The sequence below is a fragment of the Kitasatospora sp. NPDC086791 genome (genome assembly GCF_040685975.1).
Lineage (GTDB): Bacteria > Actinomycetota > Actinomycetes > Streptomycetales > Streptomycetaceae > Kitasatospora.
In genome coordinates, this window is the sequence record NZ_JBFBOC010000008.1 from 115,343 (window position 1) to 169,579 (window position 54,237).

The window sequence follows — 54,237 nt, forward strand, 5'->3', positions numbered from 1 at the left end:
CCGCCGACATCTACCACGTCGGGCTCTACATCGGCGACGACCAGATGATCGAGGCCCCGCGCGCGGGCATGCCGATCAAGCAGGCCAGCCTCTGGATCATGGGCACCCCGGACTTCTACGCCCGGCCGTGAGCCCCGGGCCCCCACCCCGGTTCATCGTCCGGGCCCGGCTACCGCTCGGACCGGGCCTCGGCCAGGCTGGAGCGTCCGGAGCCAGCCGGCCAGGACCGGCAGCCCGGTGGCGATCCGGACGCCGCGCCCCACCACTCCTGGTTCCGGCGCGCCCTGTCGTCCTGCTCCGCGAGCAGCTCCGCGACTCCCATGTCGTTCCCCCGTCGTCCATCGGATCCGTCCGCAGGCCACCGGTCGAGCCGGGCGCCGAACTCCCCGTGGCGGGTGCGTGGGCCGGTTCCGGCCCGCGCGCTCCTCCGGCCTGCGGAGGCGGTTGCCGTCCACGAGGGCGGCGGTACGGGCACCCCCGGGCCGATGTCGGTGGTCGGCGGTAGCGTGGCCGCCCGGACCGTTCTGAGGAGGCGTCATGCTGCTGCGCGATGTTCGTGAGGGGGACGTCGGGGCGTACGTGCGGATGCGCTGCGACCCGGTGATGATGGCCGAGTTGGGCGGGCCGCTGCCCCGGGAGCGGGTGGAGGCCCGGCTGCGCAAGGACGTGGTCGAGGTGGCGGCGGACCGCTGCTGGGTCAAGGTGATCGTCCCGGACGGCACCGAGGACGGCGAGGTCGCGGGCACGGTCACCCTCTGGTCGGACGAGGAGGACGGCCGGACGGTCTCCGAGATCGGCTGGATGGTGCTGCCCGAGTACCAGGGCCGCGGGCTCGCCAAGGCGGCCGTCCGCCGGGTGCTGGACGCCGCCGCCGCGGACGGCCGCTGGGGCGAGGTGCACGCCAACCCGGGGGTCGGCAACGGCCCGTCCAACGGGATCTGCCGGGCGCTCGGCTTCCGGCTGGTCGGCGAGCGGAGCCTGGGCTTCGCGGGCCGTGTCCTGCGTACCAACCACTGGGTGGTGGTGCCGGGGGAGCACGTCGGGTCGGGCACGGAATAAATCGGGTGCCCCGGCCGGGGCACCGCCGTACCGTGGCCCCATGGGCAACAGCAACGATCACACGGCCGTCGACACCGTGAACGGGCTCCTGGTGCGGGCGATTTCCGAGGACGAGGTGGCGGCCTGGGACCGCGCGCTGACCCTCGGCTTCATGCGCCCGCACGTGAGCAGCGCGGCGGACGTGCGCCGTCGGCAGTGGGAGCCGGGCCGGCTGCTGGCCGGCTTCGACGGCGACCGCCAGATCGCCACCTTCCGCAGCTACGACGCGGAGCTGACCGTCCCCGGCGGGGCCGTCATCACGGCCGACGCCGTCACCCACGTCACGGTCAGCGCCACCCACCGCCGCCGCGGCCTGCTCAGCACGATGATGCGCCGGGACCTGGCGGCCGCCGCCGCGCGCGGGACGTCGGTCGCCATCCTGATCGCCGCCGAGTACAACATCTACGGCCGCTTCGGCTTCGGCCCGGCCACCCGGAACGCCGGCTGGCGCGTCGACCTGCGCCGCACCCGGGGCCTGCGCGAGGGCCTGCCGGGCGTCCCCGGCGGCCGGATCGACTTCGTGACCATGGCGGAGCTGCGCGAGCTCGGGCCCGGCCTGCACGAGCGCTGGCGGCGCACCCAGCCGGGCGCGATCGACCGCAGTGAGCTGTGGTGGCAGCGCACCAGCGGTGAGGTCCAGGTGCCGGGCTTCGACTTCAAGGAGCCGTTCGCGGCCGTCCACCGGGACGCCGACGGGGTGGTCACCGGTCTGGTGGTCTACCGGATCGACGACAAGTGGGACGGCGCCTACCCCGACTGCACGCTCACCGTCGAGGAGTTCACCGCCCTCGACCTGCCGACCACGGTCGAGCTCTGGCGCTTCCTGCTGTCCGTCGACTGGGTGGCCAGGATCGCGGTGGGCAACGCCTCCCCGGACGACCCGCTGCCGCTGCTGCTCCAGGACCGGCGCGCGGCCACCCCGCACGAGGAGAACTCCGACTTCACCTGGCTCCGGGTGCTGGACGTCGAGGCCGCCTTCGGCGCGCGGACGTACGGCGCTCCCGGCCGGGTGGTGCTGGAGGTGGACGACAAGCTCGGCTTCGCGTCCGGCCGTTGGGCGCTGGAGGTCGCGCCGGACGGCACCGGCCGCTGCACCCGCAGCACGGACGACGCCGACCTCGCCCTCGGCGCCTCGGAGTTGGGCTCGCTCTACCTCGGCGCGGAGACGGTCCCGAGGCTGGCCGCGGCCGCGCTGGTCACCGAACTGCGCCCGGGTGCGGCGGCCGCCGCGGACCTGCTGCTGCGCACCCCGCTGCAGGCCTGGAACCCGGACGGGTTCTGAGCCGACCGGATCCGCACGGACGACCCGGCGCGGGCCGGCCCCACCTCGGGGCCGGCCCGCGCCGGGTCGGAGCGCGTTCCGCCGGGCGCCGCTTCTACCGCTTCCGCTACTTCACCGCGGTCTTGCCGATGGTCGGCAGGATGAAGTCCTGGATGAGGCCCTTGGCGTCGCGGACGATCGGCCGGAACACCCGGTACCGCGAGAGGTTGATCACCCGGGCCGCCATGGGGGTGGACCGGTGGACGAATTCCCGGGTCCGCTCGGTGTCCTCGGTCCGGTCGAAGACCCAGTAGAGGACCACGATCATGAGGTACAGCCAGAGCACGTCGGGCAGGAGCTCGACCAGTTCGGCGTCCAGCTTGGGCGCCAGCTCCGAACCCTGCAGGACCTCGCGGAACAGTTCGACCGCCGTCGCCCGGGCCGGGTGGGACTCGTTGGAGAACGGGCTCAGCGAGCTGGTCGGGTCGGCGGCGGTGCGGAAGAACTGGGCGGCGAACTCGTGGTACGGGGCGGCCGTGTCGAGCCAGGAGGTCAGCGCCATTTCCAGTCGCTCGGCGAAATCCCGCGTACCGGCCATGCGGCTCCTGGCGTCCGCCGCATGGTCGTACGTCATCCGGTCGTAGAACCCTTGGATCAAGAATTCCTTCGCCGAGAAGTAGTAGTAGGCGTTTCCGACCGAGACGCCCGCCTCGGTGGCGATCGCGCGCATGGTGGTCTTCTCGTAGCCCCGCTCCTGGAACAGCCGCATGGCCGTCTCCAGGATCAGGGCCCGGGTCGCCTCACTCTTGTCGGTCTTCGGCTGCGCCCGGCCGCCGGGCAGGGGCCCGCCCTCCGCTCCGGGCGCAGCCGAATCCTCGGCCGTGCCGTTCTCGTCGTCCGTGCGGTTCGTCGCTGCCAGGTCGTCCACGGGAACGAGCCTAGCCGGAGACGAGGTTCCAGCCGGTGTCGGTGTTCGTGGCACCGGATGTCCCCTCCACACCCGGTGCCACGCACACCACCCCCCGTGATTCGAACGCGTTCAAAACATTGGCAGAACTGTAGGCGCTTCGGTTGAACATGTTCAACTCCATCTCTGTGGGAGGCTGGTCGGATGATCAGTTCAGGGCAGACCGTCATTCGGCGCGGTGGCGCGCAGGACGCGGATTCCGTGGCCGAGTTGCACGCGCACAGCTGGCGCACCGCCTACCGGGGGATCGTCCCGGAGGAGGGGCTCGGTGACGGGATGGCCGACCAGCGGCGCGACCTGTGGAGGCTGCGCCTGGACGCGGACTACGGCGAGCCGGAGAACACGCCCGAGCTGCTGGTCGCCGAACGGAACGGGGAGGCGGACGGCTTCGTTTACCTCGTCCCGCAGCCGGACGGACGGGTGCTCATCGACAACCTGCACGTGCGCCCCGGTCTGACCGGTGGCGGCATCGGCCGCGCGCTGCTGGCCGCGGCCCGTGCCTTCGTCGCCGAGCGGCACCCCGGGGCCGAGCTGTTCCTGGAGGTGCTGCGCGACAACACCCGGGCGATCGCCTTCTACGAACGCGAGGGCGCCGTGCGGGTCCGGGCGCAGGAGGGCGTGTTCCCGGGCGGGTTCGTGCTGCCCGAGTACGTGTACGCCTGGCCGGGCCGGTCGACGTCGTAGGTCGGTTGGGGGTCGGTCGGAGGGAGTTCCGGTCGGATCCGGGCCGGACGGACGTGGACGGGTCGGATGTGGATCGGCCAGGTCGGCTACGGGCCGGCCGGACGGGCCGGACGTCGGGTCAGCCGAAGTCGTAGACGGTCACCGGCACGCCGCGCGCCGTGAGCCGGGCGGTGACCAGCGGCTCGACCTTCTCCCAGCGCCCGCCCGCCAGCCCGCAGCCGATCCGCGGCATGTGGACGGACGCGCCGAGTTCGAGCGCGCGGTCGCCCAGCGCAGCCAGCCCGGCGTCGATCGCCTCGTACCGCACCGGCACCCCGGTGGAGCGCCCGGTCCGGATGCCGCGCTGGCCGACCAGGTTGGCCACCCAGACGTACGGCGCGACCCGCACCACTTGCAGGGCGCCGAGGCCGAAGTCGTTCTTCGCCCGCTCCCGGTGCCAGCGTCGGAACGCGGCCTCGGGCTCGGGCCAGCGTCTGGAGATCGCGAGCACGAAGCCCTTGCCCCAGCCGCCCAGGTCGTTGCAGATGTGCGCGATCACCTTCACGCCCTTGCCGAGGGGCGCGGTGGCATCGCCTCGGACGTAGGTGATTTCCGCCATGACTCGAAGTTAGACGGAGGCACTGACAATCCGCTCGGCATTTTCCGCCGGGCCCGTTCCCGTCCCGGCACCCGACCCCCTCGCGGTACCCGACCCCGTCCCGGCACCCGACCCTGACGCGGACTCAGGTGCCGACGGCCCGGCTGCCCGCAGGTGCCGCTGCCCGGCCAGCGCGATCAGCAGCGCGAGGGCGGCGGCCGAGGCCGGCAGCGCGTAGCCGGTGCCGGGGGCGGCGTGCTCGGCGACCGTCCCGGCGAGGGCCGCACCGGCCGAGATCCCGACCACGATGCCGGACACCGCCATCGCCATGCCCTCGTTGAACTGCCGCTGCGGCAGCAGCTCCTGGACCAGCGTCATCCCGGTCACCATGGTCGGCGCGGTGGCCGTTCCCGCGGTGAACAGCAGCACCCCGAGCAGCCCGAGCCCGGCTCCGCCCAGCCCGGCGGCGAGCGGCAGCAGCAGTACCCCGGCCATCGCCGCCGCCCCGGTCAGGAAGCGCACCCCCGGAGTCCGGCGCGGGGTCAGCAGCCCGAACAGCAGCCCCGCCACGCAGGATCCGGCCGCGAACAGGGCCAGCAGCGGGCCGGCCACCGCCTTGTGCCCGAGCGCGTCGGCGTAGGCCACGGTGGTGATCTCGGTCGCGCCGAAGACCATGCCGGACGCCAGGAAGGTCAGCACCAGCACCCGCAGCCCGGGCACCCGCAGCGGGGAGCCGTGCGGCGCAGGAGCGCCGGCCGGCCCACGCTCCTGCGCCGGCCCGTGCCCTTGAGCCGATCCACGTCCCTGAGCCGATCCGGGCCCCGGCGCCGCGACGGCGGGCAGCGGCGGTTCGGTGCGCCGCTGGGCGGCGAACAGCAGGGCGCCGGTGGTGCCCAGCGTGCCGGCGGTGATCAGTCCGGCCTCCGGGGCGACCGTCGTGCAGAGCAGCATCGCGAGCACCGGCCCGGCCATGAAGCAGAGTTCGTCCAGCGCCTGCTCGAAGGAGTTGGCGAGGTGCCGGGCGGCCGGGTCGTCCCGGTACAGGTGCGCCCAGCGGGACCGGGCCATGCCGCCGAGGTTGGGGGCGGCGGCGCAGGCCGCGGAGCAGAGGTAGAGCGTCCAGTCCGGCGCGCCGAACCGGACGCAGAGCAGCAGGCCGGCCAGCGGGACGGCGTTGTACAGCGCGGCCGGCACCGTCACCCGGGCCTGTCCGTACCGGTCCACCAGCCGGCCGATCAGCGGCATCCCGATCGCCCCGGTGACCAGCCCCGCCGCCGAGACCGTCCCGGCCAGGCCGTACGAGCCGCGCCGCTCCGAGAGCAGCACCACCAGCGACACGCCGGTCATCGACAGCGCGGCCCGCCCGAGCAGCCCGGCCAGGGTGAAGGCGGCGGCGCCGGGGGCCGTGAACAGCCGCCGGTAGGAGGTGAGGAAGGCGCGCGGGGGCACTCGGGCTCCTGAACAGGAAGAAGGGGGATGCCCACAGCCTCGCCGCGCCGGCGGGCCGCCGTCCAACACCTGTTCCGGAACACTGACAACAGGCTGTTGTTAATCTGCCGCCCATGCCCCGTGACCTGCACCCCCGCCTGCTCCGCGGCTTCGTCGCGACCGCCGAGACCCTGCACTTCGGCCGGGCCGCCGAGCGGCTGCACATCGCCCAGCAGGCACTCAGCCGGGACGTCCGGGCCCTGGAGGGACTGCTCGGCGCCGCGCTGTTCACCCGCACCACCCGCAGCGTCGACCTCACCCCGGTCGGACAGCAGCTGTTGCCCAAGGCCCGCCGACTCCTCGCCCTGCAGGACGAGATCCTCGCCGAGGCCGGCGCCGGAGCCGCCGCCCGGCCACTGCTGCTCGACCTCAACAGCGACGTCACCGGCCCGGACCTGACCGCCGGCCGGGTGCTCGAACGGGCCCGCGCCGCCTGGCCCGAGGGCGACCTGCTGGCCCGCTTCCACGGCGGTCTGGCCGCGGCCGCCGCCGAACTGCTGGCCCACCGGCTGGACGCCTCGTTCGGCCGCTTCGCCGGGCTGCCCGCCCCGGTGCGCGGCCAACTCGTCCAGCTGCCGGTGCGGTTGGAGCGGATCTCGGTGATGATGGCGAACACCCACCCACTGGCGGGCCGGTCGGCGCTGCGTCCGGCCGACCTGGCCGGGCACCCCGTCGACATCTGCGCGGGCAACCCGGCCACCACCGAGTGGGCCGACCTCGGCACCCGGCTGCTGCGCGAGCACGGGCTGACGGCGGCGGACCCGTACGTTCCGCCGGTGGGTGTGGACGAGACCGCCCGCTACCTCGCCCGGCACGGCGATCCGATGCTGACCACGGTCGGCGGGTCGAGGATCCCGGGGACGGTGAACGTGCCGCTGGTGGATCCGGTGCCGCTGAGCCTGGTCAGCCTGGTGCACCGGCCCGGCGAGCGCCATCCGGGGCTCGGCGCGCTGGCCGCTGCCGCGGGCGCACTGGGCGCGGTCGAGGGCTGGCTGCGCCGCCCGCCCGGCAGCTGGCTGCCGGACGCGGACGCGGCGCTGCTTCCGGCCGGTAGCGGACGCGGCGCTGCTTCCGGCCGGTAGCGGACACGGCGCTGCTCCCGGCCGGGTGGCGGACGCGGCGCCGGCCCCGGCCGGGCGGCGGAGGCGCGTGGGTGGAGCGCGAGGTCACGAACGGCTCCGGGCCGTGCACGAAGCCGCCCCTGCCCTCGGGGGAGAGGGGCAGGGGCGACGGCTCGTGGCGGTGGCGCGGTCGGACCGACCCGGTCAGGCCGCCTTGACGGCGGAGATGTCGAAGCTGAGCTTGACCTTCTCGCCGATCAGCACGCCGCCGGTCTCCAGGGCCGCGTTGTAGGTCAGGCCGAAGTCGGTGCGGTCGACGACCGTCTTGCCCTCGAAGCCGACCCGCTCGGCGCCGTAGGCGTCGGTGGCGCTGCCGGTGAACTCCAGGTCCAGGACCACCGGGCGGGTGGTGTCCTTGATGGTGAGCTCGCCGGTCATCCGGTAGGTGTCGGCGTCGAGCTGCTCGGTGGAGGTGCTGCGGAAGCGGATCTCCGGGAAGGTGTCGGCGGCGAAGAAGTCGCCGGTGCGCAGGTGCTCGTCGCGCTGGGCCTGGTTGGTGTCGATGCTGGCGACCTTGATCACCAGGTCGGCCGAGGAGTTGTGCGGCGTGGCGCCGTCCAGGTGCAGCTTGCCGTCGTACTCGGTGAAGCGGCCCTTGACGTTGGTGACCATCGCGTGGCGGACCGAGAAGCCGATCTCGCTGTGCGTCGTGTCGATCGCCCAGTCGCCGGTCAGGTGCGACAGGTCCGGGCCGGCCGGGGCCTGGACGGCGACGGCGGTCGCGGTGGTGGCGGTGGTCTTGGTGCGGTTGAACAGGCCCATGGCTCCTCCTCGGGTTCGAAGCCATTTGTTTAGGCTTCAACTTCTTGGGCTCCACCGTACGCCCCTGTCGTTCAAATTTCAACCACAAGTTCCGGGCACTTCCTACTGATCTGCCCGATTCGCCCGATCGGACCGGAAACCCGGCCCGACGGCCGCTGTCGGTCCTCCCGACTAGGCTTCGAAGGACGGTTCCCCACCCGCCCGGAAGGCCCCCGATGTTCGTCCTGCACGCGCTCTGGCGGACGGACGGGCAGCTGGCGCTCTGGGCCGAGGACGCCCGGGCCCACCCTGGCGCCGCCGAACCGCACCCCGACCGGCCCGCCCCGCGCGCACACCCCTACGCCTGTCCGGCCGCCGGGCTGGCCGCCGTCCTCGGCGGCATCGGCCCGGGCCTCGGCTGGCTCGCCGGGCAGGCCCCCGAGCGCTGGGCCACCCTGCTGCTGCCCACCGTCGGCGCCGTCCCCGCGCCCTCCCCCGATCTGCCGGTCACCCCGCCGCGCGGCGGTGCGGTGCTCACCCCCTGGCGGGTGCCGGCCCTGCTCTTCGACGCAGGGGCCGCCGCCCAGCTGCTCGGCGAGGTCTTCGACCCGCACTGGGCCGTCACCAGCGCCGACCTGCCCGGCACCGGCCGGGTCGAGGTCGTCCACGGCCCCTCGCTGCGCTGGCTCACCGGGGTGCACGACCTCGCCTGGCGGACGGTCGGCCGGGGCCGGGTGCTGCCGCTGCCCGTGCCGGCCGACGGCCGCCCGCAGGCCCGCTGGCGGCCGGACCCGACCCCGGCCGGGCGCCGGGAGGCCGCCGCACTGGCGGCGGGCTGCCCGCCCGTCCTCCTCGGGGAGTGGCCGCACGGCGCCGGCACCGGGGAGGCGCTGCTGGCGGACGCGCTGGGCGCGCTGGTCGACGCCGAGGCCCGTGCCGCCCTGGCCGACACCGCCTTCCCCGAACCGGGGGAGGCCGTCGCCGAGCGCTGGCTGCACGCGCTCACCACCCCCGACGGACTCCTCGACGGCGCCCCGCCCGACGGATTCCCCGGTGGCGCCCCGCCCGACGAGCTCCCCGACGGTGCCCCGCCCGACGGTTTCGCCGAACTGTGCCGCCGGGTCGCCGCCTGGTACGCCACCGCAGAGCCCACCGACCCCGCACTGCGCCTCTGCTTCCGCCTGGTCGAGCCGCTCGGCCCCGACGCCGAGGACCCCGAGGGCCGCCCCTCCGACGACGCCTGGCAGCTGGAGTTCCTGCTCCAGGCCGTGGACGAGTCGTCCCTGCTGATCCGCGCCGCCGACCTGCACGAGGGCGGCGCCGCGCACGCCGCCCTCGCCCGCAAGGCCGCCGATCCGGCCGACGTCCTGGTCGCCGAACTCGCCCGCGCCGCCCACCGCTGGCCCGCCCTGGACGGGCTGCGCCACCGCGCCCGCCCGTCCGCCCTGCCGCTGGACCGGGCGGGAGCGCTCGACTTCCTGCGCACCGCCGCGCCGGCGCTCGCCGAGGGCGGTTTCGGGGTGCTGCTGCCCGCCTGGTGGCGCCGCCGCCCCCGGTTCGGCCTCGCCCTGCGCGCCACCACCCCGCCCGCCCCCGGCTCGCTCGCGGCCACCGGTCAGGTGGACCGGGACGCCGTGGTCGCCTTCCGCTGGCAGGCCGCGCTCGGCCCGGACGGCGCCCCGCTCACCGAGCAGGAACTCGCCGAACTGGCCGCCGCCAAGCAGGGTCTGGTCCGGGTGCGCGGCACCTGGCTGGAGGCCGACCCGGCGCAGATCGCCGCCGCGCTCGCCTTCCTCGCCGACCGCCGCGACGGCGTGTCGGCCGCCGCCGACCTGCTGCGGCTCGCCTTCGACCCGCAGGCCACCGTCGCCGGGCTGCCGGTCACGTCGGTCCACGCGGACGGCCCGCTCGGCGACCTGCTCGCCGGGCGCGCCGACGTCGCCCCCGCGCCGGTGCTGCCGCCGGACTTCCGGGCGGTGCTGCGCCCGTACCAGGAACGCGGGCTGGCCTGGCTGCGGACGATGTCCGGGCTGGGCCTGGGCGCCGTCCTGGCCGACGACATGGGCCTGGGCAAGACCGTCCAGACCCTCGCCCTGCTGGCCGTCGAGAAGGCCGAGCACCACCGGGCCGCCGAGCTCGCTGTGACGTCCGAGCCGGCGCAGGACGCCCCCGGCCCCACCCTGCTGGTCTGCCCGATGTCCCTGGTCGGCAACTGGCAGCGCGAGGCCGAGCGCTTCGCCCCCGCCCTGCGCCGGTACGTCCACCACGGCGCCGGCCGGCTGGGCGCCGACCGGCTCGCCGAAGCCGTACGGGGAGCGGACCTCGTCATCACCACCTACGGGCTGGTCCAGCGCGACCTCGCCGCCCTGCGGGCGATCCGCTGGCGCCGGGTGGTCGCCGACGAGGCCCAGCACATCAAGAACACCGGCACCGCGCAGTCCCGGGCGATCCGCGCGCTGCCCGTCACCCGCCACCGGATCGCGCTCACCGGCACCCCGGTCGAGAACCGGCTCGCCGAGCTGCACGCCGTCCTGGACTTCGCCAACCCCCGCCTGCTCGGCCCGGCCGAGCGCTTCAAGGAGCGCTACGCGATCCCGGTCGAGTTGCACCGCAGCCCCGAGCGCACCGCCGAACTCCGGCGCCGCACCGCCCCGTTCGTGCTGCGCCGGCTCAAGTCCGACCCGGTGGTGGCGGCCGAGCTGCCGGAGAAGCAGGAGATGACCGTCTGGTGCAACCTCACCGCCGAACAGGCCGGCCTCTACCAGGCCGTGGTCGCCGACCTGCTGCGCCGGGTCGAGGGCATCCGGGGCGTGGAGCGGCGCGGCACGGTGCTGGCCGCGATCGGCAAGCTCAAGCAGGTCTGCAACCACCCGGCCCAACTGCTGCACGACGGTTCCTCGTTGGGCGAGCGCTCGGGCAAGGTCGCCCGGCTGGCGGAGCTGCTGGAGGAGGCGCTGGCCGAGGGCGACCGGACACTGGTCTTCACCCAGTACGCCGAATTCGGCGCGATGCTCCGCCCGTACCTGGAGCGCCGGCTCGGCGAGGAGGTGCTCTACCTGCACGGCGGACTGCCCCGGGGGCGCCGCGAGGAACTGGTCGAGCGCTTCCAGTCCCCGGACGGGCCACGGGTGTTCCTGCTCTCGCTGCGGGCCGGCGGCACCGGTCTCAACCTGACCGCCGCCAATCAGGTGATCCATCTGGACCGTTGGTGGAACCCGGCGGTCGAGGAGCAGGCCACCGACCGCGCCTTCCGGATCGGCCAGCGCCGGGACGTCCAGGTCCGCCGGCTGGTCTGCGTCGGCACCGTCGAGGAGCGGATCGACGAACTCCTCGCCGCCAAGCGCTCGTTGGCGGAGACGGTGGTGGGGGAGGGGGAGCACTGGCTCACCGACCTGCCCGGCGAGGCGCTGCGCGAACTGGTCGCCCTCACCCGGGAGGACGCCGTGGCGGAGGAGGACGCGTGACCGAGCAGCCGCAGCCCGTGGTCAACGTCGCCGCCTACTGGCGCGGCGACTTCACCCTGCGCCCCGCCCCGCCCGAGGAGGAGCCGGACGAGCCCTCGCTGCGCCGCCTCGGCCGCTCCGGCATCACCGTCCACGGCCGCGACCTCGCCACCCTGCTCGCCCCCGCCTACGAGGCCTTCCGCGACTGAGCGCCGCGGCTACCGTGCGGTAACGTCCCGGGGATGACCGACACCCACGACACCCGGCCGGCCGACTTCGAGCGGCACCGGCGGACGGTCCTCGGCATCGCCTACCGGATGCTCGGCAGCGTCACCGACGCCGAGGAGCTGGTCGAGGACACCCGACGGCGCTGGAGCGGGCTCACCGACCCGGTCACCGACCCCGGTCGCTTCCTCGTCCGAACGGTCACCACTCTGGCCCTCGACCGGCTGGAGGCCGCCGCCGTCCGCCGCGAAGCGTACGTCGGCCCATGGCTGCCCGAGCCGCTGGTCACGGAGCTGTCGCCCACCGAGTCATGGCCCACCGAGCTGCCGCCCACCGGGCCGGACGTGACCGACGGCGCCGAGCGCACCCGAACCGCCTCGCTCGCCCTGCTGACGGTGCTGGAAAGCCTCTCCCCGGACGAGCGCGCGGTGTTCGTCCTCAAGGAGACCTGCGGCTTCTCCTACCGCGAGATCGCCGAGGCCCTGGGCCACACCGAGAGCGCCTGCCGCGAGGTCGGCAGCCTGGCCCGGGCGCAGGTCCGCGCCGCCCGGCCCCGCTCCGACGCCCCGCCCGAGCTGCGCCGCCGCGCCACCGACGAGTTCCTGATGGCCTGCGTCGGCGGCGACATCAGCCGGATGCTCGAACTGCTCGCCCCCGGGGTCACCGCCTGGATCGACGGCGGCGGAGTGGTCGGCGCCGCGCTGTGGCCGGTCACCGGCGCCGAGAGCGTGGCCCGCGCAACCCTCGGCGTGCTCCGGCAGCTGCGCGAGGGCGCCGCCCATCCGGTCCTGGTCAACGGCGAGCCCGGCCTGCTGGTCACCGTGGGCGGCGCGGTCGACTCCGTCTCGGTGCTCGACTTCGTCGCGGGGACGGACGGCACGCTCCTGATCTCCGCGATCCGCGCCGTCCGCAACCCGCACAAGCTCACCCACCTGACCGCTCCCGCCCCCGCCGCCGTGCGGGCTTGACCCTCGACCCGGTCGAGCCCGCAGAGTCACCGGCATGGAGAGCGAGCTGCACAGCATCGGCGAGCTGGCCCGCGCCAGCGGCCTCGGCGTCGGCACCCTGCGCTACTACGACGGCGCCGAGGTGCTCACCCCCGCCTGGGTCGACCCGCGGACCGGCTACCGCTGGTACCGGCCCGGCCAGCTCGCCGACGCCCGACTGCTGGCCCGGCTGCGCCGGGTCGGCCTGCCGCTGGCCGGCATCCGCGCCGTGCTCGGCGCGGCCCCCGGTGGCGGCGAGGCCGCCCGGGTGCTCGACGCGCACCTGCGGCGGCTGGAGGACGGCCTGGTCGACGCCCGCCGCGAACTCTCCGTGATCCGCGCGATGGCCGACCAGAGGGAGCAGCCGATGACCACCGACCCCGCCGACCCCGGACGCACCGTCCCGCGCTTCGCCGTCCCGCGCTTCACCGTCCCGGCCGACGGCCTGGCCGCCGCCCTGGACGCGGTCCGCTTCGCGGTCGGCGACGACCCCGACCTGCCCGCCCTCGCCGGGGTGCTGTTCGAGCCGGACGGCCCGGTGCTGCGCCTGGTGGCCACCGACCGCTACCGGATGGCCTTCGCCGAGGCGCCCGCCACCGGCGACGCGCCGGAGCAGCCGGTGGCCGGCACGATCGTCCCGACCCCGCTGGTGGACGCGCTGCGCGCCCTGCTCGGCCCGGGGGCCACCGAGGTCGCGCTCACCCTCGGTGGCGGCCTGGTCCGCGCCGAGGCGGGCGGACACCGGGTCGAGGGCGCCGCCCCGGACCTCGACTACCCCGACCACCGGGCCGTCGCCAGGCTCGAACCGGAACACCGGGTCACCCTCCCCGCCGCCGACCTGCGCGCCGCCGTCGAGACCGGTGCCACCCGCACCCTGCCCTCCGGCCCGCACGGCGCGGACTGCGAGGTCACCGTCCTCACCCTGACCGGGGACGGCCGGCTGACCGTCGCCGCCGACCCGGCCCCCGAGGACGTCCGACTGGCCGTCAACCGGGACTTCCTCCTCGACGCCCTCGCCGCCGGGCGGCCCGAACAGCTCGTCCTCGAACTCGGCGGCCCCATCGCCCCGCTGGCCATCCGCACCCCCGGCCGGACGGGCACCTTCTCCGTCCTGATGCCCGTCCGCCTCCCCTGACCGCCTCCCGTCCCTGTCTGACCCGTCTCCCGACCCTGCCTGACCGGCCCGCCCGGCGAGGGCTCTGCGAGGATCGCCGGATGAGCCAGCCCACCGGTCGTCCCGGGTCCGAGGTCCAGGTCCACGTCCCCGCTCAGTTCCACGTTCCCGCGCCCGGTGGCGGCCGGTTGTGGGCGGAGCGGGTCGGCTCCGGCAGCCCGGTGGTGCTGCTGCACGGCTCCGGCATGGACTCCCGGCTGTGGGACGCGGTCCTCCCGGAGCTCGCCCACCACCACGACGTGATCCGCTACGACGCCCGGGGCCTGGGCCGTTCCGCCGAACCGGAGCGGCCCTTCGACGACGTCGAGGACCTGCGCGCCGTGCTGGACCATTTCGGCCTGGCCCGCGCCGCGCTGGTCGGCCTCAGCCTGGGCGGGGAGACCGCGCTCGACTTCGCCCTCGCCCACCCGGACCGGGTGACCGCCCTCGGCCTGATCGGTTCCTCGGTCAGCGGCCACGACTGGCCGCCGACCCCGGAGACCACCGCCTACGCCGAGGCCCGCCGACGGGGTGACGCGGCCGCGCTGGCCGAGCTGGAACTGTCCGTCTGGGCCGCCCTGGGCCGGACGGCACCGGGCGGCGAGCTGATCGCGACGATGGTCGAGGAGAACGCCGCCCGCCGCATCGTCAGCGAGCACTTCCTCGCCGGCGCCCCCGGGCGGCCCGCCGAACCCCGCCTCGGCGAGGTCGCCGTTCCCACCCTGGTCGTCCACGGCGACCGGGACCACCCGGAGATCGCGGCGATCGCGAAGCGGCTCGCCGCCGACATCCCCGGCGCCCGGGCCCGCCTCCTCCCGGCCGCCGACCACTACCTCCCGCTGCGCACCCCCGAACGGCTCACCGGGCTGCTGCTCGCCCACCTGCCCTGACCGACCGGGCCCGCCGGCCCGACACGTTTGCTCCCGCTAGCACCCTGCTTGCATTTGCAAGCAGGGTGCTGCAGGCTGTCCGCATGGCCTCACTCAACGTCGGCTCGCTCGGCGAGTACATCCGGGAGCAGCGCCGCAGCGCGCAGTACTCCCTGCGGCAGCTGGCGGAGGCCGCCGGCGTGTCCAACCCGTACCTCAGCCAGATCGAGCGCGGGCTGCGCAAGCCGAGCGCGGAGATCCTGCAGCAGATCGCCAAGGCGCTGCGGATCTCGGCGGAGACGCTGTACGTCCAGGCCGGGATCCTGGAGGAGCGGCGGGGCGAGGGCCTGGAGCTGCGGGCCTCGATCCTGGCCGATCCGCTGATCAACGAGCAGCAGAAGCAGGCGCTGCTCGCGGTCTACGACGCCTTCCTCAAGGAGAACGCCGCTCCGGCCCCCGGTGCGACGACCGACGGCTCAGCCACCCAGAACAACCGGGAGGACCGGTAACCATGCCGATCACCGACGAGATCAAGAAGACCCTCAGCGACCCGACCCCGCTGTACGCCCTGGCCGGTGCCGGGGACCTCGCGTACGAGAAGCTGCGCGAGGTGCCGGGCAGGGTCGAGGCGCTGGCGGCGGACCGCAAGGGCGCGCAGGAGAAGGCCACCGCCAGGCTCCAGGAGGCGCAGTCGCTGCTGGCCGGGGCTCCGGCCAAGGTCGGCGAGGCCGTCAACGCCCTGCCCACCGACCTCAAGGCCCTGCAGGAGCGGGCCCAGGGCTTCGCGCTGCAGCAGGTGGGCCGCGCGGTGGAGCTGGCGGTGAAGGCCAAGGAGACGTACGACGAGCTGGCCGAGCGCGGCAAGGTCGTGGTGGAGAAGACCCGCCCCGCCGCCCCCGCCGGGACGGTCGATCCGGCGGAGCAGCCGACCTGGCCCGAGCCGGTCGAGGTCGAGGTGGTCGAGGCCGAACTGGTCGAGGTCGAGCCCGTCGAGGCCGGGTCGGTCGACGCCGGGCCGTCGGCGGACCGTGCCGCCGCGCCGGTGCCGAAGAAGTCCGCCCGGGCCCGCAAGTCCGGCTCCACCGCCGGGGAGTGAGCGGTGGCCCTCCGGTGAGGGCACATCCGGTGACCATGGAACGTTGACACCGGTGCGGACGGCCGCCGTGCCAGGATGGGCGGCGGTCCACGCACGGGAATCGAGAGACAGAGGAGATCGCGATGGTCGGAGTGCTCCAGATTCTGGCCTTTTCCTACCTGAACCCGATCTGGTGGGCGACGATCGCCATCCTCGCCTACAAGTTGTTCGCCCTGGCCGACGCGGCCACCCGTCGGGAGGACGCGTACCGGGCGGCGGACAAGAAGACCAAGGGGTTCTGGGTCGCGATCCTCGCGATCTCCTTCGGCTGGGACTTCCTGTTCGGGGTCAACTTCTTCACCGGCATCGGCACCCTGGCGGGCCTGGTCGCCTCGATCGTCTACGTGGTGGACGTCCGCCCCGCGATCCGGGCGCTGACCGGGGGCGGCGGCCGGGGAGGCCGGAGCAACACCGGCCCGTACGGGCCCTGGTAGGTCCGGCAGCGGACAACGCGACGGCCCGGGCGGGGAGTTCACCCGCCCGGGCCGTAGCATGCCCTCCGCCGACCGGCCCGACCCGGCCCGGTCACCCCGGCGGTCCGTCAGCCGAGGATCAGCTGCACCGGGTTGCGCTCCAGCAGCAGCACCGCGACGTCGTCGGTCAGCGCGCCGCCGTTCAGCTCCTCGACCTCGGCGATGGCGCTGTCCACCAGCCGCCCCCGGGTCAGCCCGGCGGCCTGGTGGTCGCCGATCAGCCCGGCGAGCCCGTCCTGGCCCAGGCGCCGGGAACCGGCCCCGACCCGCCCCTCGATCAGGCCGTCGGTGTAGAGCAACAGCCGCCAGCCGGGCCGGAGTTCGACCTCGTGCGCGGGCCAGGCGGCCTGCCCGTCGTGGCACGGCAGCAGGCCGAGCGCGGGCCCGGCGAGGTCGGCGGACAGCGAGACCGGCTCGTGGTCGCGGCCGAGCAGCAGCGGGGCCGGGTGCCCGGCCAGGTAGAGCCGGGCCCGTTCGCCGCTGCCGAGCGAGTCGAGGTCGCCACCGGTGCCGCCGGGCTCGATGACGAGCATGCAGAGCGTCGCGAAGATCTCGTCGCTGCGCCGCTCGTGCTCCAGGACGTGCTGGAGGGTGGTGAGCAGGGCCTCGCCGGTGAGGCCCGCGAAGACCAGGGTGCGCCACGCTATCCGGAGCGCGACGCCGAGCGCGGCCTCGTCCGGGCCGTGGCCGCAGACGTCGCCGATCACGACGTGGACGGTGCCGTCGTCGGTGCGCACGGCGTCGTAGAAGTCGCCGCCGAGCAGGGCGCGGCGGCGGCCGGGGCGGTAGCGGCGGGTGAAGGAGAGCCCGGCGCCGTCCAGCAGCGGCGTGGGCAGCAGGTGGCGCTGGAGGCGGGCGTTCTCCTGGCCGCGCAGCTCGGCCTCGACGAGGCGGCGCTGGGACTCGTCGGCGCGCTTGCGTTCGACGGCGTAGCGCAGGGCACGGGCCAGCAGCGGTCCGTCCGTCTCGTGCTTGATCAGGAAGTCCTGGGCGCCGGCGGCGACGGCGGCCGCGCCGAGTTCGGCCCCGGCGGCGTCGGTGAGCACCACCACGGGGATGTGCGGGGCGCGGCGGAGCAGTTCGTGCAGGCCCTCCAGCCCGTCGGAGGCGTCGGAGGGGTGCGGCAGGTCGGCGGGCGCGGCGAGGTCGAGCAGCACGCAGTCGAAGCCGGGGCCGCGGGAGCGCCCGCGCCGGGCCGAGAGCGCGGACTGGGTGAGCAGCGTGGCGGCCTGGTCGAGGCCGCGGGCCCAGTGGATCTCGATCGAGGTGCCGCTGTCGGCCACCGCCGCCTTGATCAGCTGGGCGTCCGAGGCGTCGTCCTCGATGACCAGCAGCCGCAGCGGCGCCCCGCCGTCGGCGGGGTTGTCGGGGCCCGGCCCCGGCGGGACCTCGGTGACGTGCGACGGGTGGACGGCGTGCGCGGCCCGCACCGCCTGCGAACGGGGGTGGGGTATCGGGGGAGTCGCCGTCGCCGGGCCGGTGGTGACCGGGCGGTTGCGGGCATGGCCGACGGGGGCGCTGTGGGCGCCCGGCAGGTCCGCGGCACCAGGTGCCCGCCCGTCTCCCGTTGCGGGCATCGGTGGTTCCTCCCTTTCCCCGACTGCGTAACGGTCGACGTCCGTCCGCAGTGCCCGCCTGGCACCGTGCGTCGGGGAACTTCTCGCGACCATAACGTGATCTCCGGGGATTTCTCTGGCCGACCGGCGCCGTTGTGGTTATTGCCACGCCGGTGGCGGTGTGGCGATCGGACTCGGATGACGACGGATGCCCGTCGCGGCTTCGGCCGCACGGGGCGGTGAAGGGGGCAAGCAGTGGTGACACGGATCACCCTGGTCGAGGGTGACATCACGGAACAGCAGGTGGACGCGGTGGTGAACGCCGCGAACTCGTCCCTCCTGGGCGGTGGCGGGGTGGACGGTGCGATCCACCGCAAGGGCGGGCCGCAGATCCTGGAGGACTGTCGCCGGCTGCGCGCCTCGCACTGGGGCAAGGGGCTGCCCACCGGGCGCGCGGTGGCGACGACGGCAGGGCTGCTGCCGGCCCGGTGGGTCGTGCACACCGTCGGGCCGGTGTACCTGGAGGAGGAGTACGAGGAGCGGGCGGAGCTGTTGGCCTCCTGCTATCGGGAGTCGCTGCGCGTCGCGGCGGAGCTGGGCGCGCGCACGGTGGCCTTCCCGGCCGTGTCGGCCGGGATCTTCGGCTGGCCGCCGGCGGACGCGGCCCGGATCGCGCTGGAAACCGTCGCCCGGGTGTTGGACGGCGGCGGCGCGGAGGCGGGTGCGGAGCCGGTGGAGGTGCGGTTCGTGCTGTTCGGGGCGGAGATGTACGGGGTGTTCGAACAGGCCCGGCGGGAGTTGCTCGGGCGGGACGGCTGACGGCTGGGCGTGGTGCGGACCGGGCGGCGTGTGGTGTCGCCGCCCGGCCGCGTCCATCGTGGCGTGACGAGGCGTCAACACGCCAGAGATATTCGATAACTCGTTCGAGTGAATGCGCCGGATCGCTCGCCGGCTCCCGCCCGAACGGCCCCATGCGGCCCGCACGGCCCGCACTGCCCGTACCGCCGGAACCGCCCGGAACTGCCCCGCGCCGTGCGGTGGCTGCGGCCGCTACGGTGCGAGCGCCGACCAGGGCACGGTGACCTCGCCCTGCCGCCACCGCCCGCGCGCGTCCACCAGCGGCCAGCTGCCCGCCAGCGCCGTACAGGCCGCCACCCAGCGCTGCCGCGCCCCGAACGCCCCGTACGGCGCCGCGGCCGCCCAGGCCCGGTCGAAGTCGGTCAGGAAGGCGTGCACCGGCCGGCCCGGCACGTTGTGGTGGATCAGCGCCTTCGGCAGCCGCTCGGCGAGGTCGGAGGGCTGGGCCAGGCCGCCGAGCCGGGCCGCGAAGGTCACCGTCCGGGGCCCCTCCGGGCCGAGCGCCACCCAGACGTGCCGCCGGCCGATCTCGTCGCAGGTGCCCTCGACCAGCAGCCCGTCCGGGGCGAGCCGCGCGCACAGCCGCTCCCAGACCCCGGCCACCGCCGCCTCGTCGTACTGCCGCAGCACGTTGGCCGCCCGGATCAGCCGGGCCGGCGCGCCGCCGTCCAGCGGGACCTCGAAGCCGCCGCGCCGGAAGGTGAGCAGCGGCGGCTCGGCGTACGGCAGCGCGGCGGTGACCCGCTCCGGTTCGATCTCGATCCCGACCACCCGGACGTCCGGCCGCACCGCGCGCAGCCGGGCGGCGAGTTCGACGGCCGTCCACGGCGCGGCACCGTAGCCGAGGTCCACCGCGACCGGCGGGTGCTCGGCGGCGCGCAGCGCACGGCCCAGGGTGTGGGCGATCCAGCGGTCCATCCGGCGCAGCCGGTTGGTGTTGGTGGTGCCCCGGGTGACGGTCCCCACCGGGCGCCCGGTCCGCCCACGGGAGGGCGCGGCAGTGGCGGGGTCGAAGGAGGCGGCCATGCCGAGAAGGGTAGTCGGGGCGTCGACGGCACCGCGCTGACCAGGGGTGATGCCGGCCCGCCCGGCGCCTGGACCGGGCCTGCGGTGCTGCCGGCCCGGATCGGCGGTGCGCGTGCGCCGGGTCCGCCGGTGCCGCTCGGCCGGGCCGGTCATGCTCGTGGGCCGGACCGGGAATGCCGGATGCCGCCCGCGTGGTTGGCACACTGGTGGTGATGTGTGCCCGGACGGGGCAGCGCACACCGGACTACGGGCGGCCCGGCACGGACCGCCTAGACGGGCCGCACAGAGGAGGCTTCAGCCAGGTGATCCAGCACCCCGTCCGTTCGGTACGTCGTGCCCAGCCCGCCGTACCCGCGCTCGGCCGGCTCCAGTCGCTCGTCCCGGGCCGCCGCCGCCCGCGCCGGATAGCCATGCTGAGCGTCCACACCTCGCCGCTGCACCAGCCCGGTACCGGGGACGCCGGTGGGATGAACGTCTACATCGTCGAGCTGGCCAAGCGCCTGGCAGACCTCAACATCGAGGTCGAGGTGTTCACCCGGGCGATCTGCTCGGACGACGCCCCGACCGTCGAGCTGGCCCCGGGCGTGCTGGTCCGCCACGTCACCGCCGGGCCGTACGAGGGCCTGGTCAAGGAGGACCTGCCGGCCCAGCTGTGCGCCTTCACCCACGGGGTGCTGCGCACGGAGGCGGGCCACCGCCCCGGCCACTACGACCTGGTGCACTCGCACTACTGGCTCTCCGGGCAGGTCGGCTGGCTGGCCGCGCAGCGCTGGGGGGTGCCGCTGGTGCACACCATGCACACCATGGCGAAGGTCAAGAACGCCGCGCTGGCCGAGGGGGACACGCCCGAGCCCGCCGCCCGGGTGATCGGCGAGACCCAGGTGGTGGAGGCGGCCGACCGGCTGATCGCCAACACCACCGAGGAGGCCGCCGAGCTGGCGCTGCACTACGCCGCCCGGCCGGACCAGCTGGCCGTCGTCCACCCCGGGGTCAACCTCGACGTCTTCCGCCCCGGCAGCGCGGGGGCGTCCGCCGCCGCCCGGGCCCGGCTGGGCCTGCCGCCGGACGCCGCGGTGCTGCTCTTCGCCGGCCGGATCCAGCCGCTCAAGGCCCCGGACGTGCTGCTGCGGGCGGTCGCCGCGCTGCTGGCGCGCCGCCCGGAGCTGCGCGAGCGCCTGGTGGTGCCGGTCGTCGGCGGCCCGTCCGGCACCGGCCTGGCCCGGCCGGAGAGCCTGCACAAGCTCGCCGCCCAGCTCGGCATCTCCGACGTGGTCCGGTTCCACCCGCCGGTCGGTCAGGAGCGGCTCGCCGAGTGGTACCGCGCGGCGACGGCCCTGGTGATGCCCTCGTACAGCGAGTCCTTCGGCCTGGTCGCGCTGGAGGCGCAGGCCTGCGGCACGCCGGTGGTGGCGGCCGCGGTCGGTGGCCTGCCGGTCGCGGTGCGGGACGGCGAGACCGGCAGCCTGGTGCGCGGCCACGACCCGCTGGCGTGGTCGCACGCACTGGAGCCGTACGTCACCGACCCGGCGCTGGTGGCCCGGCGCGGCGCGGCGGCGGCCCGGCACGCGACCGCCTTCGGCTGGGACACCGCCGCGGCGACCACGGCCGAGGTGTACGCGGGCAGCCTGGCCCGCCCGGCCGGTCGGCTGGCCGCCCGGCGCCGGCTCACCTGAGGCCGGGGCCCGGGCGGGGCGGTTCGGGCGGGCCGGGGCTGCGTCCGGCGGGTACCGACGAGTAACGTCAACCCCATGGCAATCCGCACCAAGGACGAGGCCCTGACCCTCCTGCGCACCGCCCTGGACGACGCCGGGGTGGCCTGGGAGCCGGCCGCCACCGACCCGTACACCCTGGTGGCGACCCTCCCGGGCACCCGGAAGCTGAGCACCACCTGCGCCCTGCGGGCCGGCGACCACACCCTGTCGGTGAACGCCTTCGTGATCCGCCGCCCGGACGAGAACCACGAGGCGGTCTACCGCTGGCTGCTGGAGCGCAACACCAGGCTCTACGGCGTGGCCTACGCGATCGACGCGCTCGGTGACGTCTACCTGGCCGGCCGGCTGCCGCTGGAGGCGCTCACCCCGCCGGTCGTGGACCGGCTGCTCGGGACGGTGCTGGAGAACGCGGACGAGCCGTTCAACACCCTGCTGGAGCTGGGCTTCGCCTCGGCGATCCGGCGCGAGTGGGAGTGGCGGACCAAGCGCGGGGAGTCCACCCGCAACCTGGCCGCCTTCGCCCACCTGGCGGCCCCGGTGGCCGACGGGCCGCCGAACGCCGACTGACGGCAGCCGACCGCCGGCTGCCGGCGGCAGACTGAGGATCAGGCGCGCGCCGGAGCCTCCGCGGGCCCGGCCGCGGGCGTCGGCACCTCGACGGCCTCGACGGCCCCAGAAGCCCCAGCGGCTCCGCCCGCCTCGGTAGCCGCGCCGACTGCGCCGGCCGCGACCGCCCCCGTGCCCGTCGCGGCGCCGGTCCGCCTCCCCAGCAGCACGTACCCGACCGCGGCGACCGTGCCGCACACCCCGCACGCGCCCCACAGCACCCCGCCGCCCGCCCGCTCCAGCAGCACGCCGCCCGCGGCCGGGCCGAGGCACAGGGCGATCGACCAGGAGAGCGAGTAGACGCCCTGGTAGCGCCCGCGCGCATGGGTGGGGGACAGCTCGGCGATCAGGCCCATGAGGGTCGGGGTGTAGAGGATCTCCCCGATCGTCCAGACCGCCACGGTCAGGGCGTAGAGCCAGGCGGACGACCCGGCCAGGGCCGTCATCCCGAACCCCCAGCCGATGAACAGCGAGGCCGCGGCCAGCATGGCCGACCGGCTGCGGGTCTCGACCCACCGGGTGAGCGGGAGCTGCAGCAGCACGATCAGCAGCCCGTTCAGGCCGATGACCAGGCCGTACTCGGTGGACGTGACCCCCTGGCGGCCCATGTCCACCGCGAGGGTGGTGGCCCCCTGCTGGAGCACCAGAGCGAGCAGCAGGGTGAGCCCGACCACGGCCATGAAGCGGCGGTCGCGGAACACCGTGCCCAAGCCGACCGCCGGTTCCTCGGCCTTCGTCGCCGGGGCGTCGGGCTTGGTCTCCGGGATCCGGACGAAGACCACCACCGCGCAGAGCACCGTGGAGAGCGCGTCCAGCAGGAAGAGCGTGAGGTAGCCGTGGGCGGCGATCAGGCCGGCGACCGCCGATGAGAGGCCGAAGCCCAGGTTGATCGCCCAGAAGTTCAGCGAGTAGGCGCGGACCCGGTCGGCGGGCGGCACGATGTCCGCGATGATCGCCGAGATGGCCGGGCGGGTGGCGTTGTTGCAGAAGCCCACCAGGAAGGCGACCACCGCGATCGCCGCCTGGCCGTTGGTGAAGCCGAGCACGGCGGTGAACAGCGCGGTGCCGAGCTGCGCGGCGAGCAGGGTCGGGCGGCGCCCGATCCGGTCGGTCAGCACCCCCGCCACGATCGAGGAGACCGCCGAGCCCAGGCCGAACAGGGCGGCGACCAGGCCCGCGTAGGATGCCGAGTACCCCCGGCTGCTGGTGAGGTAGAGCGCGAGGAAGGTGACCACGAAGGCGCCGAGCCGGTTGACCAGGGTCGAGACCCAGAGCCACCAGAACCGGCGCGGCAGTCCGCCCGCCGTCTCCTGCACCATTGTTCTGAACCGGGCGGTGACGAGCATGTGGGGGCTCCCGAGGGCAGGCGTCCGCTGAGCGGCGCGGGCAGGCCCGGTCAGCGACGCATGTAAGTGTCAGATGCGCTCTGTGCACATTACATGGCGGCCGAAGGCCCCCACCAGGGGTTTTCGGGCCCTCCACTAAGCTGGGGCCCATGGCTGACACGACGTACCGACTCATCCTGCTCCGCCACGGCGAGAGCCAGTGGAACCAGAAGAACCTGTTCACCGGTTGGGTCGACGTCGACCTCAACGAGAAGGGTGAGAAGGAGGCCGCCCGCGGTGGCGAGCTCCTGGCCGCCGAGGGCCTGTTCCCCGACGTGGTGCACACCTCCCTGCTGCGCCGCGCGATCCGCACCTCCCAGATCGCCCTGGACAAGGCCGACCGCCACTGGATCCCGGTGAGCCGCAGCTGGCGCCTGAACGAGCGCCACTACGGCGCGCTGCAGGGCAAGGACAAGGCCCAGACCCTGGCCGAGTTCGGTGAGGACCAGTTCCAGCTGTGGCGCCGCTCCTACGACACTCCGCCGCCGGTGCTGGCCGACGACGCCGAGTACTCGCAGGCCGGTGACGCCCGCTACGCCGACATCCCGAGCGAGCTGCGTCCGCGCACCGAGTGCCTGAAGGACGTCGTCGAGCGGATGCTCCCCTACTGGTACGACGCCATCGTCCCGGACCTCGCCTCCGGCCGGACCGTCCTGGTCACCGCCCACGGCAACAGCCTGCGCGCGCTGGTCAAGCACCTCGACGGCATCTCCGACGAGGCCATCGCCGGCCTGAACATCCCGACCGGCATCCCGCTGCTGTACGAGCTGGACGCCGACTTCAAGCCCGTCACCACGGGCGGCCGCTACCTCGACCCGGACGCCGCCGCGGCGGCCATCGAGGCGGTCAAGAACCAGGGCAAGAAGTAAGCCCGGGAGGGCGAGCAGTCGGCCCGCAGTGCGTGGAGGCCCCGTTACCCGGTTCGCCGGGGGCGGGGCCTTTTCCGTTCAACTTGCTTGCCTGGTGGGTGAGTTGGGTTCTGTGAAAATGGTTCAGACCATTGACGGGCGGTGGCGGCCGCTCCTACGGTGAGGGCACCGGGCCGAGGCGCGGTCATGCCATGGATCACCCCGTCCGGGCCCGCACCCCCACGTGCGCGTCCGCGCCCCGGTGCACTCTCCATCCACCCCCACGGAGGAGCACCATGCGCACACGTCACATCGTCGGGGCGGTGGTCGCCGCGCTGGCGGTACCGCTCACGCTCGCCTTCCCGGCCTCGTCCCACGGCTGGATCTCGACCCCGCCCAGCAGGGCCGCGCTCTGCGACGTGCACACGAGCGGCGTCCCCTGGGACTGCGGCGACATCCAGTGGGAGCCGCAGAGCGTCGAGGGCCCCAAGGGCTTCCCGGCGCTGGGCCCGTCGGACGGCACCATCTGCTCCGGCGGCAACGCGCGCTTCGCCGAGCTGGACGACCCGCACGCGGGCGCCTGGCCGACCACCCAGGTGACGGCGGGCCGGTCGCTCACCTTCACCTGGACGTTCACCGCCCGGCACGCGACCACCGACTTCCGGTACTACCTGACGAAGCCGGGCTACGACGCCGGCCAGCCGATCACCCGGGCGAACCTGGACCTGACGCCCTTCCTGGTCGTCCCGTACGGCGGGAAGCAGGTGCCGAGCACGCTCAGCCACACCGCGGCCGTCCCGGGCGGGCGCACCGGTCACCAGGTGGTCGTCGCGGTCTGGACGATCGCCGACACCGGGAACGCCTTCTACTCCTGCACCGACGTCAGGTTCTGACGCCGGGCTCGCAGGGGCCGGCCCAGGCGTGACGAGGACGAGGACGAGGACGAGGACGCGGAAACGAACGAGGTGCACGGCCGCCGGAACGCCGTGCACCTCGGGAGTGCTCAGTGACCGCCGCAGCAGCCGCCGTCCGCGCCGCCGCACTGGCAGGGCGCGCCGGACTGGCAGCCGCAGCCGCAGCCCGGGCCGCAGCCGCAGCCGGCGGCGAGGACGGGCAGCAGCTTCGGGGCAGGCGGCTCGATGCTGTCGCGGGCGGGTGCCGGGCGGGTCGGGTTGGCCTTCATCGAGCTGGTCCCTCCGTGAAGCGGGCACACTCCGGCGCCCGATGCTTCGAGTGAAACCGCCGAACGGAGGGAGCGTCAACGGGCGCGCAGTGGTGGGACGTACGGAAACCCGTGCGCCCGCACCACCCCCGCCGCAGGTTTACCCACCCCTCGGGACGAGCGCCCGGCCCGGCATCGGGACGAGCGCCGGGACGGAGCTCACTCCGCCGCGCCGGCCTCCACGGACTCGGCGGCCTCGGTGGCGGCCACGAACTCCGCCACGTGCTCGCCCGTCACCAGGTACACCACGCGCTTGGCGACCGACACCGCGTGGTCCGCGAAGCGCTCGTAGTAGCGGCCGACCAGGGTGATGTCGACGGCCGTCTCGATGCCGTGGTGCCAGCGGTCGTCGATCAGGTGCGACAGCAGCTCGCGGTGCAGGGTGTCGATGGCGTCGTCGTCCTGCTCCATCTCCAGGGCCTTGTCGACGTCCTTGGTGGCGATCACCAGGCCGGCCTTGGCCACCAGGCGCTGCGCGAGCTGGCCCATCTCCAGGACGGTGGCGTGCAGGTCGCGCGGCACGGCCGTGTCGGGGTAGCGCATCCGCGCGACCTTGGCGACGTGCCGGGCGAGGTCGCCGCAGCGCTCCAGGTCGGCGCTCATCCGCAGCGAGGTGACGACGATGCGCAGGTCGGTGGCGACCGGCTGCTGCCGGGCGAGCAGGTCGATCGCCCGGTCCTCCAGCTCGTGGTGCAGTTCGTTGATCTTCTCGTCGGCGGCGATCACGCTCTCCGCCAGCGCCAGGTCCGCGTCGAGGAGGGCGGTGGTGGCGCGGCCGAGCGCGGAGCCGACCAGCCGGGCCATCTCGATCAGGCTGTCGCCGATCGCATCGAGTTCCTCGTGGTACGCGTCGCGCATGTTCTCTCCTCAGAAGCTGTGCCGGTGGCGGTGCCGACCGGTCAGCCCGTCCGGCCGTCGTTCCGGCGTTCGGGTGACCGCTGCTGGTGGCGCGCATCGTACGCGCACACCTGAGCCGGTGCCCGCTGTTCGGCACACCGATCTCTCCCACACGGGCTGCCTGGCCAACTTTCCGCCGTCAGGGCGACGGTGTACGGCCAGTGCGGTGAATCGGCAGCCACGTGAAGGTGAATTCTCGGCAACGCGTGGTCGATGCCTTGATCCAGACCTTGGGGAGTGGCCTGGTCGTGCGCTTACGCTGGCCACATGGACGTGAACGTGGCCGCCGCCGCTGCCTGCGCCATAGCCGGGCTCGGCGTCGGCCTCACCGCCTCCATCGCCTTCCGTTGGAGCGAGCGCGAGCAGGCCAGGGGCAAGCACAGCGGCACCAGCGGCAGGAACCACGGCCGGTACCAGGCACTGGGCACCGGCACCCCCGAGCCGCCCCTGCCACCGGGGGTCGACACCGTGCTCTCCGTGCTGCGCTCCTGCGCGATCGTGCTGGGCGAGGGCGACGAGGTGGTCAAGGCGAGCTCGGCGGCGTACGCGATGGGCCTGGTGCGCGGCGGTGCGGTCGCCGTGGACCAGATGCTCGCGCTGGCCCGCTCCACCCGCCGGGACGGCGAGATCCGCCAGGTCGAGCTGGAGGTGCCCCGACCGGGCGCGGCCCGCGCGGCCGAGCCGCTCGCGGTCTCCGTCCGGGTCGCCCCGCTGGGCTCCCGGCTGGTGCTGGTGCTGGTCGAGGACCAGACCGAGCGGCGCCGGGTGGAGGCCGTCCGCCGGGACTTCGTGGCCAACGTCAGCCACGAGCTCAAGACCCCGGTCGGCGCCCTGTCGCTGCTCTCCGAGGCCGTCGCCGACGCGTCCGACGACCCGGAGGCGGTGCAGCGCTTCGCCGGCCGGATGCAGGTCGAGGCGACCCGGCTGGCCAGCCTGGTCCAGGAGATCATCGACCTCTCCCGGGTCCAGGACGACCGGCTGATGGTCGACCCGGAGCCGGTCGCGGTGGACGAGCTGATCGCCGAGGCGATCGACCGCTGCCGCCAGCAGGCCGCCGCCAAGCAGATCCTCATCGCGGCGGGCGGCATCGCCGGCCTCTACCTGCACGGCAACCGCGGCCAGCTCGCCGCCGCGCTCGGCAACCTGGTCGAGAACGCCGTCAACTACAGCCCGCCCCGCACCCGGGTGGCGATCGCCACCCGCCGGATCTCCAGCGCCGCGGCGCTCGGGGAGGCGGACGGCGAGCTCATCGAGATCTCGGTCACCGACCAGGGCATCGGCATCTCCGAGAAGGACCGCGAGCGGGTCTTCGAACGCTTCTACCGCGTCGACCCGGCCCGCTCCCGGGCCACCGGCGGCACCGGCCTCGGCCTCTCCATCGTCAAGCACGTCGCCGCCTCGCACGGCGGCACCGTCTCGGTGTGGAGCGTCGAGGGCCAGGGCTCGACCTTCACCATCCGCCTGCCCGCCGGACAGGCACCCGTCGACGACGCGGCCGACGACGAGCCGGCCCACGGGCCGGACGCCGTCGCGCCCGCCGCGGCACCCCGAACCCTCACCACGGACCGCACGGACCGCACGGACCGTACCGACCGTTCGCTCCCCGCCGGGGAGCGGGAACAACACCTGTCAGACACAACCCCTCAGCTTGCCCCGGAGGCCTGATCGTGACCCGAGTACTGGTGGTCGAGGACGAGGAGTCGTTCAGCGACGCCCTCTCGTACATGCTCCGCAAGGAGGGCTTCGAGGTGGCCGTCGCCGCCACCGGCCCCGACGCGCTGGAGCAGTTCGAACGCAACGGTGCCGACCTCGTCCTGCTCGACCTGATGCTGCCGGGCCTGCCCGGCACCGAGGTCTGCCGCCAGCTCCGGGTGCGCTCCAACGTCCCGGTGATCATGGTGACCGCCAAGGACAGCGAGATCGACAAGGTCGTCGGGCTGGAGATAGGCGCTGACGACTACGTGACCAAGCCGTACTCCACCCGGGAGCTGGTCGCCCGGATCCGCGCGGTGCTGCGCCGCCGCGGCGAGGACGGCGGCGCGGGCGAGAACGGCAACGGCCCGGGCGCCCTGGAGGCGGGCCCGGTCCGGATGGACGTGGACCGGCACGTGGTGACCGTGGACGGCGCCAAGGTCGACCTGCCGCTCAAGGAGTTCGACCTGCTGGAGATGCTGCTGCGCAACGCCGGCCGGGTGCTCACCCGCATGCAGCTGATCGACCGGGTCTGGGGCGCGGACTACGTCGGCGACACCAAGACCCTGGACGTCCACGTGAAGCGCCTGCGGGCCAAGATCGAGCCGGACCCGGGCGCGCCGCGCTACCTGGTCACCGTCCGCGGCCTGGGTTACAAGTTCGAGCCGTAGACCGCGGGTCCCCCGTCCCATGCGGAACGCCCCCACCGGCAGCGGCCGGAGGGGGCGTTCGCGTTGCTCCCGGGCGGGCCCGGGAGGGCCCGCCCGGGGCGGTGTGCGGCCGTCAGTGGGCGGCCGGGACCGCCGGGGTGGTGGCGGCCGCCGGGACGGCCGGAACGGTGGCGGTGGCGCCGGGGGTGGCGCCCGGCGTGGCCGGGGCGCCCGGGGCGGTGGCACCGGCGGTCGGGGCGGCCGAGGCCGGGGTGGTGCTCTTCAGGGGGGTGACGCTCGCCGAGGGGGTCGGGCCGTAGCCCTTGTACAGACCCTTGCCGTCCGGGCTCACACTGGCCTGGGCGCTGACCTTCTGGCCGTCCTTGAAGGTGAAGGTCGTCTCGGCGAACCCGCCGACGTGGACGGCCGCGGACGCGACGAGGGCGGACGGGTTGCCCTGACCACCGATCGCCACGGCGCCGCCGGCCGGGATGACGATGCCGGTCAGCGGGGCGCCGGCGGCGTCCGCGAAGGCCGCGGCGGACGTGTCGACGGTGATGGACTGCAGCTCGGCCGGGACCTCGCCGGTGTTCGCGATGTTCACGACCACGTTGGCGGGGCCGGTGTAGTCGCCCGACGTGCCCGCCCCGGTGACGATCACGATGTTGTTCAGCCGAAGGTTCGTCCCGAGGGTTGCCGCCGCGTTGTCCGGCTTGATCTGCAGGGTGTCCGGCGTGTTGCCGGCTGCGCAGGAGGACAGCGAGGCGATGGCGATGGCGGCGATGGCGGCGATGCTGCCGCGTCGAAGGCTGCGGCTCACGGCGGCGGCTTCTCCTAAGTCACGTGTCGGTAGGTCAGGTCTCAGATTATCGACCTCACTTATGCGCTCCTCACGGGGTGGTCCCCGTGTCGCACTCCGGGGGGCCGCCGGGGGCCGTCCGGCGGTACGCCCGTCATGCCCCGGTCACATCGCGGACAAGCTTCGACCAAGATCGAATAACGATTGGGTCGCGACCCGAGAAAGAGTGAAAGCTCAAGATCCAATCATGGTTGCGGGGGTGTTGCGCAAGGGTTTCACCGAACCCCGGAACCGCCTCCGACCTGCGGGAAGCCCCTCTCGAACACCGGTCGCAGCACGTGATGGGGGTGCTTGTCAAGCCCCGAGACCCGCCCTGACCTGCGAAAACGCCCTTCGGGTGCGCCGAGAAGCGTGTTATTCTGGAAAGCCACGGAAGGGGTCCTGTCACATGACGTTCAAGGTTGGCGACACGGTGGTCTACCCCCATCACGGGGCCGCGCTGATCGAGGCCATCGAAACTCGCCAGATCAAAGGTGTGGACAAGACCTACCTGGTGCTCAAGGTGCAGCAGGGAGACCTGACGCTCCGCGTGCCCGCCGAGAACGCGGAGTTCGTCGGCGTGCGCGACGTAGTCGGCCAGGAGGGTCTGGACCGGGTCTTCGAGGTGCTGCGCGCACCGTACACGGAAGAGCCGACCAACTGGTCCCGTCGCTACAAGGCGAACCTGGAGAAGCTCGCCTCGGGTGACGTCATCAAGGTCGCCGAGGTCGTGCGCGACCTCTGGCGTCGCGAGCGCGAGCGCGGCCTCTCGGCCGGCGAGAAGCGGATGCTCGCGAAGGCGCGCCAGATCCTCGTCAGCGAGCTCGCGCTGGCGGAGAACACCAACGAGGACAAGGCGGAGACGCTGCTCGACGAGGTCCTCGCCTCGTAGCGCACGCGTCATCGCATGCGGTCGGGCTGCCGCCCAACGCTCACAGCGCCCGGTGCCGGCGCGCCGCTCCTCGGACCTACCGTCCGGGAGTGGTGCAGTGGCACTCCGGGCGCTGAGGCGTGTCCGGACCACGCCCTCCACCCGAGCCGGCCCAGGCTTGCACGAGGACCCGGGCCAGGCCTGTACGAAGACCCAGGCCTGCACGACGGCCCGGGTCTGCGAGACCATCGGCCCGCAAGACCGTTTCTGCCTCCGCCCGGCCGTGGATCCTGCGGCGAGCGGGCTCTGCCGAGACGGACTCCGCGGAGCTGTGCGGCGGGCAGCGGACCGTGGTTCTTCGGAAGGGGCCCGGTGCGCCCGCCGGGCACGCCATGGCCATACCCACTTCGCCGAAGGAGTGAAACCTGAACGCGTCAGCAGCAGTCGCAGCAGCAGTGGTCCCCGCCGCCGGACGGGGTGAGCGGCTGGGGCCCGGGGCCCCGAAGGCCCTGCGGGAGCTGGGCGGTGTGCCGCTCCTGGTGCACGCCGTCCGGGCGCTGGCCCGCAGCCGGGCGGTCGGCCTGGTGGTGGTCGCCGCCCCCGCCGACGGGGTGGCCGAGGTGGTCGCCCTGCTGGACAGCCACGGGCTGGACGGCAAGGACATCCGCGTGGTGGCCGGCGGCGCGACCCGCCAGGAGTCGGTCCGGCTGGGCCTGGCCGCGATCCCGGAGGACGTGGGGATCGTCCTGGTGCACGACGCGGCCCGCCCGCTCGTGCCGGTCGAGGTGGTGGACGCCGTCGCGGCCGCCGTCCGGGCCGGGGCGCGGGCCGTGGTGCCCGCCGTGCCGCTGGCCGACACCGTGAAGCGGGTCGAGCCGAACCCGGGCCACCCCGAGCCGGTGCTCGACACGCCCGAGCGGTCCACCCTGCGCGCGGTGCAGACCCCGCAGGGCTTCGACCGCGCCACCCTGGTCGAGGTGCACGCCAAGGCGCTGGCCGAGGAGAGCGCGGGCAACGCCGACGCGCCGCCGGTCACCGACGACGCCGGCCTGGTCGAGCGCTACGGCGGCGGGGTCGTCGTGGTGCCCGGCCACGAGGAGGCGTTCAAGGTCACCCGTCCGCTGGACCTCGTGCTCGCCGAGGCCGTACTCGCCCGCCGGAGGGCCGCCGATGCCTACTGACCCGCAGACCCCCGTGATCCCCCGCGTCGGGATCGGCACCGACGTGCACGCATTCGAGGCCGGCCGCCCGCTCTGGGTGGCCGGGCTGGAGTGGCCGGACGCCGGGGTCGGGCTCTCCGGGCACTCGGACGCCGACGTCGCCGCGCACGCCGCCTGCGACGCGCTGTTCTCGGCCGCCGGGATCGGCGACCTGGGCGCGCACTTCGGCACCGACCGCCCGGAGTGGGCCGGCGCCTCCGGGGTGAAGCTGCTCGGCGAAGCGGCGCGGCTGGTCCGCGAGGCCGGCTTCGAGATCGGCAACATCGCGGTCCAGGTGATCGGTGTCCGGCCGAAGATCGGCAAGCGGCGGGCCGAGGCGCAGGCCGCGCTCTCGGAGGCGGCCGGCGCCCCGGTCTCCGTCTCCGGCACCACCACCGACGGGCTGGGCCTGACCGGGCGGGCCGAGGGGCTGGCCGCGATCGCCACCGCCCTGGTGTACGAGCGGCGTTGAGGCCGGCGGCTTGGTGAGTCGGGTCGGCGGGCCGGTGACCGGCGGGTCGGCGAGTCGGGCCGGTGAGTCGGGCCGGTGGTCGGTGGGCCGGTGAGGTGAGCGGGCCGGGAACAATCCCCGCCTGACGGGTGTTCACCCGGCGGTGCGCGTGCCCGGGTCGATACTGTTCGGCTTCGGGCCCGCGCGGGGCATCCCCTCGGGCCGTGACCGCCGCCGACGAGATGAGGTTCGCCAGATGACCACCCAACTCTCCGACCGTGCCAAGGCGTTGATCGACGGCAAGAGCTTCGCCGTGGTCTCCACGATCCAGCCCGACGGCAGCCCCCAGTCCTCGGTGGTCTGGGTCAAGCGGGACGGCGACGACATCCTGTTCTCCACCGTCCAGGGCCGCCGCAAGCACCTCAACCTGGTGCGGGACCCGCGCGTCTCGATCCTGGTCAACCCGGCGGACAGCCCGTACGAGTACCTGGAGGCGCGCGGGGAGATCACCATGACCACCGAGGGCGGCCGGGAGCTGATCGACGAGCTGGCCGCCAAGTACCGCGGGGTGGACAAGTACACCTGGGACGGCCCGGACGACGTCCGCGTGGTGGTGCGGCTCAGTCCGCGCAAGGTGGTCGGCAGCATCTGATCCACCCGCCCGTGACCTGCCGTTCCCCGGGATCACCTCCCCGTTGTCCCGGGGAATGTGGCGGGGCACCCCCTGCTGCCCACTACGCTTGACGCTGTGAGCATTCGTCTGTACGACACCAGCACCCGCCAGGTACGCGACTTCGTCCCGCTTGTACCGGGTTGTGTCTCGATCTACCTGTGCGGCGCTACCGTCCAGTCGGCGCCACACATCGGGCACGTCCGGTCCTACCTCAACTTCGACATCATGCAGCGGTGGTTCGCCTACCGCGGCTACCAGGTGACCTTCGTCCGCAACGTCACCGACATCGACGACAAGATCATCGCCAAGGAGCGCGAGCTCGGCACGCCGTGGTGGCAGATCGGGTACGAGAACGAGCGCGCCTTCAACGAGGGCTACACCGCCCTCGGCTGCCTCCCGCCGACCGTCGAGCCGCGGGCCACCGGGCACATCCCCGAGATGGTCGAGATGATGCAGGGGCTCATCGAGAAGGGCCACGCCTACGCGGCCGACGGCAACGTCTACTTCGACGTGAAGTCGTACCCCGACTACCTCGCGCTCTCCAACCAGAAGCTGGACGACCTGCGCCAGCCCGAGGGCGAGGGCGAGACCGGCAAGCGGGACCAGCGCGACTTCGCGATGTGGAAGACCGCCAAGCCGGGCGAGCCGAGTTGGGAGACCCCGTGGGGCCGCGGCCGCCCGGGCTGGCACCTGGAGTGCTCGGCGATGGCCCACAAGTACCTGGGCAGGGCCTTCGACCTCCACGGCGGCGGGCTGGACCTGATCTTCCCGCACCACGAGAACGAGATCGCCCAGTCCAAGGCCTACGGCGACGACTTCGCCTCGTTCTGGGTGCACAACGCCTGGGTCACCATGGCGGGCGAGAAGATGAGCAAGTCGCTGGGCAACTCGGTGCTGGTCTCCGAGATGGTCCGCGCCTGGCGTCCGATCGTGCTCCGCTACTACCTGGCGGGCCCGCACTACCGCTCGATGATCGAGTACAGCGAGGAGTCGCTGCGCGAGGCCGAGACCGGGTTCGGCCGGATCGAGGGCTTCATCCAGCGCGCCGTCGAGCGCTGCGGCACGGTCGACGCGGCGCCCGAGGTGCCGCCGGCCTTCGCCGAGGCGATGGACGACGACTTCGGCGTCCCGCAGGCGCTGGCCGTCGTGCACACCGCCGTCCGCCAGGGCAACAGCGCCCTGAACGCGGACGACAAGGAGAGCGTGATGGCGCGACTGGCCGAGGTCCGTGCGATGCTCGGAGTGCTGGGCCTCGACCCGCTCGACCCGCACTGGGCCGGAACGGACCGCGGCGAGGCTGGGACACTGGAGAGCATGCACGGCGTGGTCGACTCGCTGGTCCGCCTGGTCCTGGACCAGCGGCAGGCGGCGCGCGAGCGCAAGGACTTCGCCACCGCGGATGCCATCCGCGACCAGCTCGGCCTGGCCGGGCTGGCGATCGAGGACACCCCGTCCGGCCCGCGCTGGACGATCAACAGCCAGTAACCCCATCTGACGATCGGGGTGATGGGTGGGCCGTACCGGACCGGTGCGGCCCTCCCGCATGACGTAGCGCATGCCGTCGGCCGCCGCCGGACAGAGCGGGGCGGCCAGGGCATGCCGGACAGACAGGAAGTACAGCCATGGCCGGCAACAGCCAGCGCAGGAACCGCCGCAACCCCGGATCAAAGAAGGGTGCGTCTGTCGGTACCGGCGGGCACAGCCGGAAGTCGCTCCAGGGCAAGGGCCCGACCCCGCCCGGCGAGGAGCGCAAGGGCCACCCCAAGCAGCGGGCCGCCAACGCCGCGATCAAGCGTGAGCGCGACGCCAAGGCCCGGGCCGGCATGCGGCGGGCCGGCGGCGCGGGTCGCGGCGGCCGGGGCGGCGCGGGCAGCGCCGAGCTGGTCTTCGGCCGCAACTCGGTGGTCGAGGCGCTGCAGGGCGGCGTGCCGGCCAACGCGCTGTACGTCCAGCAGTTCATCGACACCGACGACCGGGTGCGCGACGCCTTCCAGGCCGCCAACGACCGCGGCATCCCGCTGATGGAGGCCCCGCGCCCGCAGCTGGACCAGATGACCGGCGGGCTCAACCACCAGGGCCTGGTGCTCCAGGTCCCGCCGTACGAGTACGCCCACCCCGAGGACCTGCTGGTCGAGGCCGCCGACGCCGGTCAGGACGCCCTGATCATCGCGCTGGACGGCGTCACCGACTCGCGCAACCTGGGCGCCGTGGTCCGCTCCGCCGCCGCCTTCGGCGCGCACGGCGTGGTCATCCCCGAGCGCCGCGCGGCCGGCATGACCGCCGGTGCCTGGAAGACCTCCTCCGGAGCCGCGGCCCGGCTGCCCGTCGCCCGGGCCACCAACCTGACCCGCACCCTGGAGGCCTACCAGAAGGCCGGCCTGATGGTGGTCGGCCTGGCCGCCGACGGCGAGGCCGAGCTGGGCGACCTGGAGCTGCTGACCGGTCCGGTCGTCGTGGTCGCGGGCAGCGAGGGCAAGGGCCTGTCCCGGCTGGTCTCGGAGACCTGCGACATGCGGGTGCGGATCCCGATGTCCGGCCTGACCGAGTCGCTGAACGCCGGCGTCGCGGCGGGCATCGTGTTGTACGAGACCGCTCGGCTGCGTGCCAAGCGCTGAGGCCGGGGTCGGCGTGGCGGTGCTGCGCTGACGTCGCGGTGTCGGCTGTGCCTGCGCTGCTGTGCTGATCGAGCGCCGAGCACGCGCGACGGGCGGGGCGCAGGCGATCTTCCGGATTGCCCGCAAATCGAGTGAAAGGCGATCGGGCCCGACCGGGTCCGATCGCTTTTTTCATGATCACTTCAAGTGTGCGCCGGACATCCACCCGGGAGAGTGTCCTAAGCGGCCGTCACCCGGTTAGACGGGCGTGGACACCAGAACACCTCGGCGCCCCCTGTTCGGCGGCGGCAGCACCGGGATAGACGCGGGCCCCGGCCTCAACACCGTCAAGGTGGAGTCGGACCCCGCGCGGCTCAGTGGCACCCAGGCCAGCTTCCGGCTCCGGCTCGGCGCTCCCGTGGCGCCGCTGATCGAGGCTCCGGCCGGACTGCTGTCCACCGGCGCCGCGTTCGGCGACCCGTACGCCAACCAGGGCCTGATCCGCCGTCCGCTGGTCACCCCGCAGGTCGTCGTGCCCGCCTCCGCCGTCCCGGCGCTGGCCGGGGCCGGGACCGGCGGCGTGCCGCGCCGCAAGGGCCGGGTCACCGCCGTCACCTGGACCGGCCAGGCACCCCCCGGGGACCTCGCGGCCACCCAGCTGCTGGAGGCGGTGCGCCAGGGCGGTGCGCCGGGGCGCGGCGGTGTCGGCCTGGCCGAGGCGGACACCCAGGTGATCCCGTCCCTCGCGGGCGCCCGGACCGTCCCGCGCCAGCCCCGCGAGGGCAACGGCTCCGCCACCCACGCGGGCGTCGGCCCGATCGGCGAGCCGCACGGCTGGACCCCGAGCGGCGAGCTGCCCGAGGTCTCCGCCGTCGACGCCGAGGGCAAGCAGCCCTGGTACCCCGGCCGCCGGGTCGACCTCGGCCTGGTGCTGCTGCCGCTGCGCGCCGTCCTCGGCTCGCTCTCGGTCTACGCCGGGTTCAGCAAGCTGTGCGACCCGGTGTACTTCGACGGCGGTGAGCGCGGCTCGATGATGCGCTGGCTCTCCTCGCTGCACCCCTGGAGGGTCGCCGAGCCGCTGCTGGCCTTCGCCATGGCGCACCCGGTGGGCGCCGGCCTGGTGGTGTCGTTCACCGAGATCGTGGTCGGCGTGCTGACCGTCCTCGGCCTCTGGCAGCGGCTCGCGGCCGGGGCGGCGATGGTGCTCTCCGCCGTACTGCTGTTCACCGTCAGCTGGCGGGCCGTACCGGTCTACGACACGCCCGACCTGATCTTCCTCGCGGCCTGGAGCCCGCTGCTGATCGCCGGGGCGCCGTTCGCCTCGCTCGACGGCCGGCTCAACCTGGAGGCCTGGCGGCGGTTCGGCGCGGATGCTCCCGGGGCGCTGCGCCGGCGGGTGCTGCGCCGCGGCGCGGTGGTGACCACCGTCGTCGTCGGCCTGACCCTGCTGCTCGGTTCGATGCTCGGCGCCGCCGTCCGTACCGGCGCCCGCGCGCACCAGGCACCGACCCGTCCGGCCACCGACTACGGCACCCCGGTCTGGCCGGCCGGCAGCCCGTCCGGCGCCCCGGGGGGCAAGGGCCCGTCCACCTCGCCCTCGCCCACCGCCCCGCGCCCGGCCACCCCGACCCCGAGCGCCACCACGCCGTCCACCGCACCGCCGTCCAAGCCGGCCACCCCGACCCCGAGTGGCAAAGGACACTCCGGCAAGGCGGAGACCGGGGCGGGCTCCTCCCCGGCGCCCGCCGCGCCGTCCGCCGGGTCGGGCGGCTCCGCGCCCGCCCAGCGCGGCACCCCGGGCCCGGGCGGTTCGGGCCCGGCGCCCAAGTCCAGCCCCAGCTCCGGCTCCGGGCTGCTCGGCGGGGTGCTGGGCAGCGCGCCGCTGGCCGACCTGTCCGGTGGTGAGGGGCGCTCCTCCCGGCCGGGGGCTCCGGCGGCGACCTGAGGCCTGGCCGCGAGCTGCGGACCTGAGACGGCGGATCGGCCGGGTGCTCCGTGGGGGAGCACCCGGCCGATCCGCCGTGTCCGCGGGTCGTGTGGTCGTGTGGTCGTGTGCGCAGTCGGCGGCTTGTCGCCGGGGCGTGCGGAGCCGGTTCTACTGGTGCGTGCGGCCGGCGCCCGCGGCGAGTTCCTTGGCGGCCTCGGTGAGGTCCTTGGCGGTGTCGATCGCGCGCCAGTACACGCCCTGCGGCAGCTGGTAGCCCGCCAGCCGCTTGCTGCGGGCGAGTTGGGGGAAGGTGGTGCGCTCGTGGTCGCCCACGTCCGGCAGCAGCTCGGCGAACTCCGGGCTGAACACGTACAGTCCGGCGTTGATCAGGAAGGGCGAGGGCGGCGCCTCGATGAAGTCCAGCACGTTGCCGAACTGGTCGGTCTCCACCGCGCCCCAGGGGATCCGCGGCCGGGCCAGCGCCAGCGTCGCGACGGCGTCCCGCTCGTGGTGGAAGGCGGCCATCTCGCGCAGGCTGAAGCGGGTCCAGATGTCGCCGTTGGTGGCGTACCAGGGCTCGTCCGGGCGGGGCAGCGCCTTGGCCGCGTACTTGAGCCCGCCGCCGCGCCCGAGCGGCTCCGCCTCGATCACCGTGCGCACCCGCAGCGGCAGGTCCGCCTTGGCCAGCCACTCCTCCAGCACGTCGGCCAGGTGCCCGCAGGAGACCACCACGTCGGTGACGCCCTCGGCGGCGAGCCAGGCCAGCTGGTGCCCGAGGATCGGCGTGCCCGTCCCCGGGATCTCGACCAGCGGCTTCGGGCGGTCGTCCGTGTACGGGCGAAGCCGGGAGCCCTGGCCGCCGGCCAGGATGACGGCCTGGGTGACCGGCGTCGAGGTCGGCCGGGGCGGGCGGGGCTGCGGAGAGCCCTGGGGCCGGGCGGGGCCGGGCGACTGCCGGGAGTGCGGGGACGCGAGGTCGGCGGTGGGGCCGGAGTCAGCGGTCATGCCTGAACAATAGGCCCGCCGCCCCGGCCGCGGACCGGGCGGACGTCAGCCCACCACACCTGCGGCGAACGCCCCGTCGCAGACCGGGCGGGCGAAGGAACGGGCCCGCTGGACGTCACCCTGGTACTTGCGCACCGCCGCCTTGCCCAACTCGGTGGCCAGGGAGCTGCAGTAGGGCGTCAGCGAGGGCTGCTCGCGCATCGAGCGCTCCAGCAGGTCCAGCGCGGCGGAGGGGTTCTTCGCGCGCAACTCGTCCAGCAGGGCCACCCGCAGGGACTCCTGCGGGGCGAGCCCGTCGGCGTTCCTGGTCGCGGTGTCGGAGCGCCCGATCCCGGCGCCGTCCCCGCTGGCCGCCGCCACGACCTGCTGGTCGAGCCCGGTCGGCGGGGCCCACGGGACCCGGGTCACGGCGAGGGTGCCGGTGGTCACCAGGACGACGGGCAGGGTCAGGGCGACGGTCTGGCCGATACGGCGCACAAGCTGCTTCACCCTCAGGAGAGTAGCGGTGGGTACGGGCTGGATCGCCCTCCGTTACACCATCGAGTGACACGGTGTCCTGGTTCGTCCCCCCGTCGTGTTGACGCGGGGGTGCGGGGGCGTCCGCGGGCCGCGCGCGGGCAGTACGCGGGGAGCCCGTCGGACCGGGGAGGGTCCGACGGGCTCCGTCGTCTCGGTGTCGGCGGGCGCCGACAGGCCGCGTCAGTCGCAGACGCTCAGGCGCTTGCCGGTGCTGGTCGCGAAGACGTGGGTCTCGTTGGCGATCGGCACCACGTGGATGGTCTCGCCACGGGCCGGGATCTGGCGGCCGGGCACCCGGACGACCAGTTCCTTGTCCTCGCCGCCGATCTTGGTGGTGCCGTAGACGAAGCCGTCCGAGCCGAGCTCCTCGACCACGTTCACGGTCACCGCGACGCCCTCGATGCCGCCCGCCGGGACGATCTGGAAGTGCTCGGGGCGGACGCCGACGGTCACCGACTTGTCGGAGCCGGCGCCGGCCAGGTTCTCGCGCGAGATGTTGACGACCGAGCCGCCGAACTTCACGCCGCCGTCCACCAGCGGCACCTCGACCAGGTTCATGGCCGGCGAGCCGATGAAGCCGGCCACGAACAGGTTGGCGGGCTTGTCGTACATGTTGCGCGGGGTGTCGACCTGCTGCAGCAGACCGTCCTTGAGCACCGCGACCCGGTCGCCCATGGTGAGCGCCTCGGTCTGGTCGTGGGTCACGTACACCGTGGTGATGCCCAGGCGGCGCTGCAGGCCGGCGATCTGGGTACGGGTCGAGACGCGGAGCTTGGCGTCCAGGTTCGACAGCGGCTCGTCCATCAGGAAGACCTGCGGCTGACGGACGATCGCGCGGCCCATCGCGACGCGCTGGCGCTGACCGCCGGAGAGCGCCTTCGGCTTGCGGTCCAGGTACTCGGTGAGGTCGAGGATCTTCGCCGCCTCCTCGACCTTGGTGCGGATCTCCGCCTTGTTCACGCCGGCGATCTTGAGCGCGAAGCCCATGTTCTCGGCGACGGTCATGTGCGGGTAGAGCGCGTAGTTCTGGAACACCATCGCGATGTCCCGGTCCTTCGGCGGCAGGTGGGTGACGTCGCGGTCACCGATCCGGATCGCGCCGGAGTTGACGTCCTCCAGGCCGGCCAGCATGCGCAGGCTGGTCGACTTGCCGCAGCCCGACGGGCCGACCAGCACGAGGAACTCGCCGTCCGCGATCTCCAGGTCCAGCGCGTCCACCGAGGGCTTGTCCGCCCCGGGGTAGATGCGGGTCGCCTGGTCGTACGTGACAGAAGCCATGGTCGTTGCTCTCCTTCACCGGCAGGAACGTGCCGGACGATCCGAGTAAAGGGGGGTGTCCACTTCGCCGCCCGCCAGTGGTCTGGACCACTACACGAACCGGCTCCCCGCGACGCTACCTGCGCTTCCGCCGCTTGTCAGCCCCCCGCCGACCCGATTTCGGCATCGGTTCCATCACGCCCGCCTGCCCCACCAACCCCCGGATATCCCACCACCCCGCCACCCCGGCCCGGTAGACTGCCCCCGGTGCCGCCGTGATCGCTCGCGGACGGCCACCGTGCCTCCTTAGCTCAGCTGGCCAGAGCACCGCTCTTGTAAAGCGGGGGTCGTCGGTTCGAACCCGACAGGGGGCTCCGGGGCGGAGACGCCAGAAGGGCCAGCTCACCGGGGTGATCCGGTGGTGCTGGCCCTTCGTCGTTGCTGCGGTCTTACTCGGCCTGTGCCACGGGCGTGCCAGAAGGTCGCAGCTTGGTTTTCGGCTGGCGAACGGGCTTAGCGTGTGGCCATGGATGGCCCCCTCATGGATGAGCTGCACAGTGAGCTCGTGCGGATCAAGAAACAGCGGACAGAGCTCCGACGTCTTGAGTACGCCCTTACGAAGCAAGCGCGGGACGCAGCGGCCCGCGCACTACTCGCCGGAATGACCCCAGAAGAGATCTCGACCGCCACTGGATACAGCCTGCAGACCGTTGAACGGTGGCAGAGTTCGGTGAGGGCTGTTCAGTCGCACCACGCGGCTCAGGAAGCGCGCTGGGAGCGGACCTCCCCTTCGCCCGGGCACCGTCTTGGTCGTCGAGAGCGAGCCCGCCTTCGGCGCCTTCGCGTCCTTGGCTCGCAGGTCGATTATGAGGCTCAGGCCTCGCTATGGAGCAAGCGAAGGCGTCGGCGGTGATGTGATCTGTGTCACTATGGATCTTGTGTTACGCGCGCGCGCCCGGGCGTGCGCGCGCAATGCAGCGAGGGTCAGATCTGGATGATCAAAGTCCGCTTTTGAGACCCATTCTGACGGTCAATCTGGTGCTTAGATGCTGCCCAATGCCAAGGGCTCCCATCGACCAGCGCCTCCTACAGCAATTGGTCGAGGGAGCCCACGAGTAAGCCCAGGGAGGCCTACATGTCCGGAAAGACTAGGCGACTCAGTAGCGCAATGCGCATCCGCCCAGGGAAACCGGGAACTGTCAGCGGACGCCAGCTGTTCCACGGTCTGGCCCGTGCGGCGGCGCTCAGTTTCGTCACGGGCGCGAGTGGCGCACTCGGCGCGCTTCTGGTTCAGCTCATCGCGCAGTAACGCTGCTGCCGGGAATGGGGCATGCCGCCTGGCCTGTCTGGGTCGGCATGCCCTAGCCGAGAGGCGGATCCGTCTCCTTAAGGGCCTGTTGGGCGGCGTCGCCCATCTTGTCGGCGATGGTACGGTCCCGGTCGCTGGTCATGTGCTGGTAGATCAGCGCGGCCCGGGTGGTGCTATGACCCATCCTGGTCATGAGCTCCCGGGTGCTGGCCCCGTTCTGCGCGGCGATGTTGTTGCCGGTGTGCCGGACGTCGTGGAAGTGGATGTCCGGGGAGACGCCGGCCTTGACCTTAGCGGCCGTCCAGTCGTCCCGGAAGTTACTTCGGCGGAGCCTGCCGCCGCGTGGGCCGACGAAGAACAGTCCGTCCTGTCCCTTGGCCGCGTGGCGCTCAAGGTGCTGCTCCAGGTCCGGGACGATCAGGGCCGGGAAGGCGACTGGGCGGAAGCCAGCGCGGCTCTTGGGAGCCTTGGTGATCAGCTTGCCGCTGCTCAGCTCTGCCTGATTCCGGCGGACCCAGAGAATTCGGGCGTCCAGGTCGACGTCCCGCCGGCGGAGCGCGGCCAGCTCGCCGAGCCGGAGTGTGGTGAACGCGGTCAGCAGCACGAGGGCCCGCCACTGGGGCTGGATGGCCGCCGCTACGGCGTACACCTCGGGGACGGTCAGAACGGGCCGTTCCGGGACGTCGTAGACATCGGCGCCCTTGATCCGGCACGGGTTGCGCTTGATCAGCTCGTCGTCCACGGCGGTGGTCATGATGCTGCGGAGGAGCTGGTACGCCTTGACGACGGTTGGCTCGCCGACTCCCGACTCCAGGAGGCGGGTTCGCCACGTCCGGACCCGGGCCGCCGTGATCTCGGACACGAAACGCGCGCCGAACGTCGGCTTGATGTGCAGCCGGAGCACGCCCTCGTACCGCTCCCTGGTGGTGTCCTCCAACTTCCGGTCCTTCAGCCACTCGTCGGCGAAGTCACCGAACTTCACCTTCCCGGCGTCCGGATCGGTCCACTGGTCGCGCTTGATGTCAGCCTCGATGAGCGTCAGCGCGACTTCGGCGTCCGCCTTGGTGGGGTAGGTCTCCTCACCGGGACGCATCAGGCCGGTGACCGGATCCGGGTAGCGGATCTGAAAGCGGCCGGAGGGGAGCTTGCGGACAGAGCCGAAGCGCCGGCGGTTGCCCCTGGAGTTGGCCATCAGGCGGCCCTCCGCAGTGCGGCACGGCGGACCGAGATGGGCACCACGGTGTTCGCGGCGAGGTACTCGGCGACGACGGCCGGGCGGACGCGGACGTGGCGGCCGACCTTGATGAACTCGATCCGCCGTTCGGCGACGAGCCGGCGCGCGAATCGGGGCGTGGTGCCGAGGAGTTCGGCGACCTGGTTGACGTCGAGCAGGGGCTCAGGCATTGGTGGGTTCTCCTTCCGTTCCGGGGGCGGGTTGCAGCGCTTGGGTGAGCCAGGCTTCGCCGCGGGTGAGGCCGAGACCGGCGAAGACCCAGTGGGCGACGACGAGCGTGGTGTCATCGGCAGCCTGGGCGTCGGGGCCGTGGAGGCGTTCGAGGGTCTGGGCTCGGCGCCAGGCGGTGCGGGCGTCGCGGAGGGCGCCGAGCGTGGTCGAGTACTTGCGGGTCTTGGTGGAGAAGTGGCCGCGGAAGCCGACCATGTGGGCCCAGGCACGGAGGCGGAGTTCCGCCAGCTCTGGGCGGGCGCCGAGGTTCCAGCAGGTCCGGATGAGCCGGCGGGCGTGCTCGGGGATGTCGTGCTGGGCGATCTCGGCGAGCAGCCGGACGGGGCGGTCCAGGGTGCCGGTGGCGGTCTCGGCGCCCTTGGTCGCGTACTTGGCGATGTAGGCGGCGACGGCCCGCTCGGTGATCTGGACGGGGCCGGCGAAGTCGGCGTTGCGGATCGTTCGGATGTCGAGCTGCTTGCCGAAGGTGAAGCGGTGCTGTCGGCCGTCGACCAGTGGACCGGGGATGTCGGCCCGGTGGGCGGCGGCGCGGATGGCGTCGGTGAGCAGGTCGGCGGTTGCCCAGGACGGCGGGGGCGTGTCGCCGCCCTCGGGGCCGTCGAGGCGGATCACGGAGTGGAAGTGGATCGCGCCGCGCTTCTGGTACTCGGCGACCTTGCCGAAGGAGACCCGGGCGACATCCTTGAAGGCGCGCTGCGACAGCCCGGCGAGCTTGGCGATCTCTCGGCGCAGGTGGATCGTGAAGCGGGCCCAGATCTTGCCCGCGTGAGCGTTCCACAGGACGTGGCCCGCGTAGTCGTACGTCTCGGGATCGAGCGGCGAGCCGAGTAGCGGGTCGTCGGCGGTGTGGGCGGTGCCGCAACGGCAGTTGCCGGATCCGGGCCGGTTGTGGACAGGGCCGAAGCCGGGCGCGGTGAAGGTGGCGAACACCCGGGGGTGGGCGGACACCGTCTCCGGGGTGCCCTTGCCGCCGACGAGTCCGGCGGTGATCAGGTGGTAGGTGTCGCGGCGATACGTTTCGGCGCAGGACGGGCAGCGGGTGACGCGGCGGTTGCCGCAGCGCAGCAGCAGATTGCCGGCGGGCAGGTCGGCGGACTCCAGGTGGTGGAGGACCTGCCCGGTGGCTTCGTTGATCTCGGTGCGCCAGCCGTCTAGGCGGACGGGCGAGGTGCAGCCGGCGAGGCCGGAGAGCTGCCGCATCAGGGCGGGCATCGTGCCGAGCTGGGCGAGGCCGAGGAGATCGGCGACGGGCGGTGTGGTGACGGTAGTCATCAGGCAGCCACCGCCAGTGGCAGGTGAGCGGGCTCCAGGACTGTGCCGAGGACCGCGGCGGCGAGGCCGGGCGGGACGGCGTTGCCGATCTGCTCGAACTGCTTGGTGCGCGAGCCTGCCCACGGGTAGTCGGCGGGGAAGTCCTGGAGGATGCCGGCTTCGGTGGCGGTCAGTTCGCGCTCCGGGGCGGATTCGATGGAGAGCTTCCACGACCGAGCGCGGCCCGTCAGGGTCCAGGCCGGGCCAGCGGCGGTGAAGCGGTTGCCGCCGCCGGTGTGCTCGCCGCGGGTGGTGACGCCGCCGGAGGAAAGCCCAAGGGCGTCGGCCATGGTGGTCCAGGCGGCGCGTCCGGGACCGAAGAGGCTTTCGGGCTCGGGCGCCTTGGCGTGCGTGGCTTCGGGCGGGGCGACTTGGCGCGTCGTGGAGGCCAGGAGGAAGGCGCGGCGGCGGGTTTGCGGTATGCCGTGGTCGGCGGCGTTGAGGATGCCGACCCAGGTCGAGTAGCCGACCGTGCGCAGGACGCGAGCCATGTGGTCGAAGAGGGGTTCCACCGAGGGGACTTCCTCCAGGGCGACCCAGTCCGGGCGGATGTCGAGGGCGTATCGCAGCGGCTCGACGGCCAGGAGCGAGCGTGCGTCGACGCAGGCGGTCCGAAGGACGGCGCGGGTGTCTCGGCCGGAGGCGAGGTCGTCAAGGCCCTGATGGCAGAGCGCGATGTCGTCACCTCCGGCACCGAGACCGGCCGAGCTGAACGTCTGGCACGGGGCGGATCCGATCAGGCCGGAGACCTTTCCAGCGAGCGGGGTGGTCGGGTAGGCGGCGACGTCGGTGCGGATGGTGTGATGTCCGGCGGCGGCGCGGGTGGCGCAGGCGGCGGCGTCGATCTCCAGGCCGATGTCGGTGCGGCCGAGGCGGCGCAGTCCCTCGGACCAGCCGCCGGGGCCGGCGAACAGGTCGATGATGTGGCGGTTCAAGGTGGTGCCTCCCTCCGTGGAGAGGCCCCCAGGACTGACCAGCGGTACCAGTCCCGGGGGCTGGGTGGTCAGGACTGGTCGGCAGGCTGCTGGCGGCGGTCGGTCCACTCCTCGGCGCAGACCTTGTGGACGGGCTTGCCACGGTCGGAGCGCAGGTTGGTGGGCTTGTTGCAGACGCCGCAGGGGGCGGGCTTCGGAGCCCAGTGCTTGGAGTCGCGCCAGTCGAGGAGGGCCATCGGTCAGACCGCCTTGGCGACGGCGGCCAGTGGGCGGACGACGGTGCCGGCGCCCTGGCAGGTCGGGCAGGTGACCGGGACGGTGGCGCGGGAGCCGTCGCGGAGGCGCACGCCGGTGGCGATGTGCGCGGTGGCGTGACCCGAGCAGTTCGGGCAGATCCGGGTCGGGGCGTGGCTGTGCTGCGGCATGATGGGGCTCTCCTTCGTGGACTTCGGTTCGGGAAGGGGTTGCGGTCTCGGGGCGGCGGGATGCTTGGCGGCGTGTTGCCGCCCCGGGGCCGGTCTTCGAATCAGCGGCGGCGGGAGGTACGGCCGTCGCGCTTGTGCGCGTACATGTCCCGGTCGGCGGAGGCGAGCGCGTCCGTGAGCGAGACGACCGGCAGCTCCGCGACGGGGCAGACGCCCACCGAGGCGGAGGCCGGGAGCGTGAAACCGGCGTACAGGACCGGCTGGTTGAGGGCCGCGCGGAGTTCGGGCAGGCGCGCGGGGGCGTCCAGGACGGCCGCGGCGAACTCGTCCCCGCCGAGCCGGGCGGCGATGCCGGGGCGACCGCACCAGGCGGACAGACGGGCGGCGGTGGCAGTGATCACCGCGTCGCCGGCGGCGTGGCCGTAGGTGTCATTGGTGGCCTTGAAGTCGTCCAGGTCGATCAGCAGCACCGAGGCGCGGCCCGGGTGGCGCTGGGTCAGCCGGTGGGCGCGGGCGGTGAAGCCGTCGCGGGTGTGGAGCCCGGTGAGCGGGTCGCGGCGGGCGGTCGCGAGGCGACGGTTCAGCCAGGCGCCGTGAGTGGTCCATCCGATCAGCGGTGCACCGGCGGCAAAGATCGTGGGCAGATCCATGAGCGGTCCTTCGTGATGGGCGTGGTTGGGGTTGCGATCTCCGGGGCGGCGGGATGCTGGCGGCGTGTTGGCCGTCCCGAGGAGGTCAGAGGCCGAGGCGCTGGGCGCGGCCGGCGGCCTGGTCGAGCAGGTGGTGAATGTCGGCCCGACGGGTGGTGGGGCGGTCGTTGTACTCGTCCGGGGAGCTCACGGGGCGGCCAGTGGCGTGCAGGATCTCCATGAGCTGGACCCGGGCGGTGGTGACGGTGGACGGGGTGCCGTAGCCGTGGGCGAGGACGGCGGCCTGGGCGCCGAGGAGGCAAACGCGGCCGGCCGAGTCCCACATGGCGCCTTGGAGCCACCCGAAGGCGTCGATGTAGCGGGAGGTGAGCCGGAGGTGCCCGGCGGCGCTCACCGGTACCGGACGGGCCGGGCGGTGGGTGATCCGGTCGAGGAGCGTGAGCCGCGGGACCGGGTAGCCGGCGTTCCAGGCCTGGAGCGTGGAGCCGAGCGGCGAGACGTACGGCACGGCGATACGGGCCGGGGCGGGCAGGAAGGCTAGGTAGGCCTCGATCTCGGCGACGAGGCCGGAGCCGTCCACGGTGATCAGGGGCGGCAGGCGAACGGTGGTCTTCACGGCCAACTCTCCTTTCTGTCCGATTACTTGGTGGTCGACTTGTTGATGACGTCGACGCCGTTGTGGGTCGTGTTGTCGATCAGCGGGGCGGCGGAGGTGTCGGCAAGGTAGAAGCCGAGGAGGACGAGCGCGGCGACCGCCCACCAGCGCAGTCGGAGGTTCCGGACGATGAACCAGGCGGCGAGCGCGAGGATGAACAGGAAGGGCAGCTGGACGTTCATCAGGTGAGTCCTTCAGGCGAGTTCGGCGGCGAGCGCCGAGGCGAGCGGGTCCTTGACGCCGAGCCGGGCACGGAGCGTGGCGGCGTCGATCGGGGTGCCGGTGCGGGTGCGGTGGTCCTCGGCGACCTTGCGGGCGTGGTCGAGGAGGAAGGCCGGGACCGTGGGCGCGGGGGCCGGTGCGGGAACCGGAGGCGGCCCCGGAGCGGGAGCCGGCTCGATCGCCGGGACAGCCGGCGGAGGCGGGACCGGCGTCGGCTCGACAGCCGGTTCGGTGATCGGTTCGGCGGCCGGGACGTACAGCGGCGGGGCGTCATCGGGCTCGGCTTCGTCCAGTTCCGGCTCGACCGGCGAGGCTTCCTCGGCAGGCTCAGCGGTCGAGTGGGCCAGCAGGGTGCCGCCGAGGAAGGCGGCGGCGGGCCAGCCGGCGACCAGGACGCGGAGCCAGGCCGGGGCGGCGCCGAGGTCGAGCAGTCCGGCGGTGCCGACGTTGGCGCCGAGCGAAGCGGCCAAAGCGATCACGAACCAGCACCAGGCGAGTCGACGAGCGGCCCCCGAGCGCATCCGGCGCCAAGCGGCGACGAGCAGGAGGTCGACGGACACCGGGTAGGCCCAGGACTTCCAACCGCTCTGACCGGCGGCTTCGGCAAGATCGTGCAGGTGGGCGAAGGAGAGCGCGGCGGCGATCACCGCTTGCGCGAGGACGGCGTCCAGCTTGGGGAGTCGGCGCACGGCGTACCCCGTTAGAGCTGGTTCGTGTCGAGGGAGAAGAAGAGGACGATGCCGTCGGTGAGCTCCGGCCGCAGCCGCGTCAGCTCGCCGATCGCCATCTCGTAGATGTCGGCGCGGGTCGTTCGCGGCGACGGCTTGATGGTGTCCGCGAAGGTTCCGATCGCGGTGGTGTCGCGTACGGTCTGTTGCATCGTGAGGACGCAGAAGTAGGTGTCCTGCTGCATTGCTTCTCCTGAGGATTGCGGGCCGGGCAGGGCCTCAGCGGCTTGCCGCCTGTGCCGGCGGCGGCTTGGGTTACGCGGTGCCGGTGCCGAGGCAGTCCGGGCAGGTGGCCTCTTGCTCGGCGATCCGGCGACGGCGAACGCCGCGGCCGACGTACACCGACTCGGTGGTCTGGCCGGTGCCCTTGCAGGGCTGGCAGGGCACGGGCTTCGGCGGCGCGGTGCGCTTGCGGGCGGCCACCGGGGTCACCGGGGGTTGCGTTGGGCGCGGTCGGCGGCGGCGCGGGCTTCGCGGGCGAGCTGGGCGGCGTCGCGGTCGTCCGGGTTGGCCCGGGCGATCCGTTTCAGCAGGTCCGCCTTCTCGGCGAGGAGCGGACCGTTGTCGTCGTTGTCGCGAGTGGCCTTGAGGTGGCCGAGGAAGGCGCCGATCTCGGCGATGGACGGCTTGCGGGACACGGGTGAAACTCCTCTTGGTCGAGGCATGGCGGGGGTAGGTACTTGGCGCGAGACGGCGCGCCGATCGGTTGGGTGAGGCGCCGCTACTCGGTGGCCGGGACCGGCGCGAAGCTCGGCGGCGTCGAGGGCATCGGTGGGATGTTCACCGGGCTGATGACCTGCGGGCGGAAGGCCGCCAGGCGGTCCAGGTTGGGCGTCATGTGTGCGAACTCGACGCACCGCGCGGCGACTTCGGCGAGCGAGCGGAACGGGGTGCGGATCTCGGACCACTGGCCTGAGGTGTCGCCGGCGACGGCCATCCCCGGCATGTCCGGGCTGATCCGGGTGGACGCTGCGACGGCGGCGTCGGAGATGTCCCCGAGCCCCATCTTCGCCGTCTCCAGGTCGTTGACCCGGTGGACGGTGCGGCCAGTCAGCTGGGAGCGGAGCAGGGTCGCACCCTTGCCCAGTTCCGAGCCGAATCGCTGGCCCGAGATCTCCAAGAAGATGCCAGCGGCGCGGGCGAGCTGGGCGAGCCGGATGAGCGCGGTGACGATCTGGTTCCGCCGCTCCTCATCGGCCTTGCTGGCCACCAGGAACAGCTCCGCGATCTCGTCCACCAGGACGACGATCGGCACCGGCCGAACCTTCGGGGGCAGGCCCCAGATGTCGGCGGTCAGGTCCTCGGCCGCCACCGATCCGGGGACACCCTGGTGGTCGCGGATCAGGTCGTACCGGTCGTCCATCTCGACCAGCAACGCGAGCAGCAGTCCGAGCGCCTCGCCCTGGTCGGTGGCCAGCGCGGACAGCCGCGGAGCGAAGGGTCGCTGTTCGACGCCGCGCTTGCAATCGATCCCGACGAGGGCAACCGGCTGCGGAGCGAGACCGTGGACCAGGTTCCGGGTGAACATCGACTTCCCGGACTGGTTGGCACCGAGGTTCAGCCCGTTCGGAGCCTGCCGGTAGTCCCGGTGGTGCACGGTGCCATCGGCCCGCAGCGCGACCGGGATCCGCAGCAGTTCCCGGGACTTGGCGCCAGCACGACGCGGCATGCGTACGTTCCGCAGCACATCGAAGCCGACGATCCGCAGGTCCACCACACCAGGCTTGACCTCCGAGACGTGCACCGCGTGAACGCCCCAGGCGTGCCGCAGTCGCTCGGCGGCATCGACCATGTCCGACGTCTGCTGGCCGCGGGCGAGCCGGAGCCGGACCCGCAGGCCGGTCGAACTCACCTGCATGCCACGGACCTTCGGCATCGCGGGCTTGGCCGGCCGGTTGGTCGCGGACGAGGCCATCGCGCGCCAGAACGAGGGCTCCACGGTCAGCCCGCAGGCCTCCATGACGTTCTCGAAGTCGTGCCGGATGCGGTGGACGGTCAGCGGGAGACCGACGGTCGCCCAGTAGGTCCGGGGCATCTTCGCCTTGGCGTAGAGCGCGCCGGCGCCCACTGCGGCACCGGGGACACTCAGCTCCAAGAGCGTCGCCGTCAGGGTGTTCACGGCGGTCAGGCGTTCGTGGCCGCAAGGACCGGGGCGGCGGCGACGGTCACGGCGTCGGCCCGGAAGGCGATGCCGGAACGGCGCTGGCCGTTGAACTCGTTCTCCCACGGCCGGGCGATCAACCGGGTCAGGCTCACAAGCATGCCCGGAGCCAGCCCGTCCGGGATGCCCGGCTGCGGCACGGTCAGGGACAGGATGTCGGCCTCGCCGTTGGCGACGAACGTGACGTCGAGGGTGACCAGCGGCGCGCCGGTCTCGGCGTCCATGGCCATCTCGCCGGTGCGGCGATCCTTGAGCTTCGGGCGGGGAGCCTGGGCGACCATCACAAGCGCGGCGGTCGTGTCGACGGGGATGAAGCGCATGAGCTGGGCTCCTTCGTCTGGCACCGAGGGAATGTCGTCGTCCTCGGAGCAGCCTCACCACGGCAGATACCGGGTGTCATCAGCACCTCCTGAGATCTTGTCCTCAAGTCCTCATTAGGAGTTGCCGTGGGGAAAACTATGACGGCTCATCAGCTAGTCGTCAACACCTCTTTAGGACTTAGGATGAGCCGAAGACCACGACAGGACGGTGACCAGCACCATGGCCAACCAGTACGAGCGGATCGCTGCCGATCTGAGGCGCCAGATCAAGGCCGGCGAGCTGGGCCCCGGCGACCGGTTGCCCGCGGAAACGGCGCTCGCCGACCAGTACCGGGTGAGCGTGCCGACCGTCAGGCAAGGCGTGGGGGTGCTCGCGGCCGAGGGGCTGGTCGAGAAGCAGCACGGCCGAGGCACCTTCGTCCGCCGGCAGCCGACCCCGGTCAAGCGGGACAACCTCCGCCACCAGTGGGAGAAGAACCGCGCGCGCGAGGCCGAGTCGGAACGGTTGAAGACCGGCGCCACCGAGCACGACACCGGGCTGACGGTGCACGACCTCGTGTTCGCGGCCAAGTACGAGCAGGTCCCGGCGAACGCCGATCTCGCGGCTGCCTTCGGGGTGCCCGAGGGGACCATGCTGCTGGAACGCACGTACCGCACCCGGTACAGCGAGGAACGGGCGCCGTTCAACGTGTCCCGGTCCTACCTGCTGCTGGACCTGATCTCGGGGAACCCGGACCTCCTCCGTCAGGACCAGGAGCCGTGGCCGGGCGGGACGCAGAACCAGCTGTTCACCGTCGGCATCGAGCTGGACCGCGTCGTGGAAACCTTCCGGGCGCGGCCGCCGACGCCGGACGAGACGGAAGAGCTCGGCCTGCCCGCGGGTGTGTCGGTGATCATCCTCAGGAAGACTTGCATCGACACGACGGACCGCGTGGTGGAGGTCGCCGACGTGACGTTGCCCGGCGACCGCACCGAGATGGTCTACACGACCCAGCTGAGCAGGTGGTGAGCATGACCAATCTCGTAACCGTCATCACAGCCGTCCACGGACCGGGTGCCGAGTACCTGGCGGACGCCTACAAGTCGCTCCTGGACCAGGACCTCCCGGCCGGGTGGGACTGGCAGTGGGTGATCCAGCAGGACGGCGAGACGGACGACGTGGCCCCGCACGTGCCGGACGACGCCCGGATCAGCTTCGGCCAGGGTCGGCACGGCCGAGCGGGCATGGCGCGGACCATGGGACTCTCGCGGGCCACCGGGCAGTTCGTGAAGGTGCTCGACGCCGACGACCAACTCCCCGCGGGCACACTGGCGCGAGACCTTGACGTCCTCACCAGCCGGCCAGACGTGGCGTGGACGACGTCGCGCGTACTCGACCTCCTCCCGGACGGCAGCACGGTCGGCTTCGACCAGGACCCGCCGGCCGGAACGATCGAGCGGGGCGAGGTGTTGTCCCACTGGAAGGCCCACGACTTCCGCGCCCAGGTGCACCCAGCGACGCTGTGCGTCCGGCGGGACCTGCTGCTCGCGCTCGGCGGGTGGATGGCGCTCCCGGCTTCCGAGGACACCGGGCTGTTGATGTCGCTCAACGCGGTGAGCCGCGGGTGGTTCATCGAGGAGACCGGCCTCCTCTACCGGAAGTGGCCGGGGCAGAGCACCCACCAGGCGGCGCACAACCAGGAGGTCGAGCGAGCGGCACGCATGTCGGTCATCCAGGCCCGGGCGGAGGCCCTGCTGGCTCTGGAGAACTGGCGGCTCGACGCCGGCTGAGCACCGCCGATCGAGGACGGCCCCGGCAGCACGAGCGTCGGGGCCGTTTCGCTGCCCGCTTCAGATCTGGCCGGAAGCCTCATCCGCGCTCCGGGCGCCGGGCAGCAGAAGCCCACGGGCGGTGTGCTGCTCTCCCTCGAACCGGCCCCGTACGCCGAGGTCCGCGCGGGCGGCTTCGTGGAACCGGTTGATCGCCTTGAACGCCCCGGTGTGCAGTGCCCGCCAGTCCGCGAGCGTGCCGTCGACCAAACCCCGGGCCTGCCAGCCGATCGCGGCGAGGTTCTCCTGAACGGCGTGGGCCGCCTCGATCACCTCATCCCCGGCGAGCAGCATGATCCGCTCGAATGCCCTTGCCTGGGCGCCGCTGGCTTCGGTCAGCTCCATCGACAACTCGTGCTCCGTGCGCGGCATTTGTCGGATCTCTTCGCGCACCTCGTAGAGGAGCACCGCGATGTGGATCGAGGTCCGGACCAGCCCGACGTAGTCGGCGTACGCGTCGAGCTTCTTCTCGTCCCAGCGAAGCCGCAGGCCGTCCTTGCGCTTGCTCCGCTCCATCAGCTGGTTCGTCGCGTAGGTGGTCAACCCGCCGAGCACAACCGCGGCGATGGTCACTAGCTGGGTGATCGTATCCATGGCCCCCGCACCGAGGATGTGAACAGTAGTCAGATCCGAGCCTGCCGATGATAGGCGGCCGACGGGCCCGGAGGCAGGTGGCGGAGGGGCGTGAGAAGGGGTGGGGTGGGGGTGAGGGATGGAGGGGTGGGAGTGAGTAAAAATCTTCTCTACAGGTTCAAGGGCGCGCACAGCGCGCCAGCGCGCGGCCTAGCCGCTCGCCGTCGCTCCTGTCTTGCGCCCCGCTTCGGCGGCGGCCGGCCGCGCACGTCGAACGTGCGGCCGGGAGGCTGGCCGAGGTTAGAGCCCGTCGTGGCTGGGGTCGGGCGGCTCCACGGTTTTACCCACCTCCCAGGCTCGGGACCCGAGTCGAGCAAGAACGGGGGGCCACTCGGCCAAATTGCGGTCAGGTCCAAAAGCCCTGACCGAGTCGCAACAGCTTACGGCCCCCCGATCATGCTCGACCCCAAACCAGGCAGGGCACCGGCCAAAACCGCTCCACCGCCCAGGCGAACAGCCATCGCATAGCCGCAAGCCCAAGTGTCTTGTCATGTCCGCGACATGTGATAGTGACTCGTCAATCGAAAAGCCCAGGCTGGTCCACTTGAGCTTGAGGCTTTCGCTGCTTCTTCGGGTCGAGGTCTTCAAGTGGTCCGACAATGCGAAGAACTGTCGCATTGTAGAGCCAACTCAGATTTCCTTCTTTTTCAAGCCTGCCGCTCACTTGAATCGCAAGGTCCTCTTCGTGTGCACGGATGGCTGCGTGATAGTCCTCCTCGTCAGCGAGCCTCACGCGCACCTTTTTGGGAGAACCAGAACCGAACGACTCGACTCCAAAAACCCCTGGGCTTCCAGCCTGCTTCTTGGCTAGCAGATGCACTCGCCCTAGCACTGTCACGAATTGTGGTCCGTCATCCTGGGCGAGCTGTCGAGCAGCCTTGTCAAGGACTTCCGCATCGGACCCCTGCAGCTCGAAATGGTGCGAAGTGGCACCACTGACGGGGACAGCAGCATCCCAGTCGATCGTGATGTCTGCCCCATCGGACATCGAAGCCATGCCCAGCAGTGCACTTGTCATCTCGTATGAGACGCCATTTTCAACGCCCTCCACAAAGCCCGACAGCGCGCCAGTGGACTTATAGTGAGAAATCGCCTCTAGTGTCGATTCGACTGCCTTGGCGAAGGCCTCACTGACAGAACGCGAAGAAACCGCTCCAAAGCCTGTAATGATTGACTCTGGCTCGGCCTTAAGGGGAACGCTTGAGTCGGGCGGAACGAAGGCCGTGACAATGTAGCTACCTGGCTCAGTCTGTCCCATTAGAACCTGATCGAGGTAGCGACTCGCGAACCTTCCATGACGATTAACAAAGTGACGCTCCGGGCCAAGGTAGTACTTGGCTCCAGCTAGCATTGCGCGTCTGGCTGAATCAATCAGGCGCTCACCACTTCGCCAATCGATCAGCCCACTTGGAGCAGCCGATTCGCGGCGGAATTTGAATTCATCGGCACTATTCGTGATGATCTTCGGAAATACGACGCGAGTCCAAAAGTCATGATTCAACGAAATTTGATGAAGCGCGACGCCCATAACTTCGCGATAGTCAGGATCTTCTTGATCCAGCGGCAGGAGAAGGCTTGTTCGAGGCCACGCCGGACTATCACCGGGA

General features: G+C 72.9%; 59 protein-coding genes and 1 tRNA gene (2 of these 60 only partly in view). 30 read left to right on the forward strand and 30 right to left on the reverse strand.

Annotation, left to right across the window (positions count from 1 at the left end; all coding sequences use genetic code 11):
* The 3 genes from AB0Q99_RS14260 to AB0Q99_RS14270 form a co-directional block, all read left to right on the forward strand.
* Window positions 1-131 carry the final stretch of a C40 family peptidase gene (locus AB0Q99_RS14260; protein WP_363571429.1) on the forward strand. The gene continues 1,153 nt to the left of window position 1, outside the view, so the window shows 131 of its 1,284 coding nt (coding positions 1,154-1,284); its start codon lies beyond the left edge, outside the window; its stop codon occupies window positions 129-131.
* A gap of 406 nt (window positions 132-537) precedes the next feature.
* On the forward strand, window positions 538-1,059 hold the full coding sequence (locus AB0Q99_RS14265) for a GNAT family N-acetyltransferase (protein WP_363571431.1): 522 nt from the start codon (window positions 538-540) through the stop codon (window positions 1,057-1,059).
* A 40-nt stretch (window positions 1,060-1,099) separates the two neighbouring features.
* Window positions 1,100-2,380, forward strand: coding sequence for a GNAT family N-acetyltransferase (locus AB0Q99_RS14270; RefSeq protein ID WP_363571433.1), 1,281 nt, complete (start codon window positions 1,100-1,102; stop codon window positions 2,378-2,380).
* 106 nt (window positions 2,381-2,486) lie between these two features.
* Here the strand turns inward: AB0Q99_RS14270 and AB0Q99_RS14275 are convergent, their stop codons facing one another.
* Complete coding sequence (locus tag AB0Q99_RS14275) at window positions 2,487-3,287, reverse strand: TetR family transcriptional regulator (protein ID WP_363571435.1); 801 nt, start codon at window positions 3,285-3,287, stop codon at window positions 2,487-2,489.
* A 240-nt stretch (window positions 3,288-3,527) separates the two neighbouring features.
* Here AB0Q99_RS14275 and AB0Q99_RS14280 point away from each other — a divergent pair, with 240 nt between their 5' ends.
* Window positions 3,528-4,010 (forward strand): GNAT family N-acetyltransferase, encoded by a 483-nt coding sequence (locus tag AB0Q99_RS14280; protein WP_363571437.1) that lies wholly within the window; start codon window positions 3,528-3,530, stop codon window positions 4,008-4,010.
* Between the two features lie 118 nt (window positions 4,011-4,128).
* Here the strand turns inward: AB0Q99_RS14280 and AB0Q99_RS14285 are convergent, their stop codons facing one another.
* Window positions 4,129-4,608 (reverse strand): macro domain-containing protein, encoded by a 480-nt coding sequence (locus tag AB0Q99_RS14285; protein ID WP_363571439.1) that lies wholly within the window; start codon window positions 4,606-4,608, stop codon window positions 4,129-4,131.
* A gap of 9 nt (window positions 4,609-4,617) precedes the next feature.
* Window positions 4,618-6,036, reverse strand: a complete 1,419-nt coding sequence (locus tag AB0Q99_RS14290) for an MFS transporter (protein ID WP_363571441.1) — start codon at window positions 6,034-6,036, stop codon at window positions 4,618-4,620.
* Between the two features lie 113 nt (window positions 6,037-6,149).
* Between AB0Q99_RS14290 and AB0Q99_RS14295 the strand changes: the two genes are divergently transcribed.
* Window positions 6,150-7,157, forward strand: a complete 1,008-nt coding sequence (locus tag AB0Q99_RS14295) for a LysR family transcriptional regulator (RefSeq protein ID WP_363571443.1) — start codon at window positions 6,150-6,152, stop codon at window positions 7,155-7,157.
* A gap of 183 nt (window positions 7,158-7,340) precedes the next feature.
* On the opposite strand, the gene AB0Q99_RS14300 is transcribed toward AB0Q99_RS14295, so the two are convergent.
* Window positions 7,341-7,958, reverse strand: a complete 618-nt coding sequence (locus AB0Q99_RS14300; protein WP_363571445.1) for a YceI family protein — start codon at window positions 7,956-7,958, stop codon at window positions 7,341-7,343.
* 215 nt (window positions 7,959-8,173) lie between these two features.
* On the opposite strand from AB0Q99_RS14300, the gene AB0Q99_RS14305 reads away from it, so the two are divergent.
* The 8 genes from AB0Q99_RS14305 to AB0Q99_RS14340 all read left to right on the forward strand — a co-directional run bounded on the left by AB0Q99_RS14305 (window position 8,174) and on the right by AB0Q99_RS14340 (window position 16,182).
* Window positions 8,174-11,401, forward strand: a complete 3,228-nt coding sequence (locus AB0Q99_RS14305) for an SNF2-related protein (protein ID WP_363571447.1) — start codon at window positions 8,174-8,176, stop codon at window positions 11,399-11,401.
* Window positions 11,398-11,589: a hypothetical protein gene (locus AB0Q99_RS14310; protein WP_363571449.1), complete on the forward strand. Its 192-nt coding sequence runs from the start codon at window positions 11,398-11,400 to the stop codon at window positions 11,587-11,589. Before AB0Q99_RS14305 ends, AB0Q99_RS14310 begins: the two co-directional genes overlap by 4 nt.
* A 33-nt stretch (window positions 11,590-11,622) precedes the next feature.
* Window positions 11,623-12,573, forward strand: coding sequence for a sigma-70 family RNA polymerase sigma factor (locus AB0Q99_RS14315; RefSeq protein WP_363571451.1), 951 nt, complete (start codon window positions 11,623-11,625; stop codon window positions 12,571-12,573).
* A 34-nt stretch (window positions 12,574-12,607) separates the two neighbouring features.
* Complete coding sequence (locus AB0Q99_RS14320; protein WP_363571453.1) at window positions 12,608-13,726, forward strand: MerR family transcriptional regulator; 1,119 nt, start codon at window positions 12,608-12,610, stop codon at window positions 13,724-13,726.
* 80 nt (window positions 13,727-13,806) lie between these two features.
* On the forward strand, window positions 13,807-14,634 hold the full coding sequence (locus tag AB0Q99_RS14325) for an alpha/beta fold hydrolase (protein ID WP_363571455.1): 828 nt from the start codon (window positions 13,807-13,809) through the stop codon (window positions 14,632-14,634).
* 83 nt (window positions 14,635-14,717) lie between these two features.
* Window positions 14,718-15,122, forward strand: a complete 405-nt coding sequence (locus tag AB0Q99_RS14330; RefSeq protein ID WP_363571457.1) for a helix-turn-helix transcriptional regulator — start codon at window positions 14,718-14,720, stop codon at window positions 15,120-15,122.
* Window positions 15,123-15,124: 2 nt separating this feature from the next.
* Entirely contained in the window at window positions 15,125-15,709 is a 585-nt protein-coding gene (locus AB0Q99_RS14335; protein WP_363571459.1) for a hypothetical protein, read from the forward strand.
* Between the two features lie 122 nt (window positions 15,710-15,831).
* Window positions 15,832-16,182: a DUF2516 family protein gene (locus AB0Q99_RS14340; RefSeq protein WP_363571461.1), complete on the forward strand. Its 351-nt coding sequence runs from the start codon at window positions 15,832-15,834 to the stop codon at window positions 16,180-16,182.
* 107 nt (window positions 16,183-16,289) lie between these two features.
* Here the strand turns inward: AB0Q99_RS14340 and AB0Q99_RS14345 are convergent, their stop codons facing one another.
* Window positions 16,290-17,798 carry a SpoIIE family protein phosphatase gene (locus AB0Q99_RS14345; protein ID WP_363571462.1) on the reverse strand — a complete coding sequence of 503 codons (1,509 nt, stop codon included), beginning with the start codon at window positions 17,796-17,798 and terminating at the stop codon, window positions 16,290-16,292.
* A gap of 237 nt (window positions 17,799-18,035) precedes the next feature.
* Here AB0Q99_RS14345 and AB0Q99_RS14350 point away from each other — a divergent pair, with 237 nt between their 5' ends.
* Window positions 18,036-18,596 (forward strand): O-acetyl-ADP-ribose deacetylase, encoded by a 561-nt coding sequence (locus tag AB0Q99_RS14350; RefSeq protein ID WP_363571464.1) that lies wholly within the window; start codon window positions 18,036-18,038, stop codon window positions 18,594-18,596.
* A 231-nt stretch (window positions 18,597-18,827) separates the two neighbouring features.
* On the opposite strand, the gene AB0Q99_RS14355 is transcribed toward AB0Q99_RS14350, so the two are convergent.
* Window positions 18,828-19,661: a class I SAM-dependent methyltransferase gene (locus AB0Q99_RS14355; protein WP_363571466.1), complete on the reverse strand. Its 834-nt coding sequence runs from the start codon at window positions 19,659-19,661 to the stop codon at window positions 18,828-18,830.
* A gap of 302 nt (window positions 19,662-19,963) precedes the next feature.
* Here AB0Q99_RS14355 and mshA point away from each other — a divergent pair, with 302 nt between their 5' ends.
* Together mshA and AB0Q99_RS14365 are read left to right on the forward strand one after the other, a co-directional pair.
* On the forward strand, window positions 19,964-21,334 hold the full coding sequence (gene mshA, locus AB0Q99_RS14360; protein ID WP_363571468.1) for a D-inositol-3-phosphate glycosyltransferase: 1,371 nt from the start codon (window positions 19,964-19,966) through the stop codon (window positions 21,332-21,334).
* A gap of 75 nt (window positions 21,335-21,409) precedes the next feature.
* Window positions 21,410-21,940: a YbjN domain-containing protein gene (locus AB0Q99_RS14365; protein ID WP_363571470.1), complete on the forward strand. Its 531-nt coding sequence runs from the start codon at window positions 21,410-21,412 to the stop codon at window positions 21,938-21,940.
* A gap of 38 nt (window positions 21,941-21,978) precedes the next feature.
* On the opposite strand, the gene AB0Q99_RS14370 is transcribed toward AB0Q99_RS14365, so the two are convergent.
* Window positions 21,979-23,325, reverse strand: coding sequence for an MFS transporter (locus AB0Q99_RS14370; RefSeq protein ID WP_363571472.1), 1,347 nt, complete (start codon window positions 23,323-23,325; stop codon window positions 21,979-21,981).
* A 149-nt stretch (window positions 23,326-23,474) separates the two neighbouring features.
* Here AB0Q99_RS14370 and AB0Q99_RS14375 point away from each other — a divergent pair, with 149 nt between their 5' ends.
* Window positions 23,475-24,233 carry a phosphoglyceromutase gene (locus AB0Q99_RS14375; RefSeq protein ID WP_363571474.1) on the forward strand — a complete coding sequence of 253 codons (759 nt, stop codon included), beginning with the start codon at window positions 23,475-23,477 and terminating at the stop codon, window positions 24,231-24,233.
* Between the two features lie 275 nt (window positions 24,234-24,508).
* The gene (locus AB0Q99_RS14380; protein ID WP_363571476.1) at window positions 24,509-25,105 is read left to right on the forward strand and encodes a lytic polysaccharide monooxygenase; all 597 of its coding nucleotides are present in this window, start codon (window positions 24,509-24,511) and stop codon (window positions 25,103-25,105) included.
* Window positions 25,106-25,215: 110 nt separating this feature from the next.
* On the opposite strand, the gene AB0Q99_RS14385 is transcribed toward AB0Q99_RS14380, so the two are convergent.
* Window positions 25,216-25,395 carry a hypothetical protein gene (locus AB0Q99_RS14385; RefSeq protein ID WP_363571478.1) on the reverse strand — a complete coding sequence of 60 codons (180 nt, stop codon included), beginning with the start codon at window positions 25,393-25,395 and terminating at the stop codon, window positions 25,216-25,218.
* Between the two features lie 198 nt (window positions 25,396-25,593).
* On the reverse strand, window positions 25,594-26,292 hold the full coding sequence (phoU, locus tag AB0Q99_RS14390; RefSeq protein ID WP_363571480.1) for a phosphate signaling complex protein PhoU: 699 nt from the start codon (window positions 26,290-26,292) through the stop codon (window positions 25,594-25,596).
* 306 nt (window positions 26,293-26,598) lie between these two features.
* Between phoU and AB0Q99_RS14395 the strand changes: the two genes are divergently transcribed.
* Both AB0Q99_RS14395 and AB0Q99_RS14400 read left to right on the forward strand, forming a co-directional pair.
* A complete protein-coding gene (locus AB0Q99_RS14395; RefSeq protein ID WP_363571482.1) occupies window positions 26,599-27,996 on the forward strand; it encodes an ATP-binding protein in 1,398 nt (465 codons plus the stop codon).
* A 2-nt stretch (window positions 27,997-27,998) separates the two neighbouring features.
* Complete coding sequence (locus AB0Q99_RS14400) at window positions 27,999-28,694, forward strand: response regulator transcription factor (RefSeq protein WP_189915892.1); 696 nt, start codon at window positions 27,999-28,001, stop codon at window positions 28,692-28,694.
* Window positions 28,695-28,806: 112 nt separating this feature from the next.
* On the opposite strand, the gene AB0Q99_RS14405 is transcribed toward AB0Q99_RS14400, so the two are convergent.
* Window positions 28,807-29,493, reverse strand: a complete 687-nt coding sequence (locus AB0Q99_RS14405) for a DUF461 domain-containing protein (protein WP_363571484.1) — start codon at window positions 29,491-29,493, stop codon at window positions 28,807-28,809.
* 427 nt (window positions 29,494-29,920) lie between these two features.
* Between AB0Q99_RS14405 and AB0Q99_RS14410 the strand changes: the two genes are divergently transcribed.
* The 7 genes from AB0Q99_RS14410 to AB0Q99_RS14440 all read left to right on the forward strand — a co-directional run bounded on the left by AB0Q99_RS14410 (window position 29,921) and on the right by AB0Q99_RS14440 (window position 37,244).
* Window positions 29,921-30,403, forward strand: a complete 483-nt coding sequence (locus AB0Q99_RS14410; protein ID WP_014136563.1) for a CarD family transcriptional regulator — start codon at window positions 29,921-29,923, stop codon at window positions 30,401-30,403.
* A 404-nt stretch (window positions 30,404-30,807) separates the two neighbouring features.
* Window positions 30,808-31,563 carry a 2-C-methyl-D-erythritol 4-phosphate cytidylyltransferase gene (gene ispD / locus AB0Q99_RS14415; protein WP_363571675.1) on the forward strand — a complete coding sequence of 252 codons (756 nt, stop codon included), beginning with the start codon at window positions 30,808-30,810 and terminating at the stop codon, window positions 31,561-31,563.
* Entirely contained in the window at window positions 31,553-32,053 is a 501-nt protein-coding gene (gene ispF / locus AB0Q99_RS14420; protein ID WP_363571485.1) for a 2-C-methyl-D-erythritol 2,4-cyclodiphosphate synthase, read from the forward strand. The genes ispD and ispF overlap by 11 nt, the downstream gene beginning before the upstream one ends.
* Before the next feature lie 235 nt (window positions 32,054-32,288).
* Window positions 32,289-32,684, forward strand: coding sequence for a PPOX class F420-dependent oxidoreductase (locus AB0Q99_RS14425; RefSeq protein WP_363571487.1), 396 nt, complete (start codon window positions 32,289-32,291; stop codon window positions 32,682-32,684).
* Window positions 32,685-32,780: 96 nt separating this feature from the next.
* On the forward strand, window positions 32,781-34,190 hold the full coding sequence (cysS, locus tag AB0Q99_RS14430; RefSeq protein ID WP_363571489.1) for a cysteine--tRNA ligase: 1,410 nt from the start codon (window positions 32,781-32,783) through the stop codon (window positions 34,188-34,190).
* Window positions 34,191-34,327: 137 nt separating this feature from the next.
* Window positions 34,328-35,320 (forward strand): 23S rRNA (guanosine(2251)-2'-O)-methyltransferase RlmB, encoded by a 993-nt coding sequence (rlmB, locus tag AB0Q99_RS14435; protein WP_363571491.1) that lies wholly within the window; start codon window positions 34,328-34,330, stop codon window positions 35,318-35,320.
* 247 nt (window positions 35,321-35,567) lie between these two features.
* On the forward strand, window positions 35,568-37,244 hold the full coding sequence (locus AB0Q99_RS14440) for a DoxX family membrane protein (RefSeq protein ID WP_363571493.1): 1,677 nt from the start codon (window positions 35,568-35,570) through the stop codon (window positions 37,242-37,244).
* 150 nt (window positions 37,245-37,394) lie between these two features.
* Here the strand turns inward: AB0Q99_RS14440 and AB0Q99_RS14445 are convergent, their stop codons facing one another.
* From AB0Q99_RS14445 to ugpC, 3 genes are all read right to left on the reverse strand, one after another.
* Window positions 37,395-38,231 (reverse strand): nucleotidyltransferase family protein, encoded by an 837-nt coding sequence (locus tag AB0Q99_RS14445; protein WP_363571495.1) that lies wholly within the window; start codon window positions 38,229-38,231, stop codon window positions 37,395-37,397.
* Window positions 38,232-38,276: 45 nt separating this feature from the next.
* Window positions 38,277-38,720, reverse strand: a complete 444-nt coding sequence (locus AB0Q99_RS14450; protein WP_363571497.1) for a hypothetical protein — start codon at window positions 38,718-38,720, stop codon at window positions 38,277-38,279.
* Window positions 38,721-38,930: 210 nt separating this feature from the next.
* Window positions 38,931-40,028, reverse strand: a complete 1,098-nt coding sequence (ugpC, locus tag AB0Q99_RS14455; RefSeq protein ID WP_363571499.1) for a sn-glycerol-3-phosphate ABC transporter ATP-binding protein UgpC — start codon at window positions 40,026-40,028, stop codon at window positions 38,931-38,933.
* Window positions 40,029-40,307: 279 nt separating this feature from the next.
* Between ugpC and AB0Q99_RS14460 the strand changes: the two genes are divergently transcribed.
* A tRNA-Thr gene (locus AB0Q99_RS14460) sits at window positions 40,308-40,381 on the forward strand.
* 987 nt (window positions 40,382-41,368) lie between these two features.
* On the opposite strand, the gene AB0Q99_RS14465 is transcribed toward AB0Q99_RS14460, so the two are convergent.
* The 15 genes from AB0Q99_RS14465 to AB0Q99_RS14535 form a co-directional block, all read right to left on the reverse strand.
* Window positions 41,369-42,508: a site-specific integrase gene (locus tag AB0Q99_RS14465; protein WP_363571501.1), complete on the reverse strand. Its 1,140-nt coding sequence runs from the start codon at window positions 42,506-42,508 to the stop codon at window positions 41,369-41,371.
* The gene (locus AB0Q99_RS14470; protein WP_363571503.1) at window positions 42,508-42,720 is read right to left on the reverse strand and encodes a helix-turn-helix domain-containing protein; all 213 of its coding nucleotides are present in this window, start codon (window positions 42,718-42,720) and stop codon (window positions 42,508-42,510) included. The genes AB0Q99_RS14465 and AB0Q99_RS14470 overlap by 1 nt, the downstream gene beginning before the upstream one ends.
* On the reverse strand, window positions 42,713-44,053 hold the full coding sequence (locus tag AB0Q99_RS14475) for a replication initiator (RefSeq protein ID WP_363571505.1): 1,341 nt from the start codon (window positions 44,051-44,053) through the stop codon (window positions 42,713-42,715). The genes AB0Q99_RS14470 and AB0Q99_RS14475 overlap by 8 nt, the downstream gene beginning before the upstream one ends.
* The gene (locus AB0Q99_RS14480) at window positions 44,053-45,027 is read right to left on the reverse strand and encodes a DNA cytosine methyltransferase (protein ID WP_363571507.1); all 975 of its coding nucleotides are present in this window, start codon (window positions 45,025-45,027) and stop codon (window positions 44,053-44,055) included. The genes AB0Q99_RS14475 and AB0Q99_RS14480 overlap by 1 nt, the downstream gene beginning before the upstream one ends.
* Window positions 45,028-45,095: 68 nt before the next feature.
* Complete coding sequence (locus AB0Q99_RS14485; RefSeq protein ID WP_363571509.1) at window positions 45,096-45,263, reverse strand: hypothetical protein; 168 nt, start codon at window positions 45,261-45,263, stop codon at window positions 45,096-45,098.
* 3 nt (window positions 45,264-45,266) lie between these two features.
* Window positions 45,267-45,452: a hypothetical protein gene (locus AB0Q99_RS14490; protein ID WP_363571510.1), complete on the reverse strand. Its 186-nt coding sequence runs from the start codon at window positions 45,450-45,452 to the stop codon at window positions 45,267-45,269.
* A gap of 101 nt (window positions 45,453-45,553) precedes the next feature.
* Window positions 45,554-46,102: a GGDEF domain-containing protein gene (locus AB0Q99_RS14495; RefSeq protein WP_363571512.1), complete on the reverse strand. Its 549-nt coding sequence runs from the start codon at window positions 46,100-46,102 to the stop codon at window positions 45,554-45,556.
* Between the two features lie 85 nt (window positions 46,103-46,187).
* Window positions 46,188-46,718: a hypothetical protein gene (locus AB0Q99_RS14500; protein ID WP_363571514.1), complete on the reverse strand. Its 531-nt coding sequence runs from the start codon at window positions 46,716-46,718 to the stop codon at window positions 46,188-46,190.
* 23 nt (window positions 46,719-46,741) lie between these two features.
* Window positions 46,742-46,939: a hypothetical protein gene (locus AB0Q99_RS14505; protein WP_363571516.1), complete on the reverse strand. Its 198-nt coding sequence runs from the start codon at window positions 46,937-46,939 to the stop codon at window positions 46,742-46,744.
* A 12-nt stretch (window positions 46,940-46,951) separates the two neighbouring features.
* Window positions 46,952-47,668, reverse strand: a complete 717-nt coding sequence (locus AB0Q99_RS14510; protein ID WP_363571518.1) for a DUF2637 domain-containing protein — start codon at window positions 47,666-47,668, stop codon at window positions 46,952-46,954.
* Window positions 47,669-47,679: 11 nt separating this feature from the next.
* Window positions 47,680-47,892, reverse strand: a complete 213-nt coding sequence (locus tag AB0Q99_RS14515) for a hypothetical protein (protein WP_363571520.1) — start codon at window positions 47,890-47,892, stop codon at window positions 47,680-47,682.
* 70 nt (window positions 47,893-47,962) lie between these two features.
* Window positions 47,963-48,139, reverse strand: a complete 177-nt coding sequence (locus AB0Q99_RS14520; RefSeq protein WP_363571522.1) for a hypothetical protein — start codon at window positions 48,137-48,139, stop codon at window positions 47,963-47,965.
* Window positions 48,136-48,345 (reverse strand): hypothetical protein, encoded by a 210-nt coding sequence (locus tag AB0Q99_RS14525; RefSeq protein WP_363571524.1) that lies wholly within the window; start codon window positions 48,343-48,345, stop codon window positions 48,136-48,138. The genes AB0Q99_RS14520 and AB0Q99_RS14525 overlap by 4 nt, the downstream gene beginning before the upstream one ends.
* An 83-nt stretch (window positions 48,346-48,428) precedes the next feature.
* Entirely contained in the window at window positions 48,429-49,817 is a 1,389-nt protein-coding gene (locus tag AB0Q99_RS14530; RefSeq protein ID WP_363571677.1) for an FtsK/SpoIIIE domain-containing protein, read from the reverse strand.
* Window positions 49,818-49,831: 14 nt separating this feature from the next.
* Window positions 49,832-50,188: a hypothetical protein gene (locus tag AB0Q99_RS14535; RefSeq protein ID WP_363571526.1), complete on the reverse strand. Its 357-nt coding sequence runs from the start codon at window positions 50,186-50,188 to the stop codon at window positions 49,832-49,834.
* 220 nt (window positions 50,189-50,408) lie between these two features.
* Here AB0Q99_RS14535 and AB0Q99_RS14540 point away from each other — a divergent pair, with 220 nt between their 5' ends.
* Window positions 50,409-51,197 carry a GntR family transcriptional regulator gene (locus tag AB0Q99_RS14540; RefSeq protein ID WP_363571679.1) on the forward strand — a complete coding sequence of 263 codons (789 nt, stop codon included), beginning with the start codon at window positions 50,409-50,411 and terminating at the stop codon, window positions 51,195-51,197.
* A 2-nt stretch (window positions 51,198-51,199) separates the two neighbouring features.
* A complete protein-coding gene (locus tag AB0Q99_RS14545; protein WP_363571528.1) occupies window positions 51,200-51,958 on the forward strand; it encodes a glycosyltransferase family A protein in 759 nt (252 codons plus the stop codon).
* A gap of 60 nt (window positions 51,959-52,018) precedes the next feature.
* On the opposite strand, the gene AB0Q99_RS14550 is transcribed toward AB0Q99_RS14545, so the two are convergent.
* A complete protein-coding gene (locus AB0Q99_RS14550) occupies window positions 52,019-52,591 on the reverse strand; it encodes a hypothetical protein (protein WP_363571530.1) in 573 nt (190 codons plus the stop codon).
* Window positions 52,592-53,147: 556 nt separating this feature from the next.
* On the reverse strand, window positions 53,148-54,237 hold the 3' portion of the coding sequence (locus AB0Q99_RS14555) for a hypothetical protein (RefSeq protein ID WP_363571532.1). Its footprint extends 125 nt past the window's final position; the window shows 1,090 of its 1,215 coding nt (coding positions 126-1,215); the start codon falls outside the window, past its right edge; the stop codon is at window positions 53,148-53,150.

Bases quoted from the DNA above. Each gene is read 5' to 3' on its own strand.
- AB0Q99_RS14465 (WP_363571501.1), bottom strand. From the start codon at position 42,508: ATGGCCAACTCCAGGGGCAACCGCCGGCGCTTCGGCTCTGTCCGCAAG.
- AB0Q99_RS14470 (WP_363571503.1), bottom strand. From the start codon at position 42,720: ATGCCTGAGCCCCTGCTCGACGTCAACCAGGTCGCCGAACTCCTCGGC.
- AB0Q99_RS14540 (WP_363571679.1), top strand. From the start codon at position 50,409: ATGGCCAACCAGTACGAGCGGATCGCTGCCGATCTGAGGCGCCAGATC.
- AB0Q99_RS14410 (WP_014136563.1), top strand. From the start codon at position 29,921: ATGACGTTCAAGGTTGGCGACACGGTGGTCTACCCCCATCACGGGGCC.
- AB0Q99_RS14305 (WP_363571447.1), top strand. From the start codon at position 8,174: ATGTTCGTCCTGCACGCGCTCTGGCGGACGGACGGGCAGCTGGCGCTC.
- AB0Q99_RS14550 (WP_363571530.1), bottom strand. From the start codon at position 52,591: ATGGATACGATCACCCAGCTAGTGACCATCGCCGCGGTTGTGCTCGGC.
- AB0Q99_RS14380 (WP_363571476.1), top strand. From the start codon at position 24,509: ATGCGCACACGTCACATCGTCGGGGCGGTGGTCGCCGCGCTGGCGGTA.
- AB0Q99_RS14475 (WP_363571505.1), bottom strand. From the start codon at position 44,053: ATGACTACCGTCACCACACCGCCCGTCGCCGATCTCCTCGGCCTCGCC.
- AB0Q99_RS14345 (WP_363571462.1), bottom strand. From the start codon at position 17,798: ATGCCCGCAACGGGAGACGGGCGGGCACCTGGTGCCGCGGACCTGCCG.
- ugpC (WP_363571499.1), bottom strand. From the start codon at position 40,028: ATGGCTTCTGTCACGTACGACCAGGCGACCCGCATCTACCCCGGGGCG.
- AB0Q99_RS14320 (WP_363571453.1), top strand. From the start codon at position 12,608: ATGGAGAGCGAGCTGCACAGCATCGGCGAGCTGGCCCGCGCCAGCGGC.
- AB0Q99_RS14295 (WP_363571443.1), top strand. From the start codon at position 6,150: ATGCCCCGTGACCTGCACCCCCGCCTGCTCCGCGGCTTCGTCGCGACC.
- AB0Q99_RS14340 (WP_363571461.1), top strand. From the start codon at position 15,832: ATGGTCGGAGTGCTCCAGATTCTGGCCTTTTCCTACCTGAACCCGATC.
- AB0Q99_RS14505 (WP_363571516.1), bottom strand. From the start codon at position 46,939: ATGAACGTCCAGCTGCCCTTCCTGTTCATCCTCGCGCTCGCCGCCTGG.
- AB0Q99_RS14385 (WP_363571478.1), bottom strand. From the start codon at position 25,395: ATGAAGGCCAACCCGACCCGCCCGGCACCCGCCCGCGACAGCATCGAG.
- AB0Q99_RS14315 (WP_363571451.1), top strand. From the start codon at position 11,623: ATGACCGACACCCACGACACCCGGCCGGCCGACTTCGAGCGGCACCGG.
- AB0Q99_RS14300 (WP_363571445.1), bottom strand. From the start codon at position 7,958: ATGGGCCTGTTCAACCGCACCAAGACCACCGCCACCACCGCGACCGCC.
- AB0Q99_RS14365 (WP_363571470.1), top strand. From the start codon at position 21,410: ATGGCAATCCGCACCAAGGACGAGGCCCTGACCCTCCTGCGCACCGCC.
- AB0Q99_RS14490 (WP_363571510.1), bottom strand. From the start codon at position 45,452: ATGCCGCAGCACAGCCACGCCCCGACCCGGATCTGCCCGAACTGCTCG.
- AB0Q99_RS14325 (WP_363571455.1), top strand. From the start codon at position 13,807: ATGAGCCAGCCCACCGGTCGTCCCGGGTCCGAGGTCCAGGTCCACGTC.
- AB0Q99_RS14515 (WP_363571520.1), bottom strand. From the start codon at position 47,892: ATGCAGCAGGACACCTACTTCTGCGTCCTCACGATGCAACAGACCGTA.
- AB0Q99_RS14370 (WP_363571472.1), bottom strand. From the start codon at position 23,325: ATGCTCGTCACCGCCCGGTTCAGAACAATGGTGCAGGAGACGGCGGGC.
- AB0Q99_RS14545 (WP_363571528.1), top strand. From the start codon at position 51,200: ATGACCAATCTCGTAACCGTCATCACAGCCGTCCACGGACCGGGTGCC.
- AB0Q99_RS14375 (WP_363571474.1), top strand. From the start codon at position 23,475: ATGGCTGACACGACGTACCGACTCATCCTGCTCCGCCACGGCGAGAGC.
- AB0Q99_RS14445 (WP_363571495.1), bottom strand. From the start codon at position 38,231: ATGACCGCTGACTCCGGCCCCACCGCCGACCTCGCGTCCCCGCACTCC.
- AB0Q99_RS14330 (WP_363571457.1), top strand. From the start codon at position 14,718: ATGGCCTCACTCAACGTCGGCTCGCTCGGCGAGTACATCCGGGAGCAG.
- AB0Q99_RS14355 (WP_363571466.1), bottom strand. From the start codon at position 19,661: ATGGCCGCCTCCTTCGACCCCGCCACTGCCGCGCCCTCCCGTGGGCGG.
- AB0Q99_RS14335 (WP_363571459.1), top strand. From the start codon at position 15,125: ATGCCGATCACCGACGAGATCAAGAAGACCCTCAGCGACCCGACCCCG.
- AB0Q99_RS14395 (WP_363571482.1), top strand. From the start codon at position 26,599: ATGGACGTGAACGTGGCCGCCGCCGCTGCCTGCGCCATAGCCGGGCTC.
- AB0Q99_RS14485 (WP_363571509.1), bottom strand. From the start codon at position 45,263: ATGGCCCTCCTCGACTGGCGCGACTCCAAGCACTGGGCTCCGAAGCCC.
- AB0Q99_RS14535 (WP_363571526.1), bottom strand. From the start codon at position 50,188: ATGCGCTTCATCCCCGTCGACACGACCGCCGCGCTTGTGATGGTCGCC.
- phoU (WP_363571480.1), bottom strand. From the start codon at position 26,292: ATGCGCGACGCGTACCACGAGGAACTCGATGCGATCGGCGACAGCCTG.
- AB0Q99_RS14270 (WP_363571433.1), top strand. From the start codon at position 1,100: ATGGGCAACAGCAACGATCACACGGCCGTCGACACCGTGAACGGGCTC.
- AB0Q99_RS14285 (WP_363571439.1), bottom strand. From the start codon at position 4,608: ATGGCGGAAATCACCTACGTCCGAGGCGATGCCACCGCGCCCCTCGGC.
- AB0Q99_RS14495 (WP_363571512.1), bottom strand. From the start codon at position 46,102: ATGGATCTGCCCACGATCTTTGCCGCCGGTGCACCGCTGATCGGATGG.
- rlmB (WP_363571491.1), top strand. From the start codon at position 34,328: ATGGCCGGCAACAGCCAGCGCAGGAACCGCCGCAACCCCGGATCAAAG.
- AB0Q99_RS14425 (WP_363571487.1), top strand. From the start codon at position 32,289: ATGACCACCCAACTCTCCGACCGTGCCAAGGCGTTGATCGACGGCAAG.
- ispF (WP_363571485.1), top strand. From the start codon at position 31,553: ATGCCTACTGACCCGCAGACCCCCGTGATCCCCCGCGTCGGGATCGGC.
- AB0Q99_RS14265 (WP_363571431.1), top strand. From the start codon at position 538: ATGCTGCTGCGCGATGTTCGTGAGGGGGACGTCGGGGCGTACGTGCGG.